This is a genomic window from Salinicola acroporae (assembly GCF_003206615.1).
Classification (GTDB): Bacteria; Pseudomonadota; Gammaproteobacteria; order Pseudomonadales; family Halomonadaceae; genus Salinicola; species Salinicola acroporae.
Genome location: NZ_PZJW01000003.1, coordinates 227,462 through 284,782 on the forward strand (window position 1 = coordinate 227,462; position 57,321 = coordinate 284,782).

Sequence of the window (57,321 nt, forward strand, 5' to 3'; positions counted from 1 at the left end):
ACGCGGCCTGCGCGATCCCCTACGAGGTCAGCCCCACGCCGGAGCTGGAAGATACCAGCCGCGAGCACTCCTACTTCGAGGATGGTCCGGATCCCGAGGAGTTCCTGCGTTTGCCGCCAGTGATGATCGAGGCGCTGTCGCGGCTCAATGCCATCCATCACACCGGCATGATCATCTTCGAGGCGTTGCCGACCCATCTGAAGATCCATAGCTACTACCGGCTGCTCGATCCGGCCCGCGAGGAGGAGTTCCGCGACTGTCTGGAGACGCTGCTGGCGGCGGTGCCGCAGATCGACGGCCTGGGGATCTCCGGCTACATGAAGATGCCCTACAAGAACGCCCGGCACTTTGCCCATCGGGCGCATCTGCCGGAGCGCTTCCATCCTCGCTGAGACGGTGCTTTAGAGGGTGTTTACAAGCCCTCTGACGATGGGCGCCGGAGGCAGGGCAAAGCGAGGGTCCTTTGCCAGGGAAGGCAAAGGTAGCGCCCAGGGAGGGGTTCACAGCGCCCTCGCGACGCTCTGCCGCCGGATAAGCCCACGTCGTCCAGCGGTTGTGAAAAGCGCGCTTAGAGAGGAGATTCCGGGCTTTTGCCCCGTTTTTTATCGCTTTTCCCGCGCAGGGTGGGATCAACAATGCGCGAGTCGCTATAATCCGCGCGGAAAATAAGAAGCCCCGGCCGGCCCGGTGGACTTCCAACAACACATCCAGTCGATGGTGAACTCATGGCCAAATCCCACACCCATGCGCAGTGGTCCTCTCGCACGGCCTTCGTCCTGGCGGCGACCGGCTCGGCGGTCGGGCTCGGCAATATCTGGAAATTCCCCTACATGGTGGGCGACAGCGGCGGCGCCGTGTTCGTGCTCGTCTACCTGGTGTGTATCGCGCTGATCGGGCTGCCGATCCTGGTCTCCGAGTGGCTGCTCGGCCGCCGCGGCCAGTCCAACCCGATCAACACCATGCAGACGGTCAGCCGCGACGCGAAGAAATCGCCGGACTGGGTGCTGGTGGGAATCGCCGGCGTCCTAGGCTCGTTTCTGATCCTCTCGTTCTACAGCGTGGTCGGCGGCTGGTCGCTCAACTACACCTGGAGCACGCTGACTGGCGACCTCGGTCAGTCCAGCGGTGTCAGCGTGGGTGATTACTTCACCACCCTGCTGGGTCAGCCGGGCACGCTGCTGTTCTGGCACACGCTGTTCATGCTGCTGACCTTCGGCATCGTCGCCGGTGGGGTCAAGGGTGGCCTGGAGCGTGCGGCCAAGTGGCTGATGCCGCTGCTGATCGTGGCGCTGGTCGTGTTGATCGGCTTCGGCATGTCCACCTCGGGCTTTGGTCAGGCGGCCGAGTTCATGTTCTCGCCCGACTGGAGCAAGTTGAATGGCGGCGTCATTCTCGCGGCGCTGGGTCACGCCTTCTTCACGCTATCGCTGGGGATGGGGATCATGATGGCCTATGGCTCCTACCTGGGGCAGGAGGTCGACCTGATCAAGACCGCGCGTACCGTGGTGATCCTGGATACGGTGATCGCGCTTGGCGCCGGCATGGCGATCTTCCCGGTGGTCTTCGCCAACAATCTCGACCCCAGTGCCGGCCCCGGCCTGCTCTTCGTCACCCTGCCGCTGGCGTTCATCGACATGCCCTGGGGGCTGGTGTTCGGTACGATCTTCTTCGCCCTGCTCACGGTGGCCGCGCTGACCTCGGCGATCTCGCTGCTGGAGCCGGTCACCGAATTCCTCGAAGAGCGCACGCCGCTGTCGCGACTCGGCTCGGCGTTCGTCGCCGCGCTGGCGACCTGGACGCTGGGTATCGCCGCGCTGCTGGCGTTCAACCTCTGGTCCGGCTTCCAGCCGTTCGGCTTCAACGTCTTCGACCTGCTCGACGCCCTCACCAGCAAGCTGATGCTGCCGCTGACGGGACTGGCTGCCATCGTCTTCACCGCCTGGTTCCTGGATAGCGAAGACGTCAAGCGGGAGCTGGGACTGGGGCCGAAAGGACGGGTCGTATGGCACTACGTATCGCGTTATGTCGCACCGATCGGCGTGATCGTGGTGTTCTTCAACAGCCTGTAGTGGACCGCCGTCACGTCTCGGGGGGTGACGGGAATTTCCGCGCCGGAGGGGATTCCGGCGAGGCAGGCAGCGGCCGTTGCCCTCGAGGGTGGCGGCCGCTGATCGTTGGGTAGCGGTCTCCGGCCGACTGGACGCTACTCGGGCAGCTCGGCGATCTCTTCCGCCAGCTGGCGCTTCTCCAGACGCTGCTCGATGCCGCGCCGGGCCTTGAGGTATCTCACGGCCGCCTTGCGCTTGCGCCGCTCGTGCTCGTTGACTTCCAACGTCATGAAAATATCGAGAATTTCGCTCTTCAGGGTGTGAAGATGTTCGATGTCCTTCATTGATCGAATCTCCTGGCATCCTCGGAACTGTCGGTTTGCGCCCGACATGCATACTATACTCAACTTTACAAGATAATGACGATTCACTTTTTTCATGCTTCCGACGCGCCGTGTCGGCGTATTCCCGCCAGTCCGACTCGGGCATACTAGGCTTCGAACTTCTGATCGAAATCCAGAGACACGAGACCGCTTGATGTTGCCATCCGAGGGCCAGCCATGAGTCGTTCGCTGTTCGACGAATTGCGCGTTCACATGGATCGTTTGCGCCGTTCCGAGCAGAAGGTGGCGCGCTTCGTGCTGCGCAATCCGGAAGAGGTGATCCTGATGCGGATCACCGACCTGGCCAGCGAGGCGCAGGTCAGCGAGCCCACGGTGGTGCGCTTCTGTCGTGCCATGGGCATGGCCGGATTCCAGGAGTTCAAGCTGAAGCTGGCGCAGATGATGGCCAAGGGCAGCCAGTATGCGCAGTTCACCATGAACGACGGCGATAGCGTGGCCGAGTTCTCCCATGGCATCTTCGACAGCACCATCGAGACGCTCGAACAGGTCCGCGATCGCCTCGACAATGAGGCGCTGGGCAAGGCAATCGCCGCGCTGGCGGTCGCCAACCGGGTCGAGTTCTACGGCTATGGCGCTTCGGGCATCGTCGCCGCCGATGCCCAGCACAAGTTCTTCCGGCTCCAGATCCAGACTTCGGCCTACGCCGATCCCCACATGCAGGCAATGTCCGCCGCCACCCTGAAGGCGGGCGACGTGGTGGTGGCGATCTCCCAGACCGGACGCACCCGGGCGCTGATCGCCAGCGCGAAGACGGCGGTCAAGGCCGGTGCTACCGTGATCGGCCTGTGTCCCAGCGATTCGCCATTGGCTCGCGAGGTGACCCTGACACTGCCGGTCGACGTGCAGGAAGACACCGAGGTCTACATCCCCATGACCTCGCGCATCGCGCATCTGTTGACCATCGATGTGCTCGCCGTGGGCGTGGCCAAGAATCGTGGCCCGCAGATCAGCGATCAGCTCAAGGCGATCAAGCGCAGCCTGGGGTCGTTGAGGGTTTCCAACAGCGTCTCCTGAGTCGCTCGCATTCCGGGAAACGTCACTTGAAGTGGCGTTTTTTCATGCCTTGAATACTGTATATATAGACAGTATCCATGTTCTGAGTGACACTGGTGGCAACGATTCAACCGTCCCGAGTACCGCCATGTCGTCACTCGCTTCCTGCTGTTTCCGGTGGTTGCCACTGCCACCCTTCGCTACGGAGGGCAGCCGATGAGCAGCCTGGAAACCCTGCTCGACAGCCGCCAGGTCTGGCGTGCCCAGACCGGTGCCGCTGGCGATCGCGGCGAGGCGATTGCCAGCGGGCACGCCGAGCTCGATGCGTTCCTGCCGGGCGGTGGCTGGCCACCGGCCGCAGTCAGCGAGCTGCTGTCGAGCGGCGCCGGCAACGGCGAGCTGGCCCTGCTGTGGCCCGTGCTCTCGCGAATGACACGGCAAGGCAGGCCGATCGTGCTGATCTCGCCACCGGGGGCGCCGTATCCGGCAGCTTGGCGGCAGGCGGGGGTGGCGCTTGGGCAGTGCCACTGGCTCGAAGTGCAGGGTCGCGAGGCGTTATGGGCGGCGGAGCAGTGTCTGCGCGCCGGCTGTTGCGGGGCGGTCATGGCCTGGCTGCCGCAGGCCGATAGCCGTCTCATGCGCCGGTTGCAGGTGGCGGCGGCGAGCGGGAATACGCTGGCCTTCGTGCATCGGCCTTTGGTGAAAGTGGCCGAGGCATCGCCCGCACCGCTGCGGTTGCGGTTGCACCGGCACGCCGAGCTGGAAGTCCTCAAGTGTCGCGGCGGCTTGGTGTCCTCGCGTCGAATCGCCTTCGGCGGCGGGACGTGACCGCATGCGTTGGGTCTGCCTGCTGTTCCCGCGCCTGGCGCTGGAGGGCGCGCTGCGTCGCCGCCCCGATCCCGAGGCCCCGTTCGCCCTGATCGACGGACCGCCACCGCGTCAATGCATCCGTGCTGCCAATCGCGCTGCCCGCGATCAAGGCGTCAGGCCCGGACAGGCACTGGGCTTCGCCGAAGCGCTCTGTGACGGCCTGGAAACCGCGCCGTTCGATGCCGAATCCGTCGAACGCTGGCGTCGACGTCTGGCCGCCTGGGCCTATGGCTTCAGCGCCCAGGTCAGCCTTCACTATCCGCATGCGCTGGTGTTCGAAATCGCCAGCAGTCTCGCTCTGCTCGGCCCCTGGCCACGGCTGGAGGCGCGTCTGCGCGCGGAACTCGGCGAGCTCGGCTTTTCGCATCGACTGGTGATCGCCCCCAACCCGGCGGCGGCGCGGGTGCTGGTCAATGTCCATGACGGCCTGGCGGTGGACGAGAGCGAGCTGGAGTCGGTGTTGGCAAGCCTGCGTCTCGATCGGGCCGGGCTGGCGAGCGTCGATGCCGATCGTGACATCGTGCAGACCCTGACCCGCAGTGGCTTCCAGCGTCTGGGCGAGCTGTTCGCCCTGCCACGCAGCGCCCTGGCCCGACGTTTCGGGGGCCGCCTGATGCGTCACCTGGGCGAACTGCGGGGAGAGTGGCCGCTGGCGCTGGATTACCACCGCCCGACGCCGCGCTTTTCCCGCACCTTCGCGTTCGATCAGCCAGTGCATGCCATTGCCGGCCTGGCTTTTCCGCTCAAGCGTCTGCTGCAGGAACTGAGCCTGTTTCTGATCGGCCAGGACGCCGGGGTCGAGCGATTCCGGGTCACGTTCGAACTGGAGGACGGCCCGCCGCAGACCGTCGAGGTCGGTCTGTTGTCGGTACATCGCGATGCCGACACTTTGCTCGAGCTGACCCGCGCCCATCTGGAGCGCGTGTGCCTCGCCGGCCCGGTGATGGCCTTGACGCTCTTCGCACCTCGGCTCTCCGACTATGCCCCGACAAGACGCGAGTTGCTGGAAGGACCGGCACGCCAGGCCCAGGCCTGGGCGGCGCTGCACCAGCGTCTGGTGGCGCGATTGGGCGAGTCGGCACTCCGGCCGCTGGTCGAACATCGCGAGTATCGCCCGGAGAAGGCGGTGCTGAGCGGACTCGGGCCACGAGCGCGTGACGCCAGCGCCGGCCCGCCTCGCCCCGGCTGGCTAGTGCCGGCGCCGCAGCGCTGCGATGGCGACGTGGTGCAACTGCTGGCGGGGCCGGAGCGAATAGAAAGTGGCTGGTGGGACGGTGACGACATTCGACGCGACTACTATCTGGCCCAGTGGGTCGATGGTCGCCACGCCTGGATCTGGTGCGAGCCGGGACGGCAGGGCTGGTATCTGCACGGATGGTTCGGATGAACGATCTCTTTCCACTGCGGCCCGACGCTGCCAACTTATCGCGGCCCGACGCTGCCGCTTCGGACGCCCGTGAGTCGATAGGCGCGGGTGCGGGTGCCTGTAGAATCGGCGCGGATGCGGGCGCCTCTAGAGACCCCTACGCCGAGCTGCACTGCCTTTCCGCGTTCAGCTTCCAGCGCGGGGCTTCCACTGCGGATGAACTGTTCGAGCGGGCGGCGCGGCACGGCTATCGGGCCCTGGCGATCACCGACGAAGCCACGCTGGCCGGTATCGTGCGCGGCTGGCAGGCGGCGCGTGAGTACGGCATCGACCTGATCGTCGGTGCCGAGTTTCTTACCGAGTGCGGCATCAAGCTGGTGCTGTTGGTGGAGAACCGGCGGGGTTACGAAGCGCTCTGCGGATTGATTACCTGTGTTCGCGGTCGGGCTGCCAAGGGCGAGTACCGGCTGCTCGCAACGGATCTCGACGGACTCGATGGCGGTGACGGGCTGTTCGCGCTGTGGATTCCCGGTGCGATACCGGATCCTGGTCTCGGGAAGCGATTGGCCAGCCTCTTTCCCGATCGGCTGTGGCTGGCGGTGGAGCTGCACTACGGCTTCGAGCAGGGCTGCGACAACGCAGCGCGCCTGGCCCAGCTGCAGGCCCTGGCCGAGTCGCTGGGCATTCCGGCAGTGGCGACGGGGGACGTTCACATGCACGCCCGTGGCCGGCGGGCGCTGCAGGATTGCCTCACCGCGATCCGCCACCACCAGAGCGTGTTCGAGGCCGGCGATACCCTGTTCCCCAACGGCGAGCGCCATCTGCGTACGCGTGACGCGCTATCCGCGCTCTATCCCGCCGCGCTGATGGCCGAAAGCGTCACACTGGCGTCGCGCTGCCGCTTCGATCTCGGTGAGCTCGAGTACACCTACCCCCACGAGGTGGTACCGGACGGCAAGACCCCGGCCGAATGGCTGCGCGAACTGACCGCCGAAGGCTGCCGGCGGCGATGGCCGGATGGGGTGCCCGAGAAGACGGCAGGTCAGATCGACCACGAACTCGCGCTGATCGAAGAGCTCGGCTACGAGCACTACTTCCTGACCGTGCACGACATCGTCGACTTCGCGCGGCGCCAGCACATCCTGTGCCAGGGGCGCGGCTCGGCGGCCAACTCGGCGGTCTGTTTCGCGCTGGGGATTACCGAGATCGATCCGTCGCGCACGGCGCTGCTGTTCGAGCGTTTCATCTCCCGCGAGCGCGACGAGCCACCGGATATCGATGTCGATTTCGAACATGAACGGCGGGAGGAGGTGATCCAGTACGTCTTCCGCCGCTACGGACGGCATCGGGCGGCGCTGACCGCGGTGGTCAGCCATTACCATGCCGCCGGCGCGATTCGGGATATCGGGCGGGCACTGGGTTTCGCGCCGGAGCGCATTGATCGACTCGCCCGCTGTGCCGGGCGCTGGACCGATCACATTCCCGATCCGGCGCGGCTGCGCGAGCAGGGGTTCGAGCCTGACGAACCAGCGCTGCAGCGGCTGCTGGTGCTGGCCGGCACGCTCATCGGCTTTCCGCGCCATCTCTCCCAGCATCCAGGCGGATTCGTGATCTCGGATGCGCCGCTGCAGACGCTGGTGCCGGTGGAAAACGCCGCCATGCCGGAGCGCACCGTGATCCAGTGGGACAAGGACGATCTCGACCTGGTCGGGCTGCTCAAGGTGGATGTGCTCTCGCTGGGTATGCTGACGGTGCTGCGGCGAAGCCTGGATCTGCTGCAACGGCATCGCGGACTCGGCTACGCGCTGGCGACGATTCCCAAGGAGTGCAACGAGACCTACGCCATGATCCAGCGCGCCGACACCCTGGGCGTGTTCCAGATCGAATCCCGCGCGCAGATGGCGATGCTGCCCCGGCTCAGGCCGGCCAAGTTCTACGATCTGGTGATCGAGGTGGCGATCGTGCGTCCCGGGCCGATCCAGGGCGACATGGTGCATCCCTACCTCAAGCGGCGCAGCGGCGAGGAGCCGATCACCTACCCCTCGCAAGCGTTCGAGCAGGTCTTCGCGCGTACCCTGGGCGTGCCGCTGTTTCAGGAACAGGTGATGGCACTGGCAGTGGAGGCCGCGGGGTACAGTCCTGGCGAGGCCGATCAGTTGCGTCGTTCGATGGCCGCCTGGAAGCGCCACGGCGGGCTCGAACCCCATCGCCAACGGATTGTCGACGGCATGCTGGAACGTGGCTACGCCAGAGAGTTCGCCGAGCGCATCTTCGAGCAGATCAAAGGCTTCGGCAGCTACGGCTTTCCCGAATCCCACGCCGCCAGCTTCGCCCTGCTCACCTATGCCAGCTGCTGGTTCAAGTGTCACGAGCAGGCAATCTTCGCCTGCGCGCTGATCAACAGCTGGCCAATGGGCTTCTATTCGCCGGATCAGGTGTTGCAGGACGCCCGTCGCCACGGCGTCGAGGTGCGCCCGGTCGACATTCGCCAGAGCCAGTGGGAGAGCACGCTGGAGCCGGTGGACGAGAGCGCCCCCGTGAACACCGGCGCGCTGGCGATCCGGCTCGGGCTACACATGATCAAGGGCTTGGCCGAGAGCGACGGCCAACGCCTGCTGGCGGCGCGCGACACGCCCGGCTGCGATAGCGTCGAGCGCCTGGCGGCGAGGTCCGGCGTCAAGCGGGCGGTCTTGTCACGGCTCGCCGATGCCGGCGCGCTGGAAGGGCTGGTGGGTGATCGCCATCGGGCGCGCTGGGCCGCGGCCGGGATCGAGGCTTCGTTGCCGCTGTTTTCCGAAGTCGATAGCGAAGAGGAGCCTCTCGTGCTGCCGGCCATCGAGGTCGGCGAGGCCATCAAGGCGGATTACGCCACGCTCGGCACTACCCTGGGGCCGCACCCGCTGGCGCTATTGCGCCAGCGCTGCCGCCCGGATGGCTCCCGTGGCCTCGGCGGCGTGGTGGATTCGAAACGCCTCGCGGATCTGTCCGGCGATGTCGGTGTGGTGATCGCCGGGCTGGTGGTCGGGCGCCAGCGCCCGGGATCGGCCAAGGGCGTCACCTTCCTCACCCTCGAGGACGAGTTCGGCATGATCAATGTCGTGGTCTGGCCACGGCTCGCCGAGCGCTATCGCCGTATCCTGCTCGAATCCCGCCTGCTGCGGGTGACCGGCAAGCTGGAGAGCCAGGAGGGCGTCCGTCATGTCATCGCCCGGCACCTGACCGACCTCACCGACCTGCTGGAGGGGTTGAGTACACGAAGCCGCGACTTTCATTGACATGGACCATGAACTGCGAGCGACGAGCAAGAGCCGGAAGCGACGTAACCGGCTTCAGGCTGCCTTTTAACCACAATGAGCGAAAAACGAAACGCCGGCCGCCGAGTCGCGAGCGACTGGCCGAGCGGGGCTGAACTATGGTTAGGTGCTGAGATAGGGCTAGGCATTGAACCATCCCGCCGTGCGATCTGTCTTCAATCGTGGTGCGGCAAGAACCGATGGTATTTGTCTTTCAATCACTGGAATTGTCTTTCAATCACAAGAGGCGGCTGATTTATGGAGAGCATTGGCGTAGGGCCCTGGATCGCGATCGTCGTGGCGGTGGGCGCCGTTGGCGTATTGGTCGGTTACTGGCTGGGTACCAAGATGGGGGGCCACAACACCGAGCCGATGCGCGAACTCAACCGCGAACACACTGCCTACAAGGAGGACGTCCGCGAGCATTTCGAACAGGTCTCCGCGACCATGACCCGTATGGTCGAGGATTATCGCGAGATGTATCACCACGTCGCCAAGGGCGCCGAGAAGCTCGCCGACATGCACCACGAGACGGTGATCGAGCCGCCGCCCAAGCCCGAGGCGATCACTCAGGACCGACCTGCCGGCGACGAGGCGTCCGATACGCCGACTGCCGACGAGGCCGGCAAGGAGAAGGTATCGCCGGCTTCGTCGGCTCCCCGGGAGACGCCGTCGGCAACGGCTCCCACGGCCTCCGGGGCGGCGGCGAAATCCTCCGCCTCCTCCTCGGCAACCGGTGCCGGAGCGCCGTCTGCCTCCACGCGCCCCCAGGATGCGGCGATTCGTGCTGCCGCCGAAGACGCCGCCACGTCGCAGAAGCGCTGATCGCCCCGCGCCGCTCAGCCGTGGCGGGCGTCATGTCAGGTGGAGCGCACCGGCTATGTTAAGCTGGCGCGCTCTTCTCTATTTCCAGCAGCAGGCCCCGCACGGTTCCCAATGGATGATGTCTCGGCACTAATCGACTCCCTCAACGCCAACCAGCGCGAGGCCGTCGCCGCGCCGCCCGGCAATATGCTGGTGCTGGCCGGTGCCGGTTCGGGCAAGACCCGGGTTCTGGTGCATCGCATCGCCTGGTTGATGCAGGCGGAAGGCGTCTCCCCCTACGCGATTCTGGCGGTGACCTTCACCAACAAGGCGGCCCGCGAGATGCGCACGCGTCTCGAGGCGCTGCAGGGCGCGTCGCTGCGCAACATGTGGGTCGGTACCTTCCACTCCATCGCCCATCGCCTGCTGCGCACGCACTGGCATGACGCGCGGTTGCCCCAGCATTTCCAGATCATCGACAGCGACGACCAGCTGCGGTTGGTCAAGCGCCTGCTGCGGGATCACAACGTCGATGACGAGCGCTACCCGCCCAAGCAGGTGCAGTATTTCATCGGCGGCTGCAAGGAGGAGGGGCTGCGCCCGCAGCAGGTGGCGACCCACGGCGATCCCTACATGGCCAAGATGGTCGAGCTCTACGAGCTCTATCAACTGACCTGCGAGCGGGGCGGACTGGTCGACTTCGGCGAGTTGCTGCTGCGCAGCCTGGAGCTGCTGCGCGATACGCCGGCGCTGCTCAAGCACTATCGCGAACGCTTCGGCCATATCCTGGTCGACGAGTTCCAGGACACCAATACCCTGCAGTACGCCTGGCTCAAGCTGCTGGCCGGCGCTGATGGCAATGGGGGGAGCGATGCCGATCGCGCGGCCATGATCGTGGTCGGCGACGACGATCAGTCGATCTACGGCTGGCGCGGGGCCAAGGTCGAGAACATCCGTCGTTTCGAGAGCGAATTCGCCAATACCCGGACGGTCCGGCTGGAGCAGAACTACCGCTCCACCAGCGTGATTCTGGATGCCGCCAATGCGCTGATCAGCCAGAACAGCGGGCGCATGGGCAAGGAGCTGTGGACCGACGGCGAGACCGGAGAGAAGATATCGGTCTATGCCGGCTTCAACGATCTCGACGAGGCGCGCTTCATCGTCGATACCATCGGCGAGCAGGGCCGCAACGGCTTCGCGCGCCGCGAGATGGCGATTCTCTACCGCTCCAACGCCCAGTCGCGGGTGATCGAGGAGGCGCTGATCCGCAGCGGCGTGCCGTATCGCATCTACGGTGGCCAGCGCTTCTACGAACGGCTCGAGATCAAGAACGCGCTGGCCTATCTGCGGCTGCTGCTCAATCGCGAGGACGACGCCTCGCTGGAACGGGTGATCAACGTGCCGCCCCGCGGGATCGGCACGCGCACGGTGGAGATCCTGCGTGGCCGCGCCCGCGACACCAGCGTGTCGCTGTGGCAGGCACTACACGACAGCCTGAGCGACGGCACGCTCAAGGGCCGCGCCGGGAACGCGATCAACGCCTTCGCCGAGCTGATCGAGCGCCTCGACAATGACACCGCCGGCATGGCGCTCTATGAGATCATCGATCATGTCATTCAGGTCTCCGGGCTGATCGAGCATCATCGCAGCGAGAAGGGCGAGAAAGGCCAGGCGCGGGTCGAGAACCTCGAGGAGCTGATCAACGCGGCGCGAGCGTTCTCGCAGAGCGCCCAGGCCAACCCGATCGACCTGCAGGAGGTGGGCGAAGGCGCCGCGGCGCTGGAGCCGTTCCTGGCCGAGGCGGCGCTCAATGCCGGCGATCACGAAGCCGACGAGTTCGAGGACTGCGTCCAGATGATGACGTTGCACTCGGCCAAGGGGCTGGAGTTCCCGGTGGTGTTCGTGGCCGGTATCGAAGAGGGGCTGTTCCCGCACAAGATGTCGCTGGAGGAGCCAGGGCGGCTCGAGGAGGAGCGTCGGCTCTGCTACGTGGGCATGACCCGTGCCATGCGCAAGCTCTACCTCACCTACGCCGAGATTCGCCGCCTGCATGGGCGCGAGACCATGGCGCGACCGTCGCGGTTCTTGCGGGAAGTCCCCGAGGAGCTGCTCGAGGAGGTGCGCCTGCGCGGCCAGGTATCGCGACCGGTGACCTCCCGGCCCAACGTGGGTCCGGCACGCCAGCAGGGCATCGAAGGCGGCGACGACCTGCCATCGCTGTCGCTCGGCCAGCGCGTCAGCCATCCGCTGTTTGGCGAAGGGGTGATCCTCGATGCCGAAGGCGAGGGCGCCCGGGCGCGGGTCCATGTCAGCTTCGAGGGCGAGGGCGACAAGTGGCTGGTACTGGGATTCGCCAAACTGACCCCGCTGTGAATCCGTCATCGTCACGAAGTTGCAACAATTCCATGCGATGATGGCGGCCATAGGTGTCTCTACGCCTGTCGCGTTCAGGCCATCGAAGACAGATCCTTGCTGGCAGGCTCAACTGCCCAGTCGCCGTGCCAGATACGTCAACGCCCCCAAGACAAGCCGTCGGAGTCACGCATGGATATCACCAGCGATACCCACAGTCAGCACATCTCGCAGCAGTACAACCAGGATCTCGAGACCATCAAGACCCAATTGATGGCCATGGGCGGGCTGGTCGAGAAGCAGCTCCAGGAAGCGCTGGATGCACTGTTGGATGGCGACAGCCAACTGGCGATTCGGGTGCGCGACAACGACACCAGCGTCAACGACATGCAGCTCAAGATCGACGAAGAGTGCGTGCGGATTCTGGCGCGTCGCCAGCCGGCAGCCTCCGATCTGCGCCTGGTGATCGCGGTCATCCGGGCCACCAATGATCTCGAGCGGATGGGCGACGAAGCCAACAAGATCGCGCGCAATGCCATCGATCTGATCGAGTCGGGGCGTATCCCCCAGGGCAGCGTGGAGATTCGTCACATCAGCGAACACGTGCGCAGCATGTTGCGTGATTCGCTGACCGCCTTCGCCCGCTTCGATACCGAACTGGCATTGAAGGTGGTTCAGGAAGACGCGTCGGTGGATAGCGAGTACACCACGGCCATGCGATCGCTGGCGACCTTCATGATGGAAGACCCCCGCTCCATCGGCGGCGTGCTCAGCGTCATGACGGTACTGCGCGCACTCGAGCGTATCGGCGATCACGCCGACAACCTCGCCGAGCACGTCATCTATCTGGTGAAGGGGCGCGATATCCGCCATACCTCAGTGGACGAGCTCGATCGGGAAGCCCTGGGCCGAAGCGACAAGCGCTAGGCTGGCTGAAAAGCCGACGGGCGCAGGCCGATCCTGGGCCCATGCCCTGCGTTCGATGCATTTTCCATCTCGCCCGTGGAGTGCAGCGCAGCGATCGGCGACAGCGAGGACCGGCTTGGCGCGCCAGTCGATCGTTGACGCCGTATCGGCAAGGGTTGGAGTTTTCAGACCTGGCTCGGGGGCCCGTCGCTCGCCGGCTGGTGAGCATGCGGGATCAGGATTGACGCCGCGCCGAAGGGAGTGTGTTAGCGTGTCGATCACGCAATACTTTGTCTGGTCGACGGATTCAGCATGATCTACCCCCTTCAAGCGATTATCCAAGGCACGCGCCTGGTGTTCGAACCCGGGCTGCGCCGCTTCGTGATCGGTCCGGTTGTGGTCAACCTGCTGCTATATGGTGGCACGCTCTTCTATCTCTTCGAGAATTTCGGCGGCTGGCTCGACTACGGCATGCGCCAGGTGCCGGGCTGGCTGACCTGGCTCGAGTGGCTGATCTGGCCGCTGCTGGTCGTCGCCCTGGCGCTGATCGTCTTCTTCACTTTCACCCTGGTCTCCAACCTGATCGCGGCGCCGTTCTACGGCTTCCTGGCCGAAAAGGTGGAAACCCGGGTCACCGGACGCCCGCCCAGCGACGAGCGCGGCTGGATCAAGACCGGCGTCGATGCGCTGGGGCGGGAGCTGGTCAAGCTGGGCTATATCCTGCCGCGCATGGCGGTGCTGTTCCTGCTGGGGTTCGTACCGGGGCTGAACCTGATCACCCCCTTTCTGTGGGCGGCGTTCTCGGCCTGGATGATGGCCGTCCAGTATCTCGATTACCCGATGGACAACAATCAGGTCAGCTTCACCGACATGCGCCGTCGGCTGCGCGGGCGCTGGTGGCCGACGTTGACCTACGGCGCTTGCATGTCGGTGGCGACCTGGGTGCCGGTGCTCAACCTGATTTTGCTGCCCGGCGGCGTTGCCGGTGGCGTCATGCTATGGGATCGCTACTACCGCCCCATGGTGCCGGCCACCCGTTGATGGCGCGCGGCGAGCGCACGCCGACGGGGCCGGGATCGACAAGAAAAATGGCGGATGGGGTTGAAAGCCGTCTCGGGACACGCCATCTAGACTGGACGACAGGGAGATTTGCCGAAGCGGTGAGGCCAGCTTCGCCCAGACTTCGGAAAATCTTTTTGAAATCAATATGATATTTTATCGTGGCAACGCTGTGCGAAGATCGGGCTCGCTTGACACCGTGACGCGTTGCTCACTATTTTGATTCACCCGAGAGGCGCCCACGTCGGGCAATGCCTCCTCATGAAAGGGAGTTTTGATCATGGCTCATAGCTTACCGTCGCTACCCTACGCATATGACGCGCTGGAACCCAAGATCGACGCGATGACGATGGAGATTCACCACACTCGTCACCATCAGACTTACGTCAACAATCTCAACGCCGCGCTGGAAGGCACCGGTCTCGAAGAGGTCCCGGTCGACAAGCTGATGGCCGATATCGACAAGGTGCCGCAGGACAAGCGCCAGGCCGTCATCAACAACGGCGGCGGTCATGCCAACCACTCCCTGTTCTGGACCGTGATGTCCAAGGACGGCGGTGGCGAGCCGACCGGCAAGGTGGGCGAGGCCATCAGCAGCGAGCTGGGCGGCTACGAGACCTTCAAGGAAGAGTTCAAGAAGGCGGCGACCGGTCGTTTCGGTAGCGGCTGGGCGTGGCTGGTGGTGACGCCCGAGAAGAAGCTCAAGGTCATCAACACCCTCAACCAGGATAGCCCGCTGATGGAAGGCCTGACGCCGATCCTGGGACTGGATGTCTGGGAACACGCCTACTATCTGAAGTACCAGAACAAGCGTCCGGACTATATCGCGGCGTTCTTCGACGTCATCAATTGGGATGAAGTCAACCGTCGCTACGCCGAAGCGACTGCCTGATCATCGGGTCGATATCCCGATGCCAGGCTGTTCCAGGATGCCCCCGTTTCGGGGGCATCCTGCGTTGGTACCCGCCTCGGCAAGGATTCCCCCCGCAGCGGCTTTTCTGATACGCTGACCGCGCTGGCGTCCTGCCGGTCCGCTCATCGATCCACCCTCGCGACGATTCGACACCATGACTGCACAACGCTGCGACGCCACGCTGACGCTTACCGATGTGAATGATTTTCGATTGCGCCTGATAGCGTTTCTGGATGAGTACGACGTGGCCTACCGCACCGACGAGCGTCAGGTGGCGATCGACCTGCCGGGGGGCGAAGCGCGTTTCTCGGTGAGCCGGGTCGGCCTTCACCTCGAGGCCGAAGCCGATGCGAGGGATGGACTGGAGACGCTGCGCGGCATCATCGAGCACTACGTTTCGCTGTTCGCCGGCGAGAACGCCCTGCCGCTGCACTGGCATGGAGACGTGGTGGCGGCACCGACCTTCGCCAATTTTCGCGAAATGCGGGTGGTTCGAGTCGAGGAGTTGAGCCCCAGCATCCGCCGTTTGACCCTGAGCGGCGAAAACCTGGCGCGCTTCGATCATCCGCAAGAGTGGCACGTGCGGCTGCATTTTCCACCGGTCGGCATCGATCGCCCCCAGTGGCCCCGACCCACCGCGGAAGGCGGTACCCAATGGCCGCCGGAAGATCGGCGGGCCGAGATTCGCTACTACACCATTCGCCGCCTGGACGTCGCCAGTGGCGAGGTGGAGATCGATTTTCTGCTACACGAAGCGCCGGGGCCGGGGGGCGATTTCGCTCGCCGAGCCAAGCCGGGCGATATCTGCGGCATGGCCGGCCCCTACGGCCGGGGCGTCGCCGACGCATCCCACTACCTGCTGGCCGGCGACGAGACGGCCATTCCCGCCATCGCGCGGTTGCTGGAGACGTTGCCGGCGAGCGCGCAGGTCGAGGCGTGGCTGGAGGTCGAATCGCCGGTGGACGAGCTGGAATTGCCGGTAGCCGATCACTGCCGCATCAGTTGGCGGCACCGCTGTCGTGGTCACGCGCCGAGCGAGCAGCTTGCCTCGGCGGTGGCCGAGGCGATGCCCGACATCCGCGACGATCTGTTCGTCTGGTTCGCCGGTGAAGCCGATGTCAGCCAACGCCTGCGCAAGCGTCTTAAACAGGAGTTCGGGCTGCAGAAGGGGCAGCACTTGGTGACAGGCTATTGGAAGAGAGAGGCCGGCTGAGTCCAGCGCCTACTGAGTTCGTTCGAGTACCAGCAGCGGATCGATCCGGGTATCGAACCAGTTCATGCCCCAGTGCAGGTGGGGCCCGGTGGCGCGCCCGGTCGCCCCCACCGCACCGATCACGTCGCCCTGCTCGACGCGATCGCCGACCTTCACGTCGATCCGCGACAGATGCAGGAAGTTGGAGCTGATGCCGTAGCCGTGGTCGAGCAGCACCGTACCGCCGGTCAGATAGAGATCGTCGGCGAAGGTGATCACGCCACTGGCCGGGGCCTTGACCGGCGTGCCCTCGGCGGCGGCGATGTCCATTCCCGAGTGCGCCGATCCCGGCGTGCCGTTGTAGATGCGCTGGTTGCCGAAACGCCCGCTGATGCGCCCCTCTACCGGCCAGACGAAGGCCTGGGCGAACCCCACCCGATCGTCGTTACGTTTCCGCTCGGCGCTGACGGCGGCCTGTTCGCGAGCGATGCGGGCGGCAATCTCCGGCGGCGGCGAGACGGTCCTGGGCGGCACGCCGTCGATGCGTTCGATCGGCCAGTCGCGCGGCGTGATCGTGACCGCCGCACTCTGCTGGCGACCATCCGGCGTGGTGACCGATACCATCTGACGACCGCTGGCATCGCGGCCGACACCGAAGACCACGGTGCCGTAGCCGGTAACCCTGAGGTCGTGCCCCGCCACGGTGACCTGGCTGCCGGGCGGCACGCGCCCGATCACCATCGAGCCCTGCTGGACGCTGTCGGGGAAGGTGATCGGAACCGCATCGGCGCGTGTTTCGACCATAACGCTTGATAGCAGCAGCATGAATACGGTGGCGCCGAGCCGTCGGCACCACCAGAGAGGAGAGGGGGTCGATATCACCTGTCGGCACTCCGTATCGCGGGATGCCGCCACCATAACCTGGGCCGGTGGCGGAAGACCACGCGGATGAGAGACAGGACCGCGCCGAGAGAGCGCCGTCTAGAACGACTCCCAATCGTCGTTGCCGCTCGGCGTCGAGCTTGTCGCACTCTTGCCACCCGGCGAGGACGGCGCCGCCAATATCGGCGCCGGGATCGAGGGTGACGGCGAACGATAGCGCGACACCATCTCCTCGTATTCGATGTCGGGGATCTTGAACCCGGACAGCGCCCGCTCCAGTTTCGCCACCTGGGCATTGAGCGTGGCGGCGGCGGCCGATGCCTGCTGCACCAGCGAGGCGTTCTGCTGGGTGACGTGATCCATCTGCACGACGGCCTCGTTGACCTGATCGATACCGTTGGACTGTTCGCCGGAAGCGATCGAGATCTCCTCGATCAGGTCGGTCATGCGGGCCACGGAATCCACGGCACGACGAATGGTCTCGCCGGCCCGCCCGACGATCTCGGAGCCGGCATCGATCTTGCGATTCGAGGTGTCGATCAGCTCGCGGATCTCGCGAGAGGCGTCGGCGCTGCGGCTGGCCAGGGTGCGAACTTCATTGGCGACGACCGCGAACCCCCGGCCCTGCTCGCCGGCCCGAGCGGCTTCCACCGAGGCGTTGAGCGCCAGGATATTGGTCTGGAAGGCGATCGAGTCGATCACGCCGACGATCTCGGTCACCCGGCGCGAGCTGTCGGTGATGCCCTGCATGGTCGAGACGACCTGATCCATCATCTCGCCGCCCTCCGCGGCGGTGGCCCGGGCCTCACCGGCCAGGCCGCTCGCCTGGCGGGCGTTGTCGGCATTCTGGCGCACGGTCTGGGTCAGTTCCTCCATGCTGGAGGCCGTCTCGCCGACGGACGCCGCCTGCTGCTCGGTTCGCGCCGCCAGATCCTGGTTGCCGCTGTGGATCTGGCCCACGCCGACGGTGATGGTGGTCGAGGCGTGGCGAACGTTGGTCATCGATTCGGCCAGATGAATCCGCATGCCCTCGATGGCCGCGAGCAGGCTGTGGCGGTCGCTGGCTCCGATCTTCAACGCGGTGGTGAGATCGCCCTCGGCCATGCCCCGGATCGCGTCTCGCGCCTGGCGCGGATCGCCCCCCAGGTCGCCCAGCACGTTGCGGATGATCCAGCCCATGATCAGCGTGATGATGATGCCGATGACACCGGCGATCAGGCTCATCTTCAACACGCCGGCCCAGAAGGCGTGCTGGATGTCGCTGACATAGACGTTGGCGGCGAGATACCAGTCCCACTCGGGGACGTAGCGAACGTAGTTGAGGCGCGATACGTCCTGGCCATCGGCATCGGTGGAGGTGTACTCCAGCGTGCCGTCGTCGGGGGAGTCCGCCAGCGCCTTGAGCTCGCGATAGAAGTAGACGCCGTTGTCGTCGCGGAAACCGCTCATGTCCGTGCCGATTTCGCGCTTGGGGTGATAGACCAGATGGATATCGCTGTCGAAGGCGTAGACATAGCTGCCGTCGAGGTCCAGCGCCGACAGGTTCCTGCGGGCGAAGTTCTTGGCGGCATCTTCGGAGAACTCGCCATCGTTGGCGCGCTGAACATAGCGCTCGACCAGCGTCTGGGCGCTGGCCACGAAGCTCTTGAGACTGGTGACGCGCTCGGCCATCAGCGTCTCGCGCTTTTCCAGGGCCATCCAGCCCACCAGGATCAGCATGCCCAGCCACATCAGGCCAACCGTGATCCAGAGTTTTCGTCGCATCGTCATCTTGAGGGGCGTCCTTTTCTTCGCGAGGAGCAATTCATATAAACAACTAGTAACTATGAACCGATCTCGTTATCGGCCGGGGACGCCGAAGATTGAGCGAGTGTCGAAGGAGAGCGCCGAAAAAGGAGGGATTCGTCAGGCTGACGTAGAGGTATCGGAGGAAGGGGAAGCCGGCGGCTCGGGCGCCACGCGCACCGCCGGGAACACGCAGCGGAAGCGCGCGCCGAGCCCCGGGCGGCTGACGATTTCCAGGCTGGCGTCGTGGCGCAGCAGCACGTGCTTGACGATGGCCAGGCCCAGTCCCGTACCGCCGGTGGCGGCGCTGCGACCCTTGTCGACGCGATAGAAGCGCTCGGTCAGCCGCGGGATATGGATGGGGTCGAAACCGTCGCCGTTGTCTTCCACTTCGATGGCGGCGCCATCGTGCCAGGGCTTCCAGCGCAAGATGATGGTACTGCCTTCCGGCGTGTAGCGAACGGCGTTGAAGACCAGGTTGGAGACGGCGCTGCGTATCTCCTTGGTGTTCGCCAGCAGATGCCGCGACTCTTCGGCTTCTATCGACAACTGGTGGCGTTGTGCGCTCAATTCGCGGGCATCGGCGGCGATATCATGAAGCAGGGCCGTCACGTCCAGCGCATCGCGGTCGTCATCGGGGCTGTCGATCTCGAGCCGCGACAGCAGCAGCAGGTCCTCGACCAGGTTCTGCATGCGCATGGTCTGGGCCTGCATCTGGCCGAACCCGCGCTGCCAGCGTTGGGGTAGCTGGTCGGCATGGTCCGAGTAGGTTTCGAGATAGCCGGCCAGCACCGTCAGCGGCGTGCGCAGCTCATGGGAGACGTTGGCGACGAAGTCGCGGCGCATCATCTCCAGCTGATGCAGCCGGGTCACGTCCCGCGCCATCAGCAGGCGTTCGTTGTCACCGAACAGGGTGAGATGGAACTGCAGGGTACGATTGGCCTGGACCGGAGAGGGGATCAGCAGTGGCTCGCGATAGTCGCCCGTCTCGAAGTAGGCGATGAAGCGGGGGTCGCGCAGGAAGTTGGTGATCGGCTGCCCGCGGTCGTGATCGGGCTGCAGGCCGAGCATGTCGCAGGCGGCGCTGTTCCACCACTCCAGGTCGCCCTGGGGATCCAGCATCACAACGCTGTCGCGCATCGCCTCGCAGGAGTCCTGGATGCGCCGCAGGATATCGCGCAGTCGCTGCTGCAGCTGCGTCTGCGCTTTCTGATAGTGATACAGGCGATCGAACAGATCGCCCCAGACCCCGGTACCGGGTGGCGGCGCCTCGCGGGGATTCTTCAGCAGCCAGACATAGAGCATGCGCACGTGGCGCAGGTGGAGAAAGACATAGAGCCCCAGGCCGGCCGCGAGCCCCCAGCCCATTCCGGCGAGCAGGTCGTCGCCCAGCTCGCCGAGCAACAGCCCCATGGCGCCAAGCCCGAACAGCATGTAGCCGAGGCGCCACAGTTCGTTGATCCAGTAGCGCACGTCCTGACTTACTCCCTGATCGAAAAGCGGTAGCCGGTACCGCGCACGGTCTGGACCAGATGCTGGTGCGCTTCACCCAGGGATTTGCGCAGGCGTCGGATGTGGACATCGACGGTACGCTCTTCCACGTAGACGTTGCCGCCCCAGACCTGATCCAGCAACTGGCTGCGGGTATAGGCACGTTCCTGGTGGGTCATGAAGAACTGCAGCAGGCGATACTCGGTCGGGCCGATCTCCAGGGCGCCACCATGGGAAGTGACGCGGTGGCTGGAGGGATCGAGCCGCAGCCCCTCGACCTCGACCGCCTCCTCGATACCCGGCGGCGTGGCCCGGCGCAGCACCGCCTTGAGCCGGGCCACCAGCTCCCGCGGCGAAAAGGGCTTGGTGATGTAGTCGTCGGCGCCCGCCTCCAGTCCCTGGACCTTGTTGTCCTCTTCACCCTTGGCGGTGAGCAGGATGATCGGCATCTCGGCGGTGGCTTCCTCGCGCTTCAGGCGGCGCGCGAGCTCGATGCCGCTGGTGCCGGGCATCATCCAGTCGAGCAGCATCAGGTCGGGTTTCTGGTCCAGCGCCATGGCGTGGCCGGTCTGGGCGTTGTCGGCTTCCAGCACACGATAGTCGGCCATTTCCAGGGCAACGGCGATCATTTCGCGGATGGACGCTTCGTCGTCAACGATGAGTACGGTCTTGGAGCTCATGCGCAGTGCCTCGAGTGAGCCGCCGGTTCGCTGGATTGCGTGGCGTCGATGACGCTATCGGGCGTAGCGACCGGCCGTGACAGAACGGTGACGATTACATCGTGAAAATATGACATCGATATGACAGCCACGACAATCGCGTCTTTCAGACCGGCGGCCACAGCGCCAGCACCAGCCCGGCGAACAGCAAGAGCCCCGACCAGAAGTTGTTGAGGAAGGCCTGAAAGCAGGGGCCACGCTCGCGCTCCCGGATCAGCCACTGCTGATAGACGAAGGTTGCCGCCATCGCCGCCAGTCCCAGCCAGAAGAAACCGCCCAGCGCCAGCCGTGCCCCGACCCAGGCCAGCAGCGCCAGGGTCAGCAACTGCAGCAGGCCGATGATCAGCTTGTCGGCGCGGCCGAACAGGCGCGCGGTGGACTTCACTCCGATCTTGATGTCGTCGTCGCGATCGACCATGGCATATTGGGTGTCGTAGGCCACGGTCCAGGCGACGTTGGCGAGCAACAGCAGCCACGCCTCCAGCGGCAGGCTGCGGCTCACTGCCATGAACGCCATCGGGATGCTCCACGAGAACGCCATGCCCAGCACCACCTGGGGCAGGTGGGTATAGCGCTTCATGAAGGGGTAGAGCGCGGCCAGCGCCACGCCAATGAAGGAGAGCAGGACCGTGGCCAGGTTGGTGAAGCAGACCAGCACGAAGGCCGCCGCCACCAGCGCCGCGAACAGGAGCTTGGCTTCCTGCTCGCGGATGCGTCCGGTGGCCAGCGGGCGCTCCTTGGTGCGCTTGACGTGACCGTCGATCTTGCGGTCGGCGTAGTCGTTGACCACGCAGCCGGCGGCGCGCATCAGATAGACGCCGAGCACGAAGATGATCAGGTTGGCGCGGTCCGGCAGGCCGCCGGCGGCGAGCCACAGCGCCCACAGCGTCGGCCACATCAGCAGCCAGGTGCCGATCGGCTTGTCGAGCCGGGTCAGGCGCAGGAAATCCGGCAGGCGGGCGAGGCCGCGGGGCGTGGAAGGGGAACCGGCGCTGGGCATACGAATCTCCGAAACGGCAAAGCCTCTGAATCGGCAACGACTTTACTGCAACTGCGGCCGCGCTTCGAGGTGGGAGCCAGCGTTCAGGTCGTCGGTCGTGGTTCCGGGAGAGCCAGGCCCAGGTCCTCCGCCATGTCATGCAGGAAGCACTCCTGTACCAGCAGTTGAATGCGGCCGTGACGGAAGCGTGACCGTCTCAGCCACACGCCTTCTGCGCCCGCGGAGACTCGCGCCACCTCGATCGGATCGCGTTCCAGGTCGGGTTGCGCGAATAGCCAACTGCCCAGCGAACGCTCTCCCAGCGTGCGCAGGCGCCGGCAACCGGTACGATCCAGCGGAGCGACCGAGCGCGCCGCCACCCACGGTCGCTCGCCGCTCATCAGCGTGACCTCGCGTATCCAGGCGACGTCGGTAGGCGCCAGCCCCAGTGCAAGCGCCTCGTCGCGGCGCGGTCGTTCGACGCCCTGGTGTTCCAGCCGGACCCGGAAGGGGCGCCCGGAGGCCGCGACCAACCGGGCGGTGAGCGAGTCGGTGGAGCCCACCCACTGCCACCAGGCGGCGTTCATGCGAGGCCGCCGGGTGATGGCGGGAGCCCAGCGAATCCATCGCCAGGATCGTTCGGCGGGCGACAGTGCATGGCAGTAACAAGCTGAGGGCACGCGAAGCGACTCCATCAGGACGCATCAGGAAAGCGCCGCGAACGGTCGGGAACCATCGGGACGGCGCGGGTCGAAGGCGGCGTAGTGTAACATGGGGCCTCGAGACGACCGACCGAACGAGTCCGTGATGAGTCAATCCAATCCCTCCACCGCGCCCCTGACGATCATCGGTACCGGGATGGCCGGCGTGGGCCTGGCCCGAGCCATTCGGAGCCGTGATGGCGAGCGACCGATCACCCTGATCAGTGCCGACAGCGGCGACGAGTACACCAAGCCGCTGCTCTCCAGCGCCTTCGCCAAGCGGCAGACGCCACAATCGCTGGTCATGCATGATGCGGTGGACCTGGCCGCGACGCTGAAGGCGCGGGTTCGTACCCGGACGCCCATCGATGCCATCGACACCGCCGGCCGTCGGTTGAGGATCGGTGCCGAGACGCTGCCCTATGGCCAACTGGTGCTGGCGACCGGAGCCGCCCCCTGGCAGCCGTTCGAGGTCGCCTCCTCGCTGCGCGACCGGGTCTTTCAGATCAACGATCTCGATGACTACCGTCGCTTGCGCGGGGTACTGGATCGCCATCCCGGTCAGCGAGCCCGCATCGTCATCATCGGCGCCGGGCTGGTGGGTTGCGAGTTCGCCAATGACCTCTCTGCCGGAGGTCACCGGATCGCACTGGTCGCACCCGAGCCGACACCGCTGCCACGCCTGCTGCCGCCACCGCTGGGGCGGGCACTGGGCGAGGCCTTTGCCGAAGCCGGCATTCGCGGCTATTTCGAACGTCAGGTGGCAGCGCTTCACGACGATGGCGATGGAGTGGCGCTGGTACTCGACGACGGCGAAGCGCTGGCAGCGGATCTGGTGCTGTTCGCGACAGGGCTGCGCCCGCGTACCGCCCTGGCCGAGGCCGCAGGGCTGGCGGTGTCGCCAGCCGGTATCCTGACCGACTGCCGGCTTGCGACCAGTGCGCCGGAGATCTTCGCGCTGGGTGACGTCGCCTGTGTCGATGGGCTCGGCGCCTCGGCCGGCGGGGTGAGCGCCATGTACGTTCAGCCACTGCAGGCCGCAGTCAAGGCGCTGGCGGCAACGCTGACCGGCACACCGACCGAGGTGAGCTACGGCGCCTGGCCGGTGGTGGTCAAGACACCGCTGCTACCGGTTGTCGCGCTGCCACCGCGCGAACCCCCTCACCACTGGCGGATCGAGGGAGAGGCCGGAGATTTCAGCGCCTTGGCCGAGGACCAGGCAGGACGGTTACTGGGCTTCGCGCTGACCGGGCGCTGCGTTCGTCGTAAAGTCGAACTGGCGCGAGCCGCCCCCCCGTTGCTAGGCTAACCCCGGTGGCTACGGTTGTATCAGCCATGAATCGTCACCTGATGCTGGACAAACCGCGCCCCGAGCGGCTTATTATGCGTTCGGAGGGCATTCCCCTCATCGAGAACAACAACTCGTTTCAGATGCGAGGCGTTTCAGGTGACGCCATAGCCAAACTAGGAGGGCTCTATGCGTAAGCCAGAACTCGCTGCGGCGATTGCCGAGCGTGCGGATCTTTCGAAGGACAAGGCCAGTCAGGTGCTGAACGTCATTCTCGACGAAATCACCGGTACGGTTTCCAAAGGTAGCGATGTCACGTTGATCGGTTTTGGTTCATTTACGGTTCGCGAGCGTGCCGCACGGACGGGTAAGAACCCGCAGACTGGCAAGCCGTTGAACATCCCGGCCAGCAAGACCGTGGCCTTCAAGCCCGGCAAGGCTCTCAAGGACGCCGTCAGCAAGTAAGTTCGGGTTTCGAATTCCCGAGTCGCTCATCCGCCAATGAGCGCAGCGATAGCCGATCCGTCCCGATGCTGGCGGGTCGGCATTCTTCGATACATTCCCTGTCCTGTTGATCGGTCGTGCGAGGTGGCATGAAGCTCAAGTTGATGCTCTGGTGGCTTGGCGTGATGCTCAAACGCGCGCGTTCGCGCAAGGCGGCGTTTCGCGAGAGTCTGGAGAAACTCCAGCGATTCGACTGGGGCGTGGCCACGGAAGACCTCTCGATTGCCCGTCATTATCGAATGAGTCCGCAAGCCGTCCATAGCGACACTGGCCTGCCGGTGGATCTGGCGCTGGAACTGCGCTTTCGTGACGCCGATAGTGCCACGCGCTTTCTCCGTAAACCGTCTCAGCGCGCCTTCCGAGAGGGCCTGTTCGATGGCCGCCTGCGGTTGGTGGGCGATTCCCGCGATCTGGAGCGACTGCAGGGGCTGCTGAAGCATCTCTAGCCGATCTTGATGATGCGCCGGCCCTGAATCGCAGCGCCCCTGGCAGTGATGAACTGCCAGGGGCGCTTTTTATTGGCCGGCGCGAATGCCAGTCAACATCCCGTCTTTACTGTGCGGTGGACGGCTTGGCGGCTTCGGCTTCGCTCGACAGGCGAATGGTGATGTCATCGCTGACATTGGGCACATACTGATCCAGACCGAAATCGCTGCGCTGAATGGTTGTCTCGGCGTCGAAACCCAGCGCCGGCACCTTCGCCATCGGATGCTCGCCAACGCCATTGAGCGTGGCGTGCAGGACGACCGGCTTGGTCACGTCCTTGAGGGTCAGGTCGCCATGCACGTCGTATCGGTCGTCACCCATCGATTCGATCTCGGTACTCTTGAACGTGGCGTCGGGATACTGCGCAACGTCGAAGTACTCGCTGCCCAGAAACTCCTCGTTGAGTGCCGGCACCTTGGTATCCACGGTCTTGACCGGAATGGTCACCTCGACATGGGAATTGGCGACGTTGTCCTCGTCGAACTGAATGGTGCCGGTCACGTCCGAGAACGTTGCCGTCGGGTGAGAGAAACCGAAGTGGCTCCAGGAAGCCACGACGCTGGTATGCGTGGGATCCATCTGGTAAGTCGTGGTCTCTGCCATCGCGCTGACGCTTGCCGTCGACGTCAGCAGGGCCGCAGCCAAAACGATCTTGTTCAACATCATCGGTCACTTCCTCGAGTCGGGTGGTCTTTCACACGGGTCGAATGGCGGAGACCCGTGGGTGGCCGCCATGATTGAGATCAGGATATCTTCGGCAGATCGAATACCAGCACTTCGGCATCCTCGCCGTGTTCCAGGGTCACGCCTGGTTCTTCCACCAGCATCAGCGCATCGCCGCCCTCCAGTGCCTGGCCGTTGATGCTCACCTTGCCGCGCACCACATGGACGTAGCTCTGACGACTATCGGCCAGCGCCAGCTCGGCACGCTCGTCGGCGTCGAGCAGCGACGCGTAGATGAATGCATCCTGCTGCAGCGTAAGCGAACCGTCGCGACCGTCAGGAGAGAGGATCAGGCACAGCCGGCCACGCTTGTCGGCATCCGTGAAATCCTTCTCGGCATAGTGCGGGGTCAGGCCACGCTCTCTCGGGAACAGCCAGATCTGCAGGAAGTGGACCGGTTCGCTGGTCGAGTGGTTGAACTCGCTGTGCTCGACGCCACTTCCCGTGGTCATGATCTGCACCCGGCCGGGGCCGATCGACGAGCCGTTGCCCAGGGTGTCCTGATGGCCCAGCTCGCCGCTCAAGACATAGGAGAAGATCTCCATGTCCTGGTGGCCGTGCCGGCCGAAGCCTTGGCCGGGCGCCACGCGATCTTCGTTGATGACCCGCAGTACGCTGAAGTGGACGTGCTTCGGATCGTGATAGCCGGCGAACGAGAAAGAGTGATAGCTCTTGAGCCAGCCGTGATCGGCGTAACCGCGCTCGTCAGCCTGTCTGATCGTCAACATGGAGTGTCTCCTGGTTGCGGGCGCCGAGCGTCAGCCACGGCGCAATGGAGACAGTGTATCGATCAATTAATCGAACAAAAGCGCGTTTTTGTGCATGTATCGATGCGCAAAATCGAACGATTGCGTGCACTCAGGATTCGCCGATTCGCGCACTTCGCATCGAATCGGCCAGTTCCCGGGTCAATGCCAGCGCACCCTCCGGACCTGACTCGGCGAGTCGCTCGATCAGCGCGCTACCGACGACCACTGCATCGGTGACCCGGGCAATGGCGGCGGCCGTGTCGCCGTCGCGCACGCCAAAGCCGACGGCGACGGGTAGCGGCGACTGTCGCTTGAGATCGCCGAGTGCGCTCTCCAGCTCCGCCGCGATATCGAGTCGCCGGCTGCCGGTCACGCCGTTGAAGGCGATGCGATAGACGAAGCCGTCACCCTGCGCCAGCAGGGCCGGCAGTCGTTCGGGCGGTGTCGTCGGCGCCACCAGCGGGATTCGCGCCAGACCCAGGTCGCGTGCCCTGGCCGTCAGCGCGGCGCCGTGCTCCGGCGGCAGGTCGACCAGGATCAGTCCGTCCACACCGGCCTCCGCTGCCGCTTGCAGGAAGCGATCCTCGCCGAAGCGCTGGAGCGGATTGAGATAGCCCATCAGCACGATCGGCGTCTCCTCGTCGCGCTGCCGAAAATCGCGCACCATCTCCAGGGTTCGCGCCAGGGTCTGGCCATTGGCCAGGGCGCGCTGCCCGGCGCGTTGAATGGCCACGCCGTCGGCCATCGGGTCGCTGAATGGCATCCCCAGTTCGATGATGTCGGCGCCCGCGGCTGGCAGCCGGGCGAGCAGGTCGCCGCTGGTGACGGGATCGGGGTCGCCGGCCATCACGTAGGTCACCAGCGCGGCGCGGTTCTCGGCACCCAGCGCCGCGAAACGGCGCGCCAGGCGCGAACCGGGCTGGGTAGAGACGTGGCGCGTGGCATCGGTCTCACGCGTGTCGATCGTCGATGACGGTGCGCTCATGATTCGGCCTCCTCGGGCATCAGGTGACGGGTGATGGTATCCATGTCCTTGTCGCCGCGACCGCTCAGGCAGACCACGATGATCTGGTCCGCTTCCTGCCTGGCGGCCAGCCGCCCGGCGTGATGGAGCGCGTGGGCCGATTCCAATGCCGGCAGAATGCCCTCCCGCCGGCAGCAGAGCGCGACGGCCTCCAGCGCTTCGTCGTCGGTAACCGCGACGTAGCTCGCCCGGCCGCTGTCGTGAAGATAGGCGTGCTCGGGGCCGATGCCTGGATAGTCGAGCCCGGCGGAAATCGAGTGCGCATCACGGATCTGGCCGTCGTCGTCCTGCAACAGATAGGTTCGATTGCCGTGCAGGATGCCGGGAGTGCCACCGTTGATGCTGGCGGCATGGCGGCCACTCTCGAGCCCTTCCCCGGCCGCCTCGACACCGACCATGGCGACGTCGTCGTCGAGAAAGGCGTGGAACAGTCCCATGGCGTTGGAGCCGCCACCGACACAGGCGACCAGCGTGTCCGGCAGACGGCCCTGTGTCGCCAACAGTTGCTCGCGTGTCTCGACGCCGATCACCGACTGGAAGTCCCGCACCATGCGCGGATAGGGCGCCGGTCCGGCCACGGTGCCGATGATGTAGAAAGTGTCGTCGACATTGGCGACCCAGTCGCGCAGCGCCTCGTTCATGGCGTCCTTGAGCGTCGCCGTGCCGCTGTGGACGGGTACGATCTCGGCACCGAGCAGGTGCATGCGCTGGACATTGGGCTGCTGGCGCTCGATATCGGTCGCCCCCATGTAGATCACGCAACCCAGGCCGAGCCGCGCGGCGATCGTGGCGACGGCCACACCGTGCATGCCGGCCCCGGTCTCCGCGATCAGCCGCTGGCGCCCCATGCGCTGCGCCAGCAGCGCCTGACCCAGGGCGTTGTTGATCTTGTGCGCGCCAGTGTGATTGAGATCCTCGCGCTTCAGGTAGATCCGCGCACCGCCGAAGTGTTCGGTCAGACGCTCGGCGAAATAGAGCGGGGTGGCGCGCCCCACGTAGTCGCGCTGAAGCTCCTGCAGCCTGGCCTGGAAGGCGGGGTCGAGGCGGGCGTCGTCATAGGCGGCTTCGATCTCGCCGATCAGCGGCATCAGCGTCTCGGCGACATAGCGCCCGCCGTACCCCAGGTTCGACGGCGTGCCGTGGCCATCGTCCGCGTTGCCACCAAAAAATTCCCGGGGGAAATTTTTGACGTCGCGTCGGCGACGGCCCGAAGGGTGGCCGCCAGGGGTGGCGGGTACAAAAAAGCCGTTGTGGTCGGGGAGAGTCTTCAATGTCGAGTTCATCGTTCATATCCGGTCATCGATTCGATGCCCCCAGACTAGGCTGGCGGCGAGAGGGAGAAAATCGATAAACTCTCCACGTAATGTGAGAAAAAATCACATAATGAGGGGGTTGGGATGGCCACGTTACCGTCTCTCAATGCGTTGCGCGCGTTCGAGGCCACCGCCCGCCTGGGCAGCGTCAGTGCCGCCGCCGAGGAGCTTCATGTCACGCATGGTGCGGTGAGCCGTCAGCTACGAACGCTGGGAGAACACTTTGGCGTCGAACTGTTCGAGAAGGCTGGGCGCGGGCTCGTGCCGACGAGCCACGGTCGTCTGCTATATCCCGCCGTCGGTGAGGCTTTCTCACGCTTGAGCGAGGGCTGCTCGGCGCTGACCCGCCATCTCGACGAGGCGCCGTTCACGCTGGCCTGTCCCGGCAGCCTGCTGGCACGCTGGTTGATTCCGCGGCTCGACCGGCTCAATGCCGACCTGCCCGAACTGCGCCTGCGGGTGGTCTCCAGCGAAAACGAACTCGACCCGCGTCGCGAGGATGTCGATGCCACGCTGCGTTTCGCCGCGCCGCCCTGGTTTGATGACATGCCGGTATTCGCACTGATGCCGGAGCGCATCGTCGCGGTCGCGACACCGGCGATCTGGACGACGGCAGCGAAGGGATCGGCCAGGGCGATGCTCGAGCGGCTCACGCTGCTGGATACGGCGTCGCGGCCGCAAGCCTGGCCCCAGTGGGCAGCGGCCATGGGCGTCGATGACGCGACGCTGGCCGAAGCGCGCGCCAGGGGGCGCAGTTTCGAGCATCTCTACTATCTGCTGGAGGCTGCGCTGGCCGGCCTGGGCGTCGCCATCGCGCCCGAGTTGCTGGTGGCGAGCGAGTTGCACCAGGGGCGGCTGATGGCGCCGTGGCCGGCGATCGAGACCGATGCGTCGCTGGGGCTGTGGCTGGCGCCCGGCATCGATACCCGGCGCGGCGAGCGCCTCGCCGAATGGTTGCGCCGCGAGCTGACCGGCGTTCAGCGCTGAGCCTGCGCCCTCGCCTGCATCCGTTCCAGGGCCCGGCGATAGGAGCCGTTGCGCACCGCCCAGCGCATCACCGGGGCGATGGCGCGGATGCCGCCGCGAACGGCGTGGCGCTCGAGCCGCGACATCTCGAGGCTGAGCAGTGTCGCCGCCCAGGAGGGCAGCAGATCGATGCCGGCGCGCATGAACAGCGTCCCGGCCGACCGGAAGATCGGGTTGGGCGGCAAGGCGTGCAGCAGTACGCCGGTCACGTCGCGGGTCCGTGTGTCGCAGACGAGATACCGACGCTGACGTTCCAGATAGGCGTCGATCGCCGCGCGCGATCGGGGCACGTGGCGCGCGCCCAGTGCCTCGGCGACGCGTGCGGTTTCATCGAAGTAGCGATCCTGGTTCTCGAGGCTGAGTCGGGGATTGCGATAGCGCATGTGGGCGGCCAGGAAGCGGCTCATCTCGGCCACGTGGACCCACACCAGCAGCTCGGGATCGTTGGCGGCATAGGGCGTGCCGTCGGCGGCGTGACCGCGGACGCCATCGTGAACCCGGCGCACCCGCTCGATGACCCGCTCGGCATCATCGCGGGCACCGAAGGTGGTGACGGCGATGAACTGGCTGGTACGGCGCAGCCGGCCGATCATGTCCTGGCGGAAGTTAGAGTGATCCCAGATGCCGGCCAGCGCCAGCGGGTGCAACGTCTGCAGCAGCAGTGCGCTGATACCGCCGCACATCATCGGCGTGAACTCGCCGTGGACCTGCCAGGCGACGGTATCCGGACCGAACAGGCCGGGATCGCCCTTGGGCTCGGTGTAGTCGACCCCGCCCAGCGTGCGGCCGGTCAGGTGGCTGATGCGCTTTTCGATCGCGTCGCGCAGGGAAGTCATGGCATTGGGTTCGGGTCAGGGCGATGGCGCATGAACGGTCTCGCCGTCGGCGACGGGGACGCCGTCGCGGATGGCGCGGGAAAAGGCCTCGCTCCCCGCATTGTACGGGATCTGCCGGGCGCGCGGATTGATATGGCCCCGCTGGCGCAGGAATTCGAGCGGATGGCTGCTGTCCAGCCCACCGATATCGTAGACGTACGCCGGCAGATAGCCGGAGAGAATCAGCCGGATATCCCTGGGTAGGCCCGGCACGATCTTGTCGACCATGTCGAAGACGATGGTGGTGCAGTTGCTGGTCAGCGTGTTGTAGAACGCGGGTGCCGCGCGCAGCCTGTCGGCTTCGTCGAGATAGGCCAAAAACAGCTCGCGCCGGGCGGCCGGCGACAGCCCCACGTTGTAGAGATAGACGTCTTCGCCTCTGACGTTGCTGCGCAGGCGCAGAATATCGTTCTCGTCGGCGGCGATCAGGTTGACCTCGAACTGCTTGAAGAAGCCGCCGCTGATCGAGAACGTTTCATCGCGTTCGCGGCGGATCTCCACCGAGAAGGTCAGATGCCGGCCATCGTCGAAGCCGAAGCTGATCAGGGTGTGGGCGATCGCCGGCCCCATCCAGTAGGAGACGATCATGTCGACACGATCGAGCTGCGACAGATCGTACTCGCGGGTCTCCCAGTGCGGTGTCGCGGTCTCCGGTGTGTGCCACTCGAAATCGCGAACGTCATGCAGCGTCACCCGATCGCCCTCGCGCTCGTAGGAGAGCTGGCGGGCGACATCGGGTGCCCAGTCGCGGTCGTTGCGAGGCGTCAAACCCTGCCACCAGGCAACGAGGGTGACCAGCGCGATGACGAAGCTGCAGCGTGCCGCCAGCGCGAGGTGCGGCCGCGCGCGCTGCCAGAGCGGCGCCAGCAAGGCAATGCCGCCGACCAGGCACCAGACGGCAAGGGTCGATATCACCACGCCGGGCGAGCCGGGCAGCTCGAAGTGGATTGCGAGAGCGCCCCAGCCGATGGTGGCGATCAAGGCGATGGCGCGCACGCTGCGGCCGAGGATGCGAAGCAGGCGGCGAGTCGGACGAACGGAGAAGGCCATGGCGCTCCATGAGACGGTGGCGTACGGAGACCGCCAGTGCCCAACGGATAGTGCGGGCGCGAGCGGCACCTCCTGCGGACACGGTGGCGGAAAGGAGCGATGGTGCCGGACAAGCGCGAGGGAATAAAGCGCTGTCGGGATTGTGGTGGATCGGGGTGGCGGCGTTATACTAAAGTCTAATGCATGATGCCGGACTCGCATGCCGATAACGGCTACCAAGCACTTGAGCTCGTTTGGGCTCTTCGACTCAAGACGCCTGTCAACTTATTGTCCGACAGGCTATCGTGCCTCGAGAGCCACGACCCTGGAGAAGCCGAGATTTCCGATTCGCTGTCCCACTCGCTGCGCCGTCTCTGGACGCTCGACAAGTTCGCCTACAGCCTTCGTGTCTTCCTCGCTTTCAGCGGTGCCATCGCGCTGAGCTGGGCTCTCGATCAGATCGCGCTCGCCATCCCGCTGTTTCTGGGCATCATTGCCAGCGCCCTTTCCGAGACCGACGACAACTGGGAAGGCCGGGTCCGGGCACTGCTGGTCACGCTGATCTGCTTCTTCGTCGCCTCCACCTCGGTGGAGCTGCTGTTCCCCTGGCCGTGGCTTTTCGCACCGGGGCTCGCGCTGTCCGCGTTCGTGCTGATCATGCTCGGCGCCATCGAGCAGCGCTATGCCACCATCGCTTCCGCCACGCTGATTCTCTCCGTCTACTCGATGATCAACATCGAGCAGCACGGCGGTACCACCGATGGCAATTTCTGGCATCAGCCGCTGCTGCTGGTCGGCGGTGCGGCCTGGTACGGCCTGATCTCGGTCATCTGGTGCCTGCTCTTCTCGCGCCAGCCGGTCAAGCAGAGCATGGCCCAGCTCTACCGTGAACTGGGCGAGTATCTGATCATCAAGGCGACGCTGTTCGAGCCACTGCGCGGGCTCGACGTGGAAGCTCGGCGCGTGGCGCTGGCGCGCCAGAACGGGCGGGTGGTGATGGCGCTCAACCAGGCCAAGGAGATGATCTTCCGGCGTCTCGAAGGGCAGCGTGGCAGCCGCAAGCTCAATCGCTACCTGCGACTCTACTTCATCGCCCAGGACATCCACGAGCGGGTCAGCGCCTCGCACTACCCCTATTCGGCGCTGGCCGAGACCTTCTTCCACCACGACGTGCTGTTCCGCTGCCAGCGTCTGCTCGACCAGCAGGGGCGAGCCTGCAAACGGCTCGGCAAGGCGTTGCTGCTGCGTCAACCGTTCGACCACAGCCTGAGCGAGCAGGCTCTCGAGGACCTGCGCGCCTCGATCGTCTACCTGCGCGCCCAGCGCAATCCGGCGTGGACGCCGCTGCTACGTTCGCTGCAGGCGCTGGCGCGTAACCTGGCCACGCTCGAGGATCAGCTCTCCAGCGCCCACAATCCCGACGCCGTTGCCGACCAGAAGGATGCGAGCCTGTTCAATCGCTCTCCGCGCAGCTTCAAGGACGCCTGGGAGCGGGTACGCCTCAACCTGACGCCGGGCTCGCCGACCTTCCGCCATGCGCTGCGCCTGCCGATCGCGTTGCTGGTCGGCTACGGCGTGCTGCATCTGGTTCATCCGACACAGGGCTTCTGGATTCTGCTCACCACGCTGTTCGTGTGCCGACCCAACTTCGGTGCCACGCGGCGCTTCCTGCGCCAGCGCATCATCGGCACGGTGCTGGGGCTGGTGGTCGGCTGGGCGCTGATCAGCCTGTTTCCCGATCCGCTGATGCAATCGCTGATCGCCATCGTCGCCGGTGTCGTTTTCTTCGCCAACCGCGAGAAGCACTACGTGATCGCGACCGCCGCCATCACCACGCTGGTGCTGGCGAGCTTCAATCAGGTCGGCGACGGTTTCGACCTGATCATGCCACGGCTGATCGATACGCTCATCGGCGCGGTGATCTCGGGGCTCGCAGTCTTCTTCATCCTGCCCGACTGGCAGGGACGCCGGCTCCACAAGGTGGCTGGTGCGGCGCTGGCCGGCAGCAGTGCCTATCTGCGCGAGATCATCCATCAGTACGAGGCCGGCAAGCAGGATGATCTCGCCTATCGCCTGGCCCGGCGCAACGCCCACAACGCCGATGCCGCGCTCTCGACCGTGCTCGCCAACATGCTTCAGGAGCCCGGGCACTACCGCAAGAAGGATGCCGACGAAGGCTTCCGCTTCCTCGTCGTCTCCCATACGTTGCTGGGCTATCTCTCCGCGCTAGGGGCCCATCGTGGCACGCTGGCGGCGAGCGAGCGCGACACCGATACTTATGTCGCTGCGCGCCGGCTTGCCGAGGGTTTCGATGCCATCGCCGCCGGACTGAGCGCCCGCGAGGCGATACCCGACTTCAAGACCGAGCAGAACGACCTCATCGCCGTCTTCGAGCAGGAGCCAACCAGCGCCCAGGACGACGGCGACGACGAGCGTCGCCTGATCCAGGCGCAGCTCGCCCATATCAGCCGCCAATTGGTGCCGATGAGCGAGGCTGCGGCGCGCCTGATCGAGACTCAGACGCAGGCGCACGATGAGAAGGCCGTCGAGACGAGCTGAGACGCCGGGTGCCGGCGCCTCGTCCAGGCTGATGCGCCCGTGCGGCCGAGGCGTCGGCCGCCTTACACCTGGCCGTACCTGCCCGCCTCGTCGCCGAGCCAGCGGCGAATCAGCGGCGTCGCGGCGTCGGGGGCTTCTTCCAGCAGCGCCTGGGCCAGCGCGGTGACGGTATCGAGCAGGTCGCGGTCGCGCTCCAGGTCGGCGATCTTCATCTGCGCCAGGCCGGTCTGGCGGGTGCCGAGCACTTCGCCGGGGCCGCGCAGTTCGAGATCCTTTTCCGCCACCTTGAAGCCGTCGGTGGTGTCACGCAGGATGCCGAGCCGCTGGCGGGAGTGGTTCGACAGCGGCGGGTGGTAGAGCAGCACGCAGTAGCTGTCGACGCGCCCGCGCCCGACCCGGCCACGCAGCTGATGCAGTTGGGAGAGCCCCAGTCGCTCCGGGTTCTCGATGATCATCAGGCTGGCGTTGGGCACGTCGACCCCCACTTCGATCACCGTAGTGGCGACCAGCAGGTCCAGCTCACCGCGCTTGAAGGCGTCCATCACCTCACCCTTCTCGGCGGCTTTCATGCGGCCGTGGACCAGCCCGACATTGAGTTCCGGCAGTGCTTCGACCAGGGTGTCGCGAGTCACTTCCGCGGCCTGGCAGGTGAGCGCTTCCGACTCCTCGATCAGGGTGCAGACCCAGTAGGCCTGACGCCCCTCGGCACAGGCGTTGCGGATTCGCTGGATCACTTCCGGACGCCGTTCGTCGGGCACCGCCACGGTATGCACGGGGGTGCGGCCCGGCGGCAGCTCGTCGATCACCGAGAGATCGAGGTCGGCGTAGGCGCTCATCGCCAGGGTGCGCGGGATCGGCGTGGCGGTCATGATCAACTGGTGCGGGGTGAGGCCGCCGGACTCGCCCTTCTGGCGCAGCGCCAGGCGCTGGTGGACGCCGAAGCGGTGCTGCTCGTCGATCACCGCCAGCCCCAGCCGATGGAAAGTCACGTCGTCCTGGAACAGCGCGTGGGTGCCCACGGCGACCTGCACGCGACCGTCGGCGATGGCCGCCTTGGTATCCAGGCGCGTCTTGCCCTTGAGCTTGCCGGCCAGCCAGCCCACCTCGATACCCAGCGGTTCGAGCCAGGCGCGGAACTGGCGAAAGTGCTGCTCGGCGAGGATCTCGGTGGGCGCCATCACCGCCGCCTGACAGTCGCCGGCGATGGCGTTGAGCACCGCCATCGCCGCGACCACGGTCTTGCCCGAGCCGACATCGCCCTGGACTAGCCGCAGCATCGGGACTTCCCGCTCCAGATCACGGCCGATCTCCTCGAGCACGCGACGCTGGGCCTGGGTCAGCGAGAACGGCAGCTGGGTCAGAAAGCGCGCCTGCAGGTTGCTGGCGGCGGCCAGCGGGGGGGCGCCGTCGGCCTGAATGCGCAGCCGCACCTGACGCAGGCTCAACTGATGCGCCAGCAGCTCTTCCAGCGCCAGCCGCCGCTGGGCTGGATGGCGACCATCGGCCAGACGCTCCTGGGGGGCGTCTGGCGGCGGTTCGTGGAGATAGCGCAACGATTCGATCAGTCCCGGCAGCCGAAAGCGGCCCCGCAGCGGTTCGGGGATCCACTCCGGCAGGCTCTCGGGGGCTGCCGCCAGACGCTTCAGCGCCTGTTGGATCAGCGCCCGTAGGCGCGGTTGCGCCAGGCCCTCGGTGGCCGGGTAGATCGGGGTAAGATGTTCGTCCACCGGCGTGGCGTCGGACTGGATCAGGCGATATTCCGGATGATAGATCTCGAGTCCGGTACTGCCGGCCCGGGCCTCGCCGAAGCAGCGCACCTGGACGCCCTTGACGAACTGCTGCTGCTGGGCCGGCGAGAAGTGGAAGAAGCGCAGGCTGAGAATGCCGGAGCCATCCTTGAGCCGCACCAGCAGGCTGCGCCGGCGGCCGCGAACCACCTCGGCGGCGCTGACCTCGCCCTCGACCACCGCCTCGGTGCCGGCGCGCAGGGTGCCGATCGGGGTGATCCGGGTCCGGTCCTGGTAGCGCAGCGGCAAATGGAACAGCAGGTCGGCGACCTGTTCGATGCCCAGCCTGGCCAGCTTGAGGGCGAGGGCCTCGCCGACGCCGGAGAGATCGGTGACTGGCGTATCGAGGCTCATGCCGCCTCGACGTCGCTACCCTGGATTTTATCGATTGCCTGGATCAGGGCATCGATCGCCTTGGGCCGCGGGAAGCTGGCACGCCAGGCCAGGGCGACGCTGCGCGTCGGCACATCGCCATTGAACGGTCGGCTTTCCAGCAGTCCGCCTTCGTAGTGGCTGGTGCCTATCGCCAACTTGGGCAGTACCGTGATGCCCAGGCCGGAGGCGACCATGTGACGAATGGTCTCCAGTGAACCGCCCTCGGCAATCAGGGTGTTGGAAGGGTTGTTGAGCTGGGCGCTGATCGCCGGGCACGCCTCGAGGATCTGGTCGCGGAAACAGTGGCCCTCGCCGAGCAGCAGCAGGCGCTCGGTCAGCAGGTCCTCCTTGTCGATCGCCGCCTTTTCCGTCCACGGATGGCCGGCTGGCAGCAGTACCTCGAACGGCTCCTCGTAGAGCGTCTTGGTGACCACGTCGGGTTCGTTGAACGGTAGCGCCACGAAGATCGCATCCAACTCACCGCTGCGCAGCTTGCGCCGCAGCACGCCGGTGAAACTCTCCTCGATGTACAACGGCATCTGCGGGGCGACGCGTGACAGTGCCGGGATCAGGTGGGGGAACAGGTAAGGGCCGATGGTATAGATGGCGCCGATGCGCAGCGGACTGATCAACTGATCCTTGCCTTCGGTGGCCATCTCCCGGATCAACGTCGCCTGCTCCAGCACGCGGTGGGCCTGCTCGACGATTCGTTCGCCCAGCGGGGTGACCTGGACGGTGGACTTGGAGCGCTCGAACAGGGCGATGCCGAGTTCGTCCTCGAGTTTCTTGACGGCCACCGACAGCGTCGGCTGAGAGACGAAGCAGCGTTCGGCGGCGCGGCCGAAATGGCGCTCCTGGGCCAAGGTTACGATGTAGCGGAGTTCTGTTAGAGTCATTGGCTGGGACCGAAAGGCTCCCTGTCAGCGCGATTTGGCAAGTGAACAGCGGTACGCAATTCTCGTGGTCACGCTCGTGCGTGCGCGTCCTCAGGGACGAATCATCAAGGACGTTTTACCAAGAGGCTAGGGAAAGGTGAAGAAAACAACGCTAATTCTCGGCTGTGGCGATATTGGCACTCAGCTCGGGAAGCAGTTGATCGACGCCGGTCATCGCGTGATCGGCGCGCGGCGCAATGTCGGCGCGCTGGAGGGAACCGGCATCGAGGCGGTGGCGCTGGACGTCACCGACGAAGCGGCGCTGGCGGCACTGCCGGATGCCGACATCATCGTCTACGCCGTCACCGCGGATCGGTTCGAGGAGTCGGCCTACGCAGCGGCGTATCCGACCGGGCTGAAAGCGGTCCTCGAAACGTTCGGGGCCCGTGAGAAAAAGCCGGAGCGGATACTCTTCGTCTCCTCGACCAGTGTCTATGCCCAGCAGGGTGGTGAAGAGGTCGACGAGACCTCGGAAACCGACCCGAACGGTTTCTCCGGCACGTTGATGCGCGAAGCCGAGCAGGCACTGCTCGCGCATGATCTGCCCGGCACGGCGGTGCGTTTCTCGGGCATCTACGGACCGGGGCGCGACCGCCTGATTCGCCAGGTGAGCGAGGGCCGGATCGCGGCCTCGAACCCGCCGATGTACTCCAACCGCATCCATCGCGACGACTGTGCAGGAGTCATTGCGCACCTGATTCAACTGTCGTTGGAGGGCAAGCCGCTGGAGCCGGTCTACCTGGCCAGCGACTGCGATTCCGCGCCGCTGCACGAAGTGATGGCGTGGATTGCCAAGCGACTCAAGGTCGAGACGCCGGAGGTGATCCAGTCGCCGCTGCGGCGGCGCTCGAGCAAGCGCTGCAACAACCGGCGGCTGCTCGATTCCGGTTACACGTTTCGCTATCCCACCTTCCGCGAAGGTTACGAAGACGTGCTCCAGCAGGGCGGCTTTCTGTCGGCCAAGGAGAAGGCATGACGTCAGGGCGCTAGCGCGACGCGTGATGTCGCTCGTCCATGACGTTTCGAGGACGAATCGATGTCGATTCGATGACGCGATTCCTCAACCCGCTGAAATGTCTGATAAAGCGCCTCCGGGCGCTTTTTTTGTGACCCGTACCACCGCCCGAGCTGTCATCGTTTCTTAATTGTCTAGATAAATAACCGTCACACGACGTCGCCAGACTGTGTCCAACATTTTGGGGCCCACATAACGGCCCGACACTTTCCGGGACGAATCGTATGACTGCCATCGTTAGCGTCGAACGGCTCGACAAATCCTTCGGCCCCCATGCGGCGCTGCGCGAGATCGGTTTCGAGATCCACGCCGGCGAGCTGGTCACGCTGATCGGGCCCTCCGGCTCGGGCAAGTCGACCCTGCTGCGCCACCTCATCGGCCTGAGCCGCGCCGACCGCCAGTCGCACAGCCTCGTCCGGGTGCTGGATCGCGACGTGCAGCGCGGCGGACGCCTGCTTGGGGCCAGTCGCGAACAGCGCCGTCGCTGCGGCTACATCTTCCAGCAGTTCAACCTTGCCGGTCGCCTCAGCGTGTTGACCAACGTGCTGGTCGGCCACCTCGGCGCGATGCCGCGCTGGCGCGCCCTGACCGGCCGCTTCACCCAGCAGGAACGGGACAAGGCACTGCAGGCCCTCGAGCGGGTCGGCATCGTCGCGCTGGCCCACCAGCGTGCCAATACGCTGTCGGGTGGCCAGATGCAGCGCGTCGCCATCGCCCGGGCGCTGGTGCAGGAGGCGGAGGTGATCTTCGCCGACGAACCGATCGCCTCCCTCGATCCGCGCAGTGCCCGGGAAGTGATGGAAATCCTGCAGCGCATCAATCGCGAGGATGGCCGCACCATCGTCGTCACCCTGCATCAGGTCGACGTTGCCCGCCGCTACTGCCGACGCGCCATCGCATTGAAGCAGGGTCGCCTCTACTACGACGGGCCGATCGCCGGCCTCACCGATGCGCGCCTGCAGGCGCTCTACGAGAACGCCGGTCTCGACGAGCTCGAATCCTCCCGTCAGCCCGGTCATCGGATCGCGCCGCCGCTGCAGGCGGTGGGCTGATCCGGGCGGGCGTTCGACCCACGACTCACGATCCCTCACCCACGATACTTCAAGGAAACGACATGATTTCATCCCTGTTGCGCCGCACGGCCCTGCCGCTGATCGCTGGGCTCGGCCTGCTCGGCGGTACGTTTGCCGTCGGTTCCGCCCAGGCCGCCGACGAGGCGCTGCGCTTCGGCATCATCTCCACCGAGTCGAGCTCCAATCAGGCGACCCAGTGGCAGCCATTTCTGGATGACATGTCCGATGCCCTGGGCGTCAAGGTCGAGCCGTTCTTCGCCACCGACTACGCCGCAGTGATCCAGGCGATGCGTTTCGACAAGATCGACCTGGCCTGGTACGGCAACAAGTCGGCGATGGAAGCGGTCGATCGCGCCGGCGGCGAGATCTTCGCCCAGACCGTCGCCGCCAACGGCGCGCCAGGCTACTGGAGCCTGATGATCGTCAACAAGGACAGCCCCTACAACAACGTTCAGGACATTCTCGCCAATGCCAGCAAGCTGACCTTCGGCAATGGCGACCCCAACTCCACCTCGGGCTATCTGGTGCCGGGTTACTACGTCTTCGCCAAGAACCATGTCGACCCCAATACCGCCTTCAAGCGCACGCTCAATGCCAACCACGAGACCAATGCACTGACCGTGGCCAACGGCCAGGTCGACGTCGCCACCTTCAATACCGAGAGCATGGAGCGCCTGGAAGTCACGCATCCCGACAAGGCCGCCCAGCTCAAGGTGATCTGGAAGTCGCCGCTGATTCCGTCCGATCCGCTGGTCTGGCGCACCAATCTGCCGCAGCAGACCAAGGACGAACTGCGCCAGTTCTTCCTCAGCTATGGCGATACCGACGAGCAGAAAGCGATCCTCGAGCCGCTGCAGTGGTCCGGCTTCGCCGCTTCCGACAACGACCAGCTGCTGCCGATCCGTCAGCTCGAGCTGTTCAAGCAGCGCGCCCAGGTCGCCGCCGACGATTCCCTAGATGCCGACGCCAAGCAGCAGCAACTGGCGGATCTCGATGCCCGCCTCGACGTGCTGAACCAGCGTATGGAAGCCCGCGACGCCGCCCAGGCCGAGCGCGCCGACAACACCACGGCGATGGCCAACTAAGGCCGCGTTCATCGCTGGCAGCAAGGCCGCGGACAGCGCCCGGCTGCCAGCGATAGCGCCACCCCGGCCTTCACCGATTTCGTCAGGACAACGCACATGCAAAGCGCCGCTTCCTTCGACATCCGCACCCGATCCGGCAAGCGCAGTTGGACCACGCTGCTGGGCTGGGCCATGGCCGTCGTCGTGCTGGGCTGGGCCTGGCAGGGCGCCGAGATGGCGCCGAGCCTGCTGTTCCAGAACGCCGGCAACATGGCGACCCTGGCCGCCGACTTCGTGCCGCCCACCTTCGGCCGTCTCGACCACTACATCGATCAGATGCTGGTTACCCTCCAGATCGCCATCTGGGGCACGCTGCTGGCAGTGCTGTTCGCGATCCCCTTCGGCCTGCTCTCGTCGGAAAACCTGGCGCCCTGGTGGATCAACCAGCCGGTGCGGCGGCTGATGGACGCCTGCCGTGCGATCAACGAACTGGTGTTCGCGATGCTGTTCGTGGTCGCCGTCGGGCTAGGCCCCTTCGCCGGCACCCTGGCGCTGTTCGTCCACACCACCGGCGTGCTCGCCAAGTTGTTCTCGGAAGCGGTGGAAGCCACCGATGCCGGGCCGATGGAGGGCGTTCGCGTCACCGGTGCCGGGCGCCTGGAAGAGATCGTCTTTGGCCTGATCCCCCAGGTACTGCCGCTGTGGATCTCGGTCAGCCTCTACCGCTTCGAATCCAACATCCGCTCCGCCACGGTGCTCGGCATGGTCGGCGGCGGCGGTATCGGGGTGTCGCTGTGGGAGACCATGCGTGGTTTCCAGTACACCGAGACCGCCACGATCATGCTGGTGATCATCGTCGCGGTGACGCTGCTGGACATGGTGTCGCAGCGTGTTCGCAAACGCTTCATCTAGGCCATTACGAAAACTGCCTGCGCTCGCCCATACCGCGTTAAGAATCGGCTCAAAATGCTCATTTACACACACGTAAACTCCGCTTTTTCGCCAATTTTTGCCTTGTCTGGGCGTCGCTCGGCGACTTTTCGTAGACGGCCTGGAGGATATTCCAATCCAGGTTTGAGCGTATCCGATGATGTCTAGACAAGTTTTGACACTACCCCGCTACCGCGAACTGGCCGAGGTGCTGGTGCGCGAGGTCCGCGCCGACTATGACCCGGGCGACCTGCTGCCGACCGAGGCGCAGCTCGCCAGGCGCTTCGCGGTCAACCGCCACACCGTGCGGCGCGCGCTGGACGAACTGGTTGCCGCCGGCATGGTGACCCGCCATCAGGGGCGTGGCACCCAGGTCGTCGATCGCCGGCTCGACTACGCCGTCAGCGCCGGCAGCAAGGTGACCCAGAACCTGGCCGGCCTCGGGCTGCCCTCGACGACCTGCTGTCTCGAGCAGGGGCTCGTGAATCCTCCCGAGGCCATCGCCCAGCGCTTCGGGCGGCCTGCCAGCGAGCCGCTGCTGCGGGTCGACACCGTGCGCACCGTTGACGATGCCCCGCTGATGCGACTGCGCCACTGGTTCGATCCCGCGCGGGTGCCGGGCTGGCTGGCACGTTATCGCGGCGGCTCCACCCGCGCCCTGCTGGCCCAGCACTACGGCCTGCAGCTGCATCGGCGGCAGGTCCGTATCGACGCCGTCGGCGCCGATCGCGACGACACCCGCTGGCTGCAGTGCCCGCTCAACGCCCCGCTGCTGGTGATGACCAGCAACAACACCGACGCCGATGGCGTGCTGGTGGAAGTCTCCGTGGGTCGGGCGCGGGCCGACCGGCTCTCCTATCACGTTGATTTCGAGGAAGCCGCGGGCCAGGGCCACGCGAGCCCTGGCGCCAGCGATCCTTCCGCTCTCTTTCCCTCCGACGAGGACGACGCATGACTCGCACCTCCCGAGGCGACCGCCAGCGGCTGCTGGCGCTCTCCCCGCGTCAGCACATCGAGGCCCACTGGGGCGCGCTGGGCCGGCTGCCAGGCCACCGCTGCCTGCGCGGGCCGGAGACCGGCATGGCGATGCTCAAGGGCCGCATCGGCGCCACCGGCAACGCTTTCCACCTGGGCGAGATGACCCTGACCCGCGCTAGCGTGGCGCTCGGTGACGGCACCGTCGGCCACGGCTGGGTGCGCGGTCGCGACCATCGCCACGCCGAACTGATCGCGCTGGCCGATGCCGTCGCCCAGCACACGGCGTGGCAGGAAGCACTCGAGACCCGGGTACTGGCGCCGCTGGCCGACGAACTCGCCGCGCGCCAGCGCCGGGATACCGCCACCGCTGCAGCCACCCGAGTCGATTTCTTCACGCTGGTCAGGGGGGAGTGACGATGGCGCAGAGAGAGAGGGTGACAACAGAAAGAATGGACAGAGACGCGGTGAGTGCCGCCTGGCCCGGGCTGGCCGACCCCGCCCACGATAGCCAGCGCCTGTTCCGCCAGATTCTCGGCGCGATGTCCGAACCGGGCACGCTGGCGACGCTGGCCGTGCCGGCACCGCCGAGTGACGCACTCGGTGCCGCGCTGTGGGGCGTGGTACTGACGCTCTGCGATCTCGAGACACGCGTCTGGGTCGCCGCCGACCTCGACTCGCCGGCCCTGCGCCAGGCGCTGGCATTCCACACCGGGGCGCGCATCACCGACGACCCGGCGAGCGCCGATTTTGCGCTGCTGACCCATGACGCCTTCGATCCACAGACGCCGTTTGCGCCGGGCAGCGACACCTATCCCGATCGCGCTACCACGCTGCTGGTCGTCGTCGAGCGACTGGCCAACGCCGGGCCCTCGATGCTCTCCGGGCCTGGCATCGAGACCATCCGCGCACTCGACATCGGCGACTCCCCCGGCTGCCGGGCATTGATGGATCGGCTGGCCGCCAACCGTGCCAGCTTCCCCCAGGGGCTGGACATGATCTTCGGCTGCGGCGCGCGGCTGGCGGCGGTGCCACGCAGCACCCGCGTCAGGCGCGCCGATGCCAAGGAGGTGAACTGATGTACGTTGCCGTCAAGGGAGGCGAGCAGGCGATCGCCAGAGCTCACCGCTGGCTGGCCGACCGCCGTCGCGGCGATCGCGAGCGCCCGGAACTCGAGGTCGCCCAGATCGGCGATCAGCTGCGGTTGGCCGTCGACCGGGTGATGAGCGAAGCCTCGCTCTACGACCCCGAACTGGCCGCGCTGGCGTTCAAGCAGGCCAGCGGCGATCTCACCGAGGCCGTGTTCCTGCTGCGCGCCTATCGCACCACGCTGCCGCGGCTGGCGGTGAGCGAGCCGCTCGACACCGCCAGCATGCGCATCGAACGGCGCATCAGTGCCACCTACAAGGACATCCCCGGCGGCCAGATCCTGGGCCCGACCTACGACTACACCCATCGACTGCTCGACTTCCTCCAGCTCGCCGGCGCCGAGGTGCCGCCTGCCGAGACCCGTGACGACGTCACCGACGCCGAACCCTGCCCGCAGATTCTCGAACTGCTCAACGATGAAGGGCTGGTGGAGCAGGCGGTCGATGACGGTAGCGAACCCATGGATATCACCCGCGATCCGCCGGATTACCCGATGGACCGCGCCGCCCGGCTGCAGATGCTGGCCCGCGGCGACGAGGGCTACCTGCTGGCGCTGGGTTACTCCACCCAGCGCGGCTACGGCCGCAATCACCCCTTCGCCGGAGAGATTCGCCAGGGCCAGGTGGAGGTCGAGGTCCACGTCGAAGAGTGGGACGAGACGATCTGCGTCGGCGAGATCGCGCTGAGCGAGTGCCAGATGATCAACCAGTTCGGCGGCTCGCGCGAAGCCGCGCCGCAGTTCACCCGGGGCTACGGCCTCGCCTTCGGCCACAACGAGCGCAAGACCATGGCCATGGCACTGGTCGATCGCGCCCTGCGCGCCGAGGAGCTGGGCGAGCCGATCAGCGGCCCGGCGCAGCAGGCGGAGTTCGTACTGGCCCACGCCGACAGCGTCGATGCCTCCGGCTTCGTCTCGCACCTGAAGCTGCCGCACTACGTCGACTTCCAGTCCGAGCTCGATCTGCTCAGGCGGCTGCGCCGCGAACATGCTCGACATTCTTCACCTGAGCGGGGCGAATCGCTGGATCGACCTTCCACGGAGGAAGACACGTCAGCGAGGAAGTCGGGGCAAGGCAAACACGACCGAGAAAGCGGAGTTCATGGGTCATGAATGAGCATTTGGAGGGTGTGTTTGACGCCGTAGCCGGCGACGCAGCTAGTTTCGGGAGCCCAATATGAACGGTTACAACTTCGCCTACCTCGACGAACAGACCAAAAGAATGATCCGCCGTGCGCTGCTCAAGGCGGTGGCGATCCCCGGCTACCAGGTGCCATTCGGTGGCCGCGAAATGCCGATGCCCTACGGTTGGGGCACTGGCGGCGTGCAGGTCACCGCCAGCATTCTCGGCGCCGACGACATCCTCAAGGTGATCGACCAGGGCGCCGACGACACCACCAACGCGGTCAGCATCCGCCACTTCTTCCAGCGCGTGGCCGGGGTCGAGACCACCACCGCGACCACGGCGGCGGATGTGATCCAGACCCGCCACCGGATTCCCGAAACCCCGCTGCGCGCCGGCCAGATTCTGGTGTTCCAGGTGCCGATCCCCGAGCCGCTGCGCTTCATCGAACCCAGCGAACAGGAGACCCGGCTGATGCACGCGCTGGAGGAGTACGGCGTGATGCACGTCAAGCTCTACGAGGACATCGCCCGCTACGGCCATATCGCGACCACCTACGCCTATCCGGTCAAGGTCGACGAGCGCTACGTGATGGATCCCTCGCCGATCCCCAAGTTCGACAACCCCAAGCTCGACGGCAATCCGGCGCTGATGCTGTTCGGCGCTGGGCGCGAGAAGCGGCTCTACGCGATTCCACCCTACACCCGGGTCGAGAGCCTCGACTTCGAGGACCATCCGTTCGAGATCCAGCGCTGGGAGCACGCCTGCGCGCTGTGCGGCAGCGATCACAGCTATCTCGACGAAGTGATCACCGATGACCAGGGCGGGCGGATGTTCGTCTGCTCCGATACCGACTACTGCCAGAGCCGGCGGGGAGAGGTGGCATGAAGAAGCCGGTACTGGAACGCCCGGTCCTGCTGGATGTGCAGGGCATCACCCGACTCTACGGCCCGGCCAAGGGCTGCGAGGCGATCGATTTTCAACTCCACGCCGGCGAAGTGCTGGGCATCGTCGGCGAATCCGGCTCCGGCAAGTCGACCCTGCTGCGGGTGCTCGCCGGCCTCGAGGCGCCGGATGCGGGGCGCGTGGTCTATCGCCGGTCTTCTGGCGAGCCCGAAGCCGCTCGCAGCGATGTCCACGAGCCCGACACTGCTCGAAGGGGCGGCACCCAGGCGCTGGGCGGCGACCCGCAGGCCAACGCAGAGGCGGAGCTCGATCTCTATGCCATCGGCGAGGCGCGACGCCGGGCCCTGCTGCGCCTGGAGTGGGGGCTGGTGCATCAGAACCCCCGCGACGGTCTGCGCATGGGCGTGTCCGCCGGGGCCAACATCGGCGAACGGCTGATGGCCCAGGGCCAGCGCCATTACGGCCAGCTCCGTGCCACCGGCCAGGCGTGGATGGGCCAGGTCGAACTCGACCCCGGGCGTATCGACGATGCCCCGCGGACCTTCTCCGGCGGCATGCAGCAGCGCCTCCAGATTGCCCGCACCCTGGTCACCCGGCCACGGCTGGTGTTCATGGACGAGCCCACCGGCGGGCTCGACGTCTCGGTACAGGCGCGGCTGCTCGACATGCTGCGCACGCTGGTGAGAAGCCTCGGCCTGTCGGTGGTGCTGGTGACCCATGATCTCGCCGTGGCGCGCCTGCTCGCCCATCGGCTGATGGTGATGCGCCGAGGGCAGGTGGTCGAGACCGGCCTCACCGATCAGATTCTCGACGATCCGCAGCATGAATATACGCAGCTGCTGGTGTCATCCGTGCTGACACCTTGAGGAGCATCGAATCCATGACTGCGCACCTTGATCACGGCGTTACATGGGGCTCGTTTGCTCGCCTAACACCCAGTTATGTCTCGCATCCTGCGCTCCGGGCGCCTTGTGCTGAAGACTGCTCGTCGATGCCTTCGACACTCCCCAAACTCATTGAAGGGGCTTCTTGATGCATTCCATGACGAACACTCGACCTCGCCTCACGGTGAACGGGTTGTACAAGCAGTTCCTGCTTCACGGCCAGGGCGGGCTCGAGATCGATGTGATGCGCGATCTCTCGCTGACGCTGCAGGCCGGCGAATGTCTGGTGCTGGCCGGACGCAGCGGCATCGGCAAGAGCACGCTGCTGAAGATGCTCTACGGCGACTACCGCATCGATCAGGGCCGTATCCGGCTGCACTTCGACGATGGCGATCTCGATCTCGAGGCCCTGCCGACCTATGCCTGGCACGGGCTGCGCCGCGACGTGATCGGCTACGTCAGCCAATTTCTGCGGGTGGTGCCGCGGGTCGCCGCCGTCGACGTGGTGATGGAGCCGCTGCTGGCCCGTGGCGCCGACGAAGCCGAATCGCGCCGACGGGCCGAGACGCTGCTGGCCCGGCTCAATCTGCCCGAGCGGCTGTGGCGACTGCCCCCCGGGACCTTCTCCGGCGGCGAGCAGCAGCGCGTCAATATCGCCCGTGGCTTCATCGGTGAGCACCCGCTGCTGCTGCTCGACGAGCCCACTGCATCGCTGGATGCCGCCAACCGGGATGTGGTGATCGCGCTGATCGGCGAGGCCAAGGCGCGCGGTACCGCCATGCTCGGCATCTTCCACGACGAGGACGTGCGCGAGCGCGTCGCCGACCGCCTGCTGCCGTTGGATGGCAGCCTGGGCGGCTTGTCCAACGCCAGCCAGACCTGCCGGGAGAGCCTGTCATGAGTGCACGGGAACAGATTCTGACCCACGCCACACTGGTGCTCGACGACGAGACGATCGACGGTACGCTGGTGATCCGCGACGGGCGTATCGCCGCCATCGATCACGTTGCGAGCCAGGCGGCGGGTGCCATCGACTGCGAGGGCGACATCCTGCTGCCGGGGCTGGTCGAGCTGCACACCGACAACATGGAGAAGTACTTCCAGCCGCGGCCCAAGGTCGAGTGGCCGGGGCTCCAGGCCGCGCTGGCCCATGATGCCCAGATGGCGGCCAGCGGTATCACCACGGTCTTCGACGCGGTCTCGGTGGGCGACGTCGACGAGCAGAGCATGCGTCACGGCTCACTCGACGCGATGTGCCACGCCCTGGCGCGGATCGCCCACGATGGGCTGGCGCGGGTCGATCATCGCCTGCACTTGCGCTGCGAGGTGAGCCACCCGAATACGCTGGCGCGCTTCCACGAGCTGTCGTCATCACCGCTGCTGGGGCTGGTGTCACTGATGGATCACGCCCCCGGCCAGCGCCAGTTCGCCAGCCTCGAGGCCTATCGCACCTACTATCAAGGCAAGTACAAGCTCGATGGCGCAGCGATGGACGCCTTCATGGCGTCCCAGATCGACAACAGTCGGCGCTACAGCGCCGAGCATCGTCGCGCCATCGCGGCGATCTGCCGCGAGCGCGGTCTGGCGATCGCCAGCCATGACGACGCCACCGTCGAGCACGTTGTCGAAAGCGCCGAGTACGGCACCCGGGTGGCGGAGTTCCCGACCACCCTTGAGGCGGCACAGGCCTCCCACCGTGCCGGCATGGCGGTGATGATGGGCGCACCCAACGTGGTCCGTGGCGGCTCCCACTCCGGCAATATCGCCGCCGCCGAGCTGGTCGAACTGGGTGTGCTGGATATCCTGTCGTCGGATTACTACCCGGCGGCGCTGCTCGATGCGGTGTTCAAGGTGGCGGCGATGGAGAACGGCTACGCGCTCCCCGGCGCGGTCGCCACGGCGACACGCCTACCGGCGGAGGCGGTGGGTCTGACGGACCGGGGGCGTCTGGCACCGGGGCTGCGTGCCGATCTGCTGCGGGTGCGCGTGATCGACGAGCATCCGGTGGTGCAGCGGGTATGGTCCGCGGGCCAGCAAGTTCACTGAGGGTACGTCTGAAAATGCCTGCGCTTGTCCATACGGCGTTAAAAATCGGCTCAAGATGCTCATTTACACCCCGTAAACTCCGCTCTTTCGCCGATTTTTGCCTTGTCTGGACTGCGCTCGTCGATTTTCAGATCGACCCTGGATAAATGCCGATGTCTCGGTCATCACGCCCGGCAATTTATCTCACGGCCGGGAATATCTGGAATACGTAGATAGAAAGAGGCTGAAATGAGCGACGGTCGATTGATCTACGTCATGGGCGCCAGCGGCGTCGGCAAGGACAGCCTGCTGCGCGAGCTGCGCCAGCGCCGCCCGGATGTGCTGGTGGCGCATCGCTATATCACCCGGGCCAGCGGTGGCGGCGAGAACTGTGTCGAGCTGAGCGCCGCCGAGTTCGCCTGGCGCCGGGCGCAGAGGCTGTTCTGCCTGGCGTGGCACGCCCACGGGCTCGACTATGGCGTCGGCATCGAGATCGAGTCTTGGCTGGCGGCCGGGCATACGGTGGTGCTCAACGGCAGCCGCCGCGCGCTGGTGCTCGCGCGGTCGCGCTTCGGTGCGGCGCTGGTGCCGCTGCTGGTAGTGGCGGATGCCGAGGTGCTGCGTCGGCGTCTGCTCGCGCGTGGGCGCGAGACGCCGGCCGAGATCGAGGCGCGGCTGGCGCGGGGTGGAGGCGAGGAGAGTCTGGTCGATCTCCCGCGGCTCGACAACGGCGGCGAACTGGCACAGAGCGTCGAGGCGCTCGAAGCCTTCGTCGATGCGTCGCCTGCGACGGCATCGCCGCCATGAAGCTGCGTTTCGCCGGCACCGGTGACAGCGCCCAGGTGCCCTGCTTCGGTTGCGACTGCCTGGCGTGTCAGCGGGCGCGACTGCTGAGTTGCCACCGCCGTGGGCCGTGCGCCGGCGAGCTCGAGCTCGATGGCGAGCTGATCCTGATCGACGCCGGCCGCATGGATCTGGCTGCGCGCTGCGAGCGTCAGCGCCCGGCCGCGATCCTGCTGACCCACTACCACGCCGATCACGTCCAGGGGCTTTTGCACCTGCGCTGGGGGCGGGGCGAGTCGATTCCGGTGTACGGCCCCAAGGATGCCCAGGGGTGTGCCGATCTGCACAAGAATCCCGGCATCCTCGACTTCCGCCCCGGCCTCAAGCCGTTCCGGCCGCTCACCCTCGGCGGCCTCACGGTGACGCCGCTGCCGCTCAATCACAGCAAGCTGACGCTGGGCTATGCGATCGAGGACCGCGTCACACGGCTGGCCTGGCTGTGCGACACCGTCGGCCTGCCCGGCGCCACCGAACGCTTCCTGAGCGAATGGCAGCCCCACGGCGTGGTGATCGATGCCACCCATCCGGATTCGTCTGCCGCGCCGCGCAACCACAACAATCTCACCATGGCGCTGGAGACCATCGAGCGCCTGGGTCCCTCCCGCGCCTGGCTGACGCACATCAGTCACGAGCTGGATGCCCATTGGCTGGCCATGCCCCCGACGCTGCCCGACGGCGTGGCCGTGGCCGTCGATGGCAGCGACATTCTTTTCTGAGAGGGATTTCATGTCTTCGCAGCCCGCTTCCCGCCGCTTGAGCGATGCACCGACCTGTGCGCCATCGGCGAAACTTCACGAGAGCCGCCTGGGCGCCTGGACCGAGATAGGTGACCGCTGCGTCTTCAACCACGTCACGCTGGGCGACTACAGCTACGTCGAGCGCGATTGTGACCTGATGTTCGCCGAGATCGGCAGATTCACGTCCATCGCCTCGAGCGTGCGTATCAACCCCAGCAACCACCCGTGGTGGCGGCCGACGCTCCATCATTTCAGCTATCGGCCCGGCAAGTTCGGCTTCGTCGACAGCGACCAGGGCGTCGATGATCGTATCTTCGCCTGGCGGTCCGAGGATCGTGTCGTCGTCGGTCACGATGTCTGGATCGGCCATGGCGCCATCGTGTTGCCGGGCGTGACCATCGGCAACGGTGCCATCGTCGGTGCCGGTAGCGTGGTCACCAAGGATGTCGAGCCCTATACCATCGTCGTCGGCAATCCCGCCCGGGCGTTGCGGCCCCGCTTCGAGGATCCCGACACCGTGGCACGCCTGGAGGCGCTGGCCTGGTGGGACTGGCCACACGAGCGGCTGGCCCGGATGCTGCCGTTGTTCCAGGGCGATCCCGGCGCTTTCCTCGAGGCAGCCGAGGTCGAGTCTCGGCCGACGTCGTGCTCCTAGCCGGCACTACGGGCTAGCGTTCGATAGCGCGAGCCGCCGTTGCCGAGCTGCGATTCCACCAGCGCAAGATGGTCGAAGCGCCAGCGCAGCGGGGTGGAGAGCCGTGCAGAGGATGGCGCGCGGTCGGCCTGGCGAACCAGGCTGACATGCGGAGTGAAGTCACGCTGTGGCGCGGTGAAACCGTGACGGGCGAGCGCCTGCCAGAGCTCGGCATCGAGTGCCAGCAGTGCAGGGTCCGGCGCTTGGCTGCCGGCCCAGACGATGCGCGGCTGAGGAAAATGGCCGAGCCGATCCAGCGTCCACTCGCCCTGCGGCGCCGGCCACGCCCGGGTCAGCTCGAGCAGCGCCGCCAGCCGCGAGGCGTCGACACTGCCCAGAAACGCCAGCGTGATATGCATGTTCTGCGCCGGTAGCGGGTAGCCTCCGCAGCGGGGTACCAGGCGTTCGGCCTCGGCGGCCAGCGCCCGACGACTGTCGTCGTCGGGCCACAGGGCGAAGAAGAGTCGGCGAGGAAGGGTCACGATGGCGGCTCCCGGTGGCGTTGCCAGCAGGGTGGCGTATTGTTCCCCTCGTTGCCAACGGTTTCCCGGTATGCGCGTGGCTCCCGCTCAGGCAGGATCGTTGTTCGGCCGCGGCTCTTCGCCCTCCATCGTCGAGCCGTGATCCTGGCGCAGCGGGCCGGCCAGCTTGCGCAGCGCGACATAGAACACCGGCGTCAGGAACAGGCCGAACAGGGTTACGCCGAGCATCCCGGCGAAGACCGCGATGCCCAGTGCCTGGCGCACCTCGGCACCGGCGCCGTGACCCAGCGCCAGCGGTATCACCGCCGCGGTGAAGGTGATCGAGGTCATGATGATCGGACGCAGTCGCAGCCGGCAGGCTTCCAGCGCCGCCTCCACCACGCTGCGACCCTGGAACTCGAGCTCGCGGGCGAATTCGACGATCAGGATCGCGTTCTTGCACGCCAGCCCGATCAGCACCACCAGTCCCACCTGGACGAAGACGTTGGTGTCGCCACCGGAAATCTTGACGCCGACAAGAGCCGACAGCAGGCACATCGGCACGATCAGGATCACCGCCAGCGGCAGGGTCCAGCTCTCGTAGAGCGCGGCCAGGACCAGGAACACCAGCAGTACCGCCAGCGGGAATACCACCAGCGCGGCATTGCCCTGGGTGAACTGCTGATAGCTGAGGTCGGTCCACTCGAAGTCGATGCCATCCGGCAGTACCCGCTCGCCGATATCGGACAGAACGCCCATCGCCTGGGGTGAGGAGAGCACCCGCGGATCGGCCTCGCCGGCCAGGTCCGCCGCCGGATAACCGTTGAAGCGCAGCACCGGATCGGGGCCGAAGCTCTGGTGGATATCGATCATCGAGCCGATCGGCACCATCTCGCCCTGGGCATTGCGGGTACGCAGTCGGGCGATGTCCTCGACACTGTCCCGGTAGGGGGCGTCGGCCTGGGCGATCACCTGCCAGGTGCGGCCGAAGTTGTTGAAATCGTTGACGTAGGTGGAGCCAAGATAGGTCTGCAGGGTGTCGAACAGGTCGCTCACCGCCACGCCCTGGGTCTTGGCCTTGAGGCGATCCACCTCGGCATCGAGCTGGGGCACGTTGGCCTGGTAGCTGGTGATCGGATAGGACATGCCCGGGGTCTGCACCACCGCGCCCTGGAACGCGGTCACCGCCTCCTGCAGCGGACCGTAGCCGAGCCCGCCGCGGTCCTCGATGAACAGCTGATAGCCGGAGCCGTTGCCGAGCCCCAGGATCGGCGGCGGCATGAACGAGAACGCGATGCCGTCCTTGAGGCCGGCGATCCTGCCGGCGATCTCGGCGTTGATCTCTGCCGCGGTACGGGTGCGCTGGTCGAACGGCTTCAGGGTCAGGAACGCCAGCCCGGTGTTGGCGGTGTTGGTGAACTGCAGTGCGTTGAGGCCGGGGAACGAGATCGCGTGCTCGACGCCGTCGGTCTCCATGGCGATATCCACCACCTGACGCAACAACTCGTCGGTGCGCTCCAGCGAGGCGCCTTCGGGCAGCTTGACGCCGGCGATCAGGTACATCTTGTCCTGAACCGGAATGAACCCTGGCGGCACCAGCTTGAACAGATAGCCGGTGGTGCCCAGCAGGATCAGGTAGATCACGAACACCGCGCCGCGACGGCGCAGGCTACCCGCGACCACGCCCTGGTAACGATTGGAACTGGCGTTGAAGAAGCGGTTGAACGGTCGGAACAGCCAGCCGAACAGGAAGTCGATGATCCGGGTCAGGCGGTCCCTGGACGCGTCGTGGGACCTGAGCAGCATCGCCGCCAGCGCCGGTGACAGCGTCAGCGAGTTGATCGTCGAGATGACCGTGGAGATGGCGATGGTCACCGCGAACTGGCGGTAGAACTGGCCGGTGACCCCGGAGAGGAACGCCATCGGCACGAATACCGCACACAGTACCAAGCCGATGGCGACGATCGGGCCGGACACCTCGCGCATCGCCTGGTGGGCGGCGGCCCTCGGCGCCAGTCCCTGGCCGATGTTGCGCTCCACGTTCTCCACGACCACGATGGCGTCATCCACCACGATACCGATCGCCAGCACCAGCCCGAAAAGGGTCAGGGTGTTGATCGAGTAGCCCAGCAGGTAGAGCACCGAGAACGTGCCCACCACCGAGACCGGCACCGCCAGCAGCGGAATCAGCGAAGCGCGCCAGGTCTGCAGGAACAGCGTCACCACCAGCACCACCAGCAGTATCGCCTCCAGCAGGGTCTGGATCACCGAGCGGATCGAGTCGCTGACGAACAGCGTGGTGTCGTAGACGGTGCGATATTCCACCCCCGGCGGGAACTGGGTGGCCAGCTCGTCCATGGTGTGGATCACCTGATCGCGGATCTGGAGGGCATTGGCGCCGGGCGACTGGAAGATGCCGATTGCCACCGCGTCCTTGCCGTCCAGCCGGGAGCGCAGGGTGTAGTCGCCCGCGCCCATCTCGAGCCGGGCGACATCGCGAAGCCGCAGCACTTCGCCGTCGGCACCGACCTTGAGCACGATGTTGCCGAACTCATGCTCGGTGGACAGCCGGCCCTTGGCGTTGATCAGGGTGAGAAAATTGCTGTGCGGCATCGGCTCGGCGCCGATCTGGCCGGCGGATACCTGAACGTTCTGCTCGCGCATGGCGGCGACCACGTCGCTGGCGGTGAGACCATGGGAGGCAATGCGGTCGGGGTCCAGCCAGGCGCGCATGGCGTAATCGCCGCCGCCGAACATCTGGGCCTCGCCGACGCCGGAAATCTTCGCCAGCTGGTCCCGCACGTGCAGGCGGGCGTAGTTGCGCAGGTAGAGGGTGTCGTAACTGTCATCCGGCGAGACCAGGTGCACCACCATCAGGAAGGTGGGCGACTGCTTCTGGGTGGTCACGCCCTGCCGCCTTACCGCCTCCGGCAACCGAGCCAGCGCCTGGCTGACCCGGTTCTGGACGCGCACGGTCGCCTCTTCGGGATCGGTACCGGGCTGGAAGGTGATGGTCATCTGCAGCACGCCATCGGAACCGGCCACCGACTTGAAGTACATCATGTTCTCGACGCCGGTGATCGCCTCTTCCAGCGGCGTCGCCACGGTTTCCGCTATCTCCTTGGGGTTGGCGCCCGGGTAGGTGGTGCGGACCAGCACCGAGGGCGGCACCACTTCCGGATACTCGCCGATCGGCAGATTGGGAATGGAAATCAGCCCCACCGCGAAGATGATGATCGAGAGCACCGCGGCGAAGATCGGCCGGTCGACGAAAAAGCGGGAAAAATTCATGACAGCAGGCTCCTGGGCGGCGGGGACGATGCCCGCCGCGTCTTGTCATTCAGAGGAGAGAAGCGCTTCAGGAAGCGTTGAGTGGATCGGCGCGCAGTGCTGCCTCAGGATCGAGTGGCAACGGTATTGCCCGTCCCCGTTTCCCGCATGGCGATCGGGTTCGGCGTCACCGGCATGCCGGGTGCGAACACTTTCTGGGTGCCATTGACGATCACCCGCTCTCCAGCCTCCAGGCCTTTCTCGACTACCACCAGATCGCCCACCTCACGGCCAAGCTGTACCTGGCGGGGCGTCACGGTGTTGTCGTCGCCGACCACGTAGACCAGACGTCGGTCCTGATTGGCGAGCACGGCCTTGCGATTCACCAGCGTTGCCTTCGCGAGATTGGCGACGGGCATCTCCACGCGGGCGAACTGGCCGGGCCTGAAGGCGCCATCCGGGTTGGGCAGTACGGCGCGATAGCGCAGCGTGCCGGTATCGGCGTTGATCTGGTTGTCGACGAAGTCCAGTTGCGCCGGATGCGGGAAACCCGTCTCGCCGGTCAGGCCGATATGCAGCGTGGCGGTCTTGCCTTGATTCAGCAGTGCCTGAGCGCTGGGGGCTTCGGCTTCGTTGCTGTCGAAATAGACGTACAAGGGGTCCACCGACACCAGCGTAGTCAGTACCGACTGGTCGGCACTGGCGAGATTGCCCTTGGTGACCATGGCTCGCCCGGTGCGACCCGTCACTGGCGCAATCACCTGGGTGTACTGCAGGTCCAGTTCGGCGCTGGTCAGCGCGGCCTCGGCCTCGGCTTCCTGGGCCTGGGCGTTGAGTGCCGCCGCTTGGCGCTGGTCGTGCTGCTCCTGGGAAATCATGTGTTTCTGGATCAACTGGCGGGACCGGCCAGCCTCGACTTCGGTAAGCCGGCGCTGGCTGCGCGCCTGTGCCAACGATGCCTTGGCGGCCTGGACGCGAGCCTCGTAGGGGCGGGGGTCGATGCGGAACAGCAGGTCGCCGGCCTCGACCAGCTCTCCTTCCTCGAAGGCCACCGCGTCGATATAGCCGCTCACTCGTGGCCGGACCTGCACGGTCTGCGGCGACGCCACGCGGCCGGTGAAGGTCTCACGCAGGGTGATCGGCTCCACCAGCACCGTTGCCACGTCGACTTCCGGAGGCGGTGGCGCAGCGGCGGAGTCCGCTTCGCCATGGGCATCGCAGCCGGCCAGCAGTGCGATGACGAGCATCACGCCCAGGCCGCGAGTCAGACCCGTTTTCGACAGACGTTTGTGGTCGGACTTGTTCATTGTTGGGCTTCCCTTGTTTCATTCCCGGTCATCGATCCCTGGCGCCATCGTCCACGGCGGATCGCCCTGGGGTGCCTTTGAGTCGTGGGGTCATCGACCGACGGCGCCAGAGGGGCGTCGATCAACCGATGGAGACGAGGCGAGTGGCGCCGGTCAAAACGCGCCGTCGCCCTTCGCAAGACGGCAAGTGTCGGCGGGGGATCATGGCCTGATAATGTACGTTCGCGACGCAAGTGGGCGTTATCGGTTTCCTCCGCATTGATTGCCTGATCCTGTCAATATCGCCAGTCTTTGAAGCAGAATACCTATTGGCCTCTGCCGGTCTTCAGGGATCGTCGGTTGACTTGCCCGTTTCTTCAAAGGTCTTGCCCAATCCTGCATAAGTCCTCAAATCGTCATAAAAGCATCGTTATGACGGCATATACTCGCGATACATCCAAGATCGAGAATTGGCGATCCATACGGGGTGAGAACATGAGTATCGTGCAACCGGTTTTTCAGACATTAGATGACGAGCTCGCCCAATTGGCGAAAACTCTAGCCCGTCAGATTCAGAAGTGGGCGCCGGAAGAGGGTCTGACGCCCACATCGGTGCCAGGGCTGGAGTTGGTGCGCGCCAACTCCTCGCACACCAGCTGTCTCGGTTCGACGGTCTACGACCCCTCGCTCTGCCTGATCGCCCAGGGCAGCAAGCGTATATGGCTGGGGGATCGGGAGATCGACTACGGACCGCTGAGCTGCATGGTGTCGGCGGTGCATCTGCCGGTGCTGGGCAAGGTGACCGAGGCCTCGGCGGAAAGGCCCTACCTGGGGCTGAAGCTCGCCGTCGATGCCCAGGAGATCACCGCGCTGGTACTGGAGCTGGGGGAGGGCGTGGGTGAGATGGAGATGCGGGAGTGTGCCGAGACGGCTTGCGGCCTGAGTCGCGTGCAGGCCGAGAAGGGCCTGGTGGAAGCCATGCTGCGGCTGGTCAACCTGCTCGATTCACCCCAGGACATTCGCATCCTCGCACCGCTGGTGCGGCGCGAGATCTTCTATCGTGCACTGATCGGCGAGATTGGCCTGCACATGCGCAAGTTCGCGGTGGCCGACACCCAGACCCATCGCATCGCGAAGGTGATCGCGGCACTCAAGGATCGTTTCACCGAGCCGCTGCGCGTTCGCGAACTGGCGGAGATGGTGAACATGAGCGAGTCGTCGCTGTTCCACAGTTTCAAGCAGGTCACCCGGATGTCGCCGGTGCAGTTCCAGAAGAAGCTGCGGCTCCATGAAGCGCGCCGGCTGATGCTGACCGAAGGGATGGAGGCGGCCACCGCCAGCTTCCGCGTGGGGTATGGCAGCCCATCCCATTTCAGTCGCGAATACAGCCGCCTTTTCGGAGTGCCGCCGCGCGCGGACGTGAGCAAGCTGCGCGGCGAGCTGCCGCAGACCGCGCGC

At 65.8% G+C, this 57,321-nt stretch carries 51 protein-coding genes (2 of these 51 only partly in view); 33 read left to right on the top strand and 18 right to left on the bottom strand.

Annotated elements, in window-relative coordinates:
* Positions 1-392, top strand: partial view of a protein kinase domain-containing protein gene (locus DOM54_RS05135; RefSeq protein ID WP_110715309.1) — the 3' end only. It extends 1,432 nt beyond the left edge of the window; the window shows 392 of its 1,824 coding nt (coding positions 1,433-1,824); its start codon lies off the left edge, out of view; the stop codon is at positions 390-392.
* Positions 393-725: 333 nt separating this feature from the next.
* Positions 726-2,069 (top strand): sodium-dependent transporter, encoded by a 1,344-nt coding sequence (locus DOM54_RS05140; RefSeq protein WP_110715310.1) that lies wholly within the window; start codon positions 726-728, stop codon positions 2,067-2,069.
* 134 nt (positions 2,070-2,203) lie between these two features.
* Here the strand turns inward: DOM54_RS05140 and DOM54_RS05145 are convergent, their stop codons facing one another.
* Positions 2,204-2,392 carry a PA3496 family putative envelope integrity protein gene (locus tag DOM54_RS05145; RefSeq protein WP_110715311.1) on the bottom strand — a complete coding sequence of 63 codons (189 nt, stop codon included), beginning with the start codon at positions 2,390-2,392 and terminating at the stop codon, positions 2,204-2,206.
* A 216-nt stretch (positions 2,393-2,608) separates the two neighbouring features.
* Here DOM54_RS05145 and hexR point away from each other — a divergent pair, with 216 nt between their 5' ends.
* From hexR to DOM54_RS05195, 10 genes are all read left to right on the top strand, one after another.
* Positions 2,609-3,466, top strand: a complete 858-nt coding sequence (gene hexR, locus DOM54_RS05150; RefSeq protein WP_110715312.1) for a transcriptional regulator HexR — start codon at positions 2,609-2,611, stop codon at positions 3,464-3,466.
* Between the two features lie 195 nt (positions 3,467-3,661).
* Entirely contained in the window at positions 3,662-4,273 is a 612-nt protein-coding gene (gene imuA / locus DOM54_RS05155; RefSeq protein WP_110715313.1) for a translesion DNA synthesis-associated protein ImuA, read from the top strand.
* A 4-nt stretch (positions 4,274-4,277) separates the two neighbouring features.
* Positions 4,278-5,702, top strand: coding sequence for a Y-family DNA polymerase (locus DOM54_RS05160; protein ID WP_110715314.1), 1,425 nt, complete (start codon positions 4,278-4,280; stop codon positions 5,700-5,702).
* A complete protein-coding gene (locus tag DOM54_RS05165; RefSeq protein ID WP_110715315.1) occupies positions 5,699-8,956 on the top strand; it encodes an error-prone DNA polymerase in 3,258 nt (1,085 codons plus the stop codon). Before DOM54_RS05160 ends, DOM54_RS05165 begins: the two co-directional genes overlap by 4 nt.
* Before the next feature lie 276 nt (positions 8,957-9,232).
* On the top strand, positions 9,233-9,799 hold the full coding sequence (locus tag DOM54_RS05170) for a ZapG family protein (protein WP_110715316.1): 567 nt from the start codon (positions 9,233-9,235) through the stop codon (positions 9,797-9,799).
* Between the two features lie 111 nt (positions 9,800-9,910).
* Positions 9,911-12,151: a DNA helicase II gene (uvrD, locus tag DOM54_RS05175; protein ID WP_110715317.1), complete on the top strand. Its 2,241-nt coding sequence runs from the start codon at positions 9,911-9,913 to the stop codon at positions 12,149-12,151.
* Positions 12,152-12,322: 171 nt separating this feature from the next.
* Positions 12,323-13,057, top strand: coding sequence for a phosphate signaling complex protein PhoU (gene phoU / locus DOM54_RS05180; RefSeq protein WP_110601770.1), 735 nt, complete (start codon positions 12,323-12,325; stop codon positions 13,055-13,057).
* 291 nt (positions 13,058-13,348) lie between these two features.
* A complete protein-coding gene (cysZ, locus tag DOM54_RS05185; RefSeq protein WP_110715318.1) occupies positions 13,349-14,077 on the top strand; it encodes a sulfate transporter CysZ in 729 nt (242 codons plus the stop codon).
* 298 nt (positions 14,078-14,375) lie between these two features.
* Positions 14,376-14,987, top strand: a complete 612-nt coding sequence (locus DOM54_RS05190; RefSeq protein WP_110715319.1) for a superoxide dismutase — start codon at positions 14,376-14,378, stop codon at positions 14,985-14,987.
* A 175-nt stretch (positions 14,988-15,162) separates the two neighbouring features.
* Positions 15,163-16,221, top strand: a complete 1,059-nt coding sequence (locus tag DOM54_RS05195; RefSeq protein ID WP_110715320.1) for a siderophore-interacting protein — start codon at positions 15,163-15,165, stop codon at positions 16,219-16,221.
* 9 nt (positions 16,222-16,230) lie between these two features.
* Here the strand turns inward: DOM54_RS05195 and DOM54_RS05200 are convergent, their stop codons facing one another.
* The 6 genes from DOM54_RS05200 to DOM54_RS05225 all read right to left on the bottom strand — a co-directional run bounded on the left by DOM54_RS05200 (position 16,231) and on the right by DOM54_RS05225 (position 22,643).
* A complete protein-coding gene (locus tag DOM54_RS05200) occupies positions 16,231-17,082 on the bottom strand; it encodes a M23 family metallopeptidase (RefSeq protein WP_240613773.1) in 852 nt (283 codons plus the stop codon).
* Positions 17,083-17,181: 99 nt separating this feature from the next.
* Positions 17,182-18,852 (bottom strand): methyl-accepting chemotaxis protein, encoded by a 1,671-nt coding sequence (locus DOM54_RS05205; RefSeq protein ID WP_240613774.1) that lies wholly within the window; start codon positions 18,850-18,852, stop codon positions 17,182-17,184.
* A gap of 135 nt (positions 18,853-18,987) precedes the next feature.
* A complete protein-coding gene (gene phoR / locus DOM54_RS05210; RefSeq protein ID WP_110715322.1) occupies positions 18,988-20,340 on the bottom strand; it encodes a phosphate regulon sensor histidine kinase PhoR in 1,353 nt (450 codons plus the stop codon).
* Positions 20,341-20,348: 8 nt separating this feature from the next.
* Complete coding sequence (gene phoB, locus DOM54_RS05215) at positions 20,349-21,038, bottom strand: phosphate regulon transcriptional regulator PhoB (protein ID WP_110715323.1); 690 nt, start codon at positions 21,036-21,038, stop codon at positions 20,349-20,351.
* Positions 21,039-21,183: 145 nt separating this feature from the next.
* On the bottom strand, positions 21,184-22,077 hold the full coding sequence (ubiA, locus tag DOM54_RS05220; RefSeq protein ID WP_110715324.1) for a 4-hydroxybenzoate octaprenyltransferase: 894 nt from the start codon (positions 22,075-22,077) through the stop codon (positions 21,184-21,186).
* Positions 22,078-22,160: 83 nt separating this feature from the next.
* Positions 22,161-22,643 carry a chorismate lyase gene (locus DOM54_RS05225; protein ID WP_110715325.1) on the bottom strand — a complete coding sequence of 161 codons (483 nt, stop codon included), beginning with the start codon at positions 22,641-22,643 and terminating at the stop codon, positions 22,161-22,163.
* Positions 22,644-22,863: 220 nt separating this feature from the next.
* Here DOM54_RS05225 and DOM54_RS05230 point away from each other — a divergent pair, with 220 nt between their 5' ends.
* From DOM54_RS05230 to DOM54_RS05240, 3 genes are all read left to right on the top strand, one after another.
* Positions 22,864-24,066 carry an NAD(P)/FAD-dependent oxidoreductase gene (locus tag DOM54_RS05230; RefSeq protein ID WP_110715326.1) on the top strand — a complete coding sequence of 401 codons (1,203 nt, stop codon included), beginning with the start codon at positions 22,864-22,866 and terminating at the stop codon, positions 24,064-24,066.
* A 168-nt stretch (positions 24,067-24,234) separates the two neighbouring features.
* On the top strand, positions 24,235-24,510 hold the full coding sequence (locus tag DOM54_RS05235) for an HU family DNA-binding protein (RefSeq protein ID WP_035472794.1): 276 nt from the start codon (positions 24,235-24,237) through the stop codon (positions 24,508-24,510).
* Between the two features lie 128 nt (positions 24,511-24,638).
* Positions 24,639-24,995 carry a hypothetical protein gene (locus DOM54_RS05240; protein ID WP_110715327.1) on the top strand — a complete coding sequence of 119 codons (357 nt, stop codon included), beginning with the start codon at positions 24,639-24,641 and terminating at the stop codon, positions 24,993-24,995.
* 106 nt (positions 24,996-25,101) lie between these two features.
* Here DOM54_RS05240 and DOM54_RS05245 read toward each other — a convergent pair whose 3' ends face one another.
* From DOM54_RS05245 to trpB, 4 genes are all read right to left on the bottom strand, one after another.
* Positions 25,102-25,701 (bottom strand): YceI family protein, encoded by a 600-nt coding sequence (locus DOM54_RS05245; protein WP_240613775.1) that lies wholly within the window; start codon positions 25,699-25,701, stop codon positions 25,102-25,104.
* A 77-nt stretch (positions 25,702-25,778) separates the two neighbouring features.
* The gene (locus DOM54_RS05250; RefSeq protein ID WP_110715328.1) at positions 25,779-26,486 is read right to left on the bottom strand and encodes a pirin family protein; all 708 of its coding nucleotides are present in this window, start codon (positions 26,484-26,486) and stop codon (positions 25,779-25,781) included.
* A 130-nt stretch (positions 26,487-26,616) separates the two neighbouring features.
* Positions 26,617-27,492, bottom strand: a complete 876-nt coding sequence (gene trpA / locus DOM54_RS05255; RefSeq protein ID WP_110715329.1) for a tryptophan synthase subunit alpha — start codon at positions 27,490-27,492, stop codon at positions 26,617-26,619.
* The gene (trpB, locus tag DOM54_RS05260; RefSeq protein WP_110715330.1) at positions 27,489-28,814 is read right to left on the bottom strand and encodes a tryptophan synthase subunit beta; all 1,326 of its coding nucleotides are present in this window, start codon (positions 28,812-28,814) and stop codon (positions 27,489-27,491) included. The genes trpA and trpB overlap by 4 nt, the downstream gene beginning before the upstream one ends.
* 114 nt (positions 28,815-28,928) lie before the next feature.
* On the opposite strand from trpB, the gene DOM54_RS05265 reads away from it, so the two are divergent.
* On the top strand, positions 28,929-29,831 hold the full coding sequence (locus tag DOM54_RS05265; protein WP_110715331.1) for a LysR family transcriptional regulator: 903 nt from the start codon (positions 28,929-28,931) through the stop codon (positions 29,829-29,831).
* Here the strand turns inward: DOM54_RS05265 and DOM54_RS05270 are convergent.
* Positions 29,822-30,706 (bottom strand): oxygenase MpaB family protein, encoded by an 885-nt coding sequence (locus tag DOM54_RS05270; protein WP_110715332.1) that lies wholly within the window; start codon positions 30,704-30,706, stop codon positions 29,822-29,824. The genes DOM54_RS05265 and DOM54_RS05270 overlap by 10 nt on opposite strands.
* Positions 30,707-30,721: 15 nt before the next feature.
* Positions 30,722-31,795, bottom strand: a complete 1,074-nt coding sequence (locus DOM54_RS05275; RefSeq protein ID WP_110715333.1) for an Lnb N-terminal periplasmic domain-containing protein — start codon at positions 31,793-31,795, stop codon at positions 30,722-30,724.
* 318 nt (positions 31,796-32,113) lie between these two features.
* On the opposite strand from DOM54_RS05275, the gene yccS reads away from it, so the two are divergent.
* On the top strand, positions 32,114-34,333 hold the full coding sequence (gene yccS / locus DOM54_RS05280) for a YccS family putative transporter (RefSeq protein WP_240613782.1): 2,220 nt from the start codon (positions 32,114-32,116) through the stop codon (positions 34,331-34,333).
* 62 nt (positions 34,334-34,395) lie between these two features.
* Here yccS and recG read toward each other — a convergent pair whose 3' ends face one another.
* Positions 34,396-36,474, bottom strand: a complete 2,079-nt coding sequence (gene recG, locus DOM54_RS05285) for an ATP-dependent DNA helicase RecG (protein WP_110715334.1) — start codon at positions 36,472-36,474, stop codon at positions 34,396-34,398.
* Positions 36,471-37,391 carry a hydrogen peroxide-inducible genes activator gene (locus tag DOM54_RS05290; RefSeq protein WP_110715335.1) on the bottom strand — a complete coding sequence of 307 codons (921 nt, stop codon included), beginning with the start codon at positions 37,389-37,391 and terminating at the stop codon, positions 36,471-36,473. Before DOM54_RS05290 ends, recG begins: the two co-directional genes overlap by 4 nt.
* Before the next feature lie 136 nt (positions 37,392-37,527).
* Between DOM54_RS05290 and DOM54_RS05295 the strand changes: the two genes are divergently transcribed.
* From DOM54_RS05295 to DOM54_RS05365, 15 genes are all read left to right on the top strand, one after another.
* Entirely contained in the window at positions 37,528-38,406 is an 879-nt protein-coding gene (locus DOM54_RS05295) for an SDR family oxidoreductase (protein WP_110715336.1), read from the top strand.
* A gap of 263 nt (positions 38,407-38,669) precedes the next feature.
* Positions 38,670-39,497, top strand: coding sequence for a phosphonate ABC transporter ATP-binding protein (phnC, locus tag DOM54_RS05300; RefSeq protein ID WP_110715337.1), 828 nt, complete (start codon positions 38,670-38,672; stop codon positions 39,495-39,497).
* Between the two features lie 62 nt (positions 39,498-39,559).
* Positions 39,560-40,603: a phosphonate ABC transporter substrate-binding protein gene (gene phnD, locus DOM54_RS05305; RefSeq protein ID WP_110715338.1), complete on the top strand. Its 1,044-nt coding sequence runs from the start codon at positions 39,560-39,562 to the stop codon at positions 40,601-40,603.
* A gap of 96 nt (positions 40,604-40,699) precedes the next feature.
* Positions 40,700-41,494, top strand: a complete 795-nt coding sequence (phnE, locus tag DOM54_RS05310; protein WP_110715339.1) for a phosphonate ABC transporter, permease protein PhnE — start codon at positions 40,700-40,702, stop codon at positions 41,492-41,494.
* 178 nt (positions 41,495-41,672) lie between these two features.
* Positions 41,673-42,467, top strand: coding sequence for a phosphonate metabolism transcriptional regulator PhnF (gene phnF, locus DOM54_RS05315; protein WP_162619767.1), 795 nt, complete (start codon positions 41,673-41,675; stop codon positions 42,465-42,467).
* Positions 42,464-42,904 carry a phosphonate C-P lyase system protein PhnG gene (gene phnG / locus DOM54_RS05320; RefSeq protein ID WP_110715341.1) on the top strand — a complete coding sequence of 147 codons (441 nt, stop codon included), beginning with the start codon at positions 42,464-42,466 and terminating at the stop codon, positions 42,902-42,904. Before phnF ends, phnG begins: the two co-directional genes overlap by 4 nt.
* Before the next feature lie 50 nt (positions 42,905-42,954).
* The gene (phnH, locus tag DOM54_RS05325; RefSeq protein ID WP_110715383.1) at positions 42,955-43,566 is read left to right on the top strand and encodes a phosphonate C-P lyase system protein PhnH; all 612 of its coding nucleotides are present in this window, start codon (positions 42,955-42,957) and stop codon (positions 43,564-43,566) included.
* The gene (locus DOM54_RS05330) at positions 43,566-44,747 is read left to right on the top strand and encodes a carbon-phosphorus lyase complex subunit (RefSeq protein WP_110715342.1); all 1,182 of its coding nucleotides are present in this window, start codon (positions 43,566-43,568) and stop codon (positions 44,745-44,747) included. The genes phnH and DOM54_RS05330 overlap by 1 nt, the downstream gene beginning before the upstream one ends.
* A 64-nt stretch (positions 44,748-44,811) precedes the next feature.
* A complete protein-coding gene (locus tag DOM54_RS05335) occupies positions 44,812-45,645 on the top strand; it encodes an alpha-D-ribose 1-methylphosphonate 5-phosphate C-P-lyase PhnJ (protein ID WP_110715343.1) in 834 nt (277 codons plus the stop codon).
* Positions 45,642-46,529 (top strand): phosphonate C-P lyase system protein PhnK, encoded by an 888-nt coding sequence (locus DOM54_RS05340; protein ID WP_110715344.1) that lies wholly within the window; start codon positions 45,642-45,644, stop codon positions 46,527-46,529. The genes DOM54_RS05335 and DOM54_RS05340 overlap by 4 nt, the downstream gene beginning before the upstream one ends.
* Positions 46,530-46,704: 175 nt before the next feature.
* Positions 46,705-47,448: a phosphonate C-P lyase system protein PhnL gene (gene phnL / locus DOM54_RS05345; protein WP_110715345.1), complete on the top strand. Its 744-nt coding sequence runs from the start codon at positions 46,705-46,707 to the stop codon at positions 47,446-47,448.
* The gene (locus tag DOM54_RS05350; RefSeq protein WP_110715346.1) at positions 47,445-48,593 is read left to right on the top strand and encodes an alpha-D-ribose 1-methylphosphonate 5-triphosphate diphosphatase; all 1,149 of its coding nucleotides are present in this window, start codon (positions 47,445-47,447) and stop codon (positions 48,591-48,593) included. Before phnL ends, DOM54_RS05350 begins: the two co-directional genes overlap by 4 nt.
* Before the next feature lie 228 nt (positions 48,594-48,821).
* Positions 48,822-49,379: a ribose 1,5-bisphosphokinase gene (gene phnN, locus DOM54_RS05355; RefSeq protein ID WP_110715347.1), complete on the top strand. Its 558-nt coding sequence runs from the start codon at positions 48,822-48,824 to the stop codon at positions 49,377-49,379.
* On the top strand, positions 49,376-50,131 hold the full coding sequence (gene phnP / locus DOM54_RS05360; protein ID WP_110715348.1) for a phosphonate metabolism protein PhnP: 756 nt from the start codon (positions 49,376-49,378) through the stop codon (positions 50,129-50,131). The genes phnN and phnP overlap by 4 nt, the downstream gene beginning before the upstream one ends.
* Before the next feature lie 10 nt (positions 50,132-50,141).
* Positions 50,142-50,807: a DapH/DapD/GlmU-related protein gene (locus DOM54_RS05365; protein ID WP_110715349.1), complete on the top strand. Its 666-nt coding sequence runs from the start codon at positions 50,142-50,144 to the stop codon at positions 50,805-50,807.
* On the opposite strand, the gene thpR is transcribed toward DOM54_RS05365, so the two are convergent.
* The 3 genes from thpR to DOM54_RS05380 form a co-directional block, all read right to left on the bottom strand.
* Positions 50,804-51,328: an RNA 2',3'-cyclic phosphodiesterase gene (gene thpR, locus DOM54_RS05370; protein WP_162619768.1), complete on the bottom strand. Its 525-nt coding sequence runs from the start codon at positions 51,326-51,328 to the stop codon at positions 50,804-50,806. The genes DOM54_RS05365 and thpR overlap by 4 nt on opposite strands.
* An 87-nt stretch (positions 51,329-51,415) precedes the next feature.
* The gene (locus tag DOM54_RS05375) at positions 51,416-54,598 is read right to left on the bottom strand and encodes an efflux RND transporter permease subunit (protein WP_110715351.1); all 3,183 of its coding nucleotides are present in this window, start codon (positions 54,596-54,598) and stop codon (positions 51,416-51,418) included.
* Positions 54,599-54,702: 104 nt separating this feature from the next.
* Positions 54,703-55,884: an efflux RND transporter periplasmic adaptor subunit gene (locus DOM54_RS05380; protein ID WP_110715352.1), complete on the bottom strand. Its 1,182-nt coding sequence runs from the start codon at positions 55,882-55,884 to the stop codon at positions 54,703-54,705.
* A gap of 525 nt (positions 55,885-56,409) precedes the next feature.
* On the opposite strand from DOM54_RS05380, the gene DOM54_RS05385 reads away from it, so the two are divergent.
* Positions 56,410-57,321, top strand: the 5' portion of a protein-coding gene (locus DOM54_RS05385; RefSeq protein WP_338067009.1) for an AraC family transcriptional regulator. Its footprint extends 6 nt past the window's final position; the window shows 912 of its 918 coding nt (coding positions 1-912); the start codon lies at positions 56,410-56,412; its stop codon lies beyond the right edge, outside the window.

Bases quoted from the DNA above. Each gene is read 5' to 3' on its own strand.
- DOM54_RS05350 (WP_110715346.1), top strand. From the start codon at position 47,445: ATGAGTGCACGGGAACAGATTCTGACCCACGCCACACTGGTGCTCGAC.
- uvrD (WP_110715317.1), top strand. From the start codon at position 9,911: ATGGATGATGTCTCGGCACTAATCGACTCCCTCAACGCCAACCAGCGC.
- hexR (WP_110715312.1), top strand. From the start codon at position 2,609: ATGAGTCGTTCGCTGTTCGACGAATTGCGCGTTCACATGGATCGTTTG.
- DOM54_RS05235 (WP_035472794.1), top strand. From the start codon at position 24,235: ATGCGTAAGCCAGAACTCGCTGCGGCGATTGCCGAGCGTGCGGATCTT.
- phnF (WP_162619767.1), top strand. From the start codon at position 41,673: ATGTCTAGACAAGTTTTGACACTACCCCGCTACCGCGAACTGGCCGAG.
- DOM54_RS05240 (WP_110715327.1), top strand. From the start codon at position 24,639: ATGAAGCTCAAGTTGATGCTCTGGTGGCTTGGCGTGATGCTCAAACGC.
- phoB (WP_110715323.1), bottom strand. From the start codon at position 21,038: ATGAGCTCCAAGACCGTACTCATCGTTGACGACGAAGCGTCCATCCGC.
- phnL (WP_110715345.1), top strand. From the start codon at position 46,705: ATGACGAACACTCGACCTCGCCTCACGGTGAACGGGTTGTACAAGCAG.
- DOM54_RS05145 (WP_110715311.1), bottom strand. From the start codon at position 2,392: ATGAAGGACATCGAACATCTTCACACCCTGAAGAGCGAAATTCTCGAT.
- DOM54_RS05165 (WP_110715315.1), top strand. From the start codon at position 5,699: ATGAACGATCTCTTTCCACTGCGGCCCGACGCTGCCAACTTATCGCGG.
- DOM54_RS05335 (WP_110715343.1), top strand. From the start codon at position 44,812: ATGAACGGTTACAACTTCGCCTACCTCGACGAACAGACCAAAAGAATG.
- DOM54_RS05265 (WP_110715331.1), top strand. From the start codon at position 28,929: ATGGCCACGTTACCGTCTCTCAATGCGTTGCGCGCGTTCGAGGCCACC.
- DOM54_RS05375 (WP_110715351.1), bottom strand. From the start codon at position 54,598: ATGAATTTTTCCCGCTTTTTCGTCGACCGGCCGATCTTCGCCGCGGTG.
- DOM54_RS05205 (WP_240613774.1), bottom strand. From the start codon at position 18,852: ATGACGATGCGACGAAAACTCTGGATCACGGTTGGCCTGATGTGGCTG.
- imuA (WP_110715313.1), top strand. From the start codon at position 3,662: ATGAGCAGCCTGGAAACCCTGCTCGACAGCCGCCAGGTCTGGCGTGCC.
- phnP (WP_110715348.1), top strand. From the start codon at position 49,376: ATGAAGCTGCGTTTCGCCGGCACCGGTGACAGCGCCCAGGTGCCCTGC.
- DOM54_RS05170 (WP_110715316.1), top strand. From the start codon at position 9,233: ATGGAGAGCATTGGCGTAGGGCCCTGGATCGCGATCGTCGTGGCGGTG.
- DOM54_RS05290 (WP_110715335.1), bottom strand. From the start codon at position 37,391: ATGACTCTAACAGAACTCCGCTACATCGTAACCTTGGCCCAGGAGCGC.
- DOM54_RS05340 (WP_110715344.1), top strand. From the start codon at position 45,642: ATGAAGAAGCCGGTACTGGAACGCCCGGTCCTGCTGGATGTGCAGGGC.
- recG (WP_110715334.1), bottom strand. From the start codon at position 36,474: ATGAGCCTCGATACGCCAGTCACCGATCTCTCCGGCGTCGGCGAGGCC.
- DOM54_RS05275 (WP_110715333.1), bottom strand. From the start codon at position 31,795: ATGGCCTTCTCCGTTCGTCCGACTCGCCGCCTGCTTCGCATCCTCGGC.
- DOM54_RS05380 (WP_110715352.1), bottom strand. From the start codon at position 55,884: ATGAACAAGTCCGACCACAAACGTCTGTCGAAAACGGGTCTGACTCGC.
- DOM54_RS05245 (WP_240613775.1), bottom strand. From the start codon at position 25,701: ATGATGTTGAACAAGATCGTTTTGGCTGCGGCCCTGCTGACGTCGACG.
- ubiA (WP_110715324.1), bottom strand. From the start codon at position 22,077: ATGCCCAGCGCCGGTTCCCCTTCCACGCCCCGCGGCCTCGCCCGCCTG.
- phnE (WP_110715339.1), top strand. From the start codon at position 40,700: ATGCAAAGCGCCGCTTCCTTCGACATCCGCACCCGATCCGGCAAGCGC.
- phoU (WP_110601770.1), top strand. From the start codon at position 12,323: ATGGATATCACCAGCGATACCCACAGTCAGCACATCTCGCAGCAGTAC.
- DOM54_RS05330 (WP_110715342.1), top strand. From the start codon at position 43,566: ATGTACGTTGCCGTCAAGGGAGGCGAGCAGGCGATCGCCAGAGCTCAC.
- phnN (WP_110715347.1), top strand. From the start codon at position 48,822: ATGAGCGACGGTCGATTGATCTACGTCATGGGCGCCAGCGGCGTCGGC.
- phnD (WP_110715338.1), top strand. From the start codon at position 39,560: ATGATTTCATCCCTGTTGCGCCGCACGGCCCTGCCGCTGATCGCTGGG.
- DOM54_RS05190 (WP_110715319.1), top strand. From the start codon at position 14,376: ATGGCTCATAGCTTACCGTCGCTACCCTACGCATATGACGCGCTGGAA.
- DOM54_RS05225 (WP_110715325.1), bottom strand. From the start codon at position 22,643: ATGAACGCCGCCTGGTGGCAGTGGGTGGGCTCCACCGACTCGCTCACC.
- phnG (WP_110715341.1), top strand. From the start codon at position 42,464: ATGACTCGCACCTCCCGAGGCGACCGCCAGCGGCTGCTGGCGCTCTCC.
- DOM54_RS05250 (WP_110715328.1), bottom strand. From the start codon at position 26,486: ATGTTGACGATCAGACAGGCTGACGAGCGCGGTTACGCCGATCACGGC.
- DOM54_RS05270 (WP_110715332.1), bottom strand. From the start codon at position 30,706: ATGACTTCCCTGCGCGACGCGATCGAAAAGCGCATCAGCCACCTGACC.
- phnC (WP_110715337.1), top strand. From the start codon at position 38,670: ATGACTGCCATCGTTAGCGTCGAACGGCTCGACAAATCCTTCGGCCCC.
- DOM54_RS05365 (WP_110715349.1), top strand. From the start codon at position 50,142: ATGTCTTCGCAGCCCGCTTCCCGCCGCTTGAGCGATGCACCGACCTGT.
- DOM54_RS05160 (WP_110715314.1), top strand. From the start codon at position 4,278: ATGCGTTGGGTCTGCCTGCTGTTCCCGCGCCTGGCGCTGGAGGGCGCG.
- DOM54_RS05140 (WP_110715310.1), top strand. From the start codon at position 726: ATGGCCAAATCCCACACCCATGCGCAGTGGTCCTCTCGCACGGCCTTC.
- cysZ (WP_110715318.1), top strand. From the start codon at position 13,349: ATGATCTACCCCCTTCAAGCGATTATCCAAGGCACGCGCCTGGTGTTC.
- trpB (WP_110715330.1), bottom strand. From the start codon at position 28,814: ATGAACTCGACATTGAAGACTCTCCCCGACCACAACGGCTTTTTTGTA.
- DOM54_RS05195 (WP_110715320.1), top strand. From the start codon at position 15,163: ATGACTGCACAACGCTGCGACGCCACGCTGACGCTTACCGATGTGAAT.
- trpA (WP_110715329.1), bottom strand. From the start codon at position 27,492: ATGAGCGCACCGTCATCGACGATCGACACGCGTGAGACCGATGCCACG.
- DOM54_RS05230 (WP_110715326.1), top strand. From the start codon at position 22,864: ATGAGTCAATCCAATCCCTCCACCGCGCCCCTGACGATCATCGGTACC.